This window comes from Kitasatospora sp. NPDC033851, from assembly GCF_055576085.1.
On sequence record NZ_JBVIRL010000020.1, the window covers coordinates 106,778 to 164,448 of the forward strand.

A 57,671-nucleotide genomic window follows, 5' to 3' on the forward strand; every position below is an offset into this window, starting at 1 on the left:
CCTTGGGCAGGGTGTCGGTGTACGGGCGCAGCCGGCGGCCGGCGCCGGCTGCCAGAACGAGGCCGATCATGCGGGGTCTCCTGATCCGTCGTGCTGTGCGCGCGGGCCGTGCCGAGGGGCGGCGGCGCTGCTTCGCCGGACGGGGTGCGACCGGGCCGGGCAGCGGCGCGCCGGTGCCGGCACAGATCCGGGCACCGTGTCGTATGTGATGGTAGGCGACTTGGACGACCGGCCCGAACGCGCCCGGAGACGGGACGGTGACGGAGGGGTGACCAGGCGGTGGCGGCGGCGTTCGTGCGGGCGGTCGTGCGCGGGTGTCCGCGTACGGGTCTCGCGTACGGGTCACGTGCGGGTTTCGCGTACGGGTGGGGCGGGTGTCCGCGCCGGGCCGCTTCCGGAGTCCTCCGGACCGCGCCGGGCCGCGCCGGGCCGCGCCAGGCCGCGCCAGGCCGGTCGAACGACCACCGAACGTGCGTCGAACGATTCTGCGACGATCGTGATTCTTACGAGGGCTTCTCCGACCCCTCTCTGCCCGGATTCCGACTCCTCCGTGTCATGATCCGCCCGGTTGTGCGTGGGACCCCTACCCGGCGCCACCCATACGGCAGACTGGAGCCCGACGCCGGCGCCGGTGCCCCCGCTGTGTCCACCGCGCCACCCGGTGCGCCGGACGCACCCGATGCTCCCGTTGCTCCCGCTCCCGGAAAGAGGCCCCATGCCCCAGAGTCTGCCGACCGACCCGACCCACTTCGCCGCCGACATCGACACCGGTCTCGACGTGGAGACCGACGTGTCGGCCGACCCGCGGACCGCCTCGGCGGCCGGCACCGAGATCCTGCTGGAACTGGTCGACGACGAGGGCGTCACGATCGGCACCGCCGAGAAGCTCTGGGCCCACCAGCAGCCGGGCCGGCTGCACCGCGCCTTCTCGGTGTTCCTCTTCGACCGCCAGGGCCGCCTGCTGCTCCAGCGCCGGGCCCTCGGCAAGTACCACTCCCCCGGCGTCTGGTCGAACACCTGCTGTGGCCACCCCTACCCGGACGAACCGCCCTTCGTCGCCGCCGCCCGGCGCACCGCGGAGGAGCTGGGCGTCGCCCCGGCGCTGCTCTGCGAGGCCGGCACCGTCCGCTACGACCTGCCGGACGAGGCGTCCGGGCTGATCGAGCGGGAGTGGAACCACCTCTTCGTGGGACTGGTCACCGCCGCGGTCGAGCCGAACCCGGACGAGGTCGACGACTTCGCCTTCGTGACCGCGCAGGAGCTGCGGGAGCTGCGGGCCGAGCGGCCGTTCTCGGTCTGGTTCGAGACGGTCTTCGAGGCGGCGCTGCCGGGGATCCGGGAGATCGCCGGGCGGGACTGGTAGGCGGTCGGTCCCGGTGCGGGGCCGGCGGCCGGTCCGGGTGCGTCGCTCGTCTACGGCGGACCGGTCAGCGCTCGGGCTCCGGGGGGACGGGCAGTGAGGCCCAGATGACCTTTCCGCCCTCCCCGGTCCGCTCGACGTCGCACACCCCGCCGGCCTGCAACGTGACGCTCTTCACCAGCAGCAGGCCGCGCCCGCCGGTACGTCCGGTGTCGTTCTCCAGCGCCTTGGGCCGGTACGGGTCGCCGTCCTCGACCGACACCCGCACCCAGCCCCCGCGCACCGACAGCTCGGTGATCACCTCGGGCGAGAGCTCGGCCGCGTGTGTCACCGCGTTGCTCACCAGCTCCGAGACGATCAGCAGCAGGTCGTCCACCAGCTCCTGGTAGCGCACCCCGGCCATGCCCTGGGCCAGCAGGCGGTCGCGCACCGCGTGCCTGGTGAGCGGCACCGAAGCCTCGGCGGCGGGCACCGGGAAGCGCCACAGGCCCTCGGCGGGGCCGTTCCCCGGACTGCCGCGTCTCGGTTCGGCCTCCGCCGTCCCGCTGATCTGCTCCACGTCCAGCCGCCCTTCGTCCGCGACCCGGGAATCAGGCGATCCGCTCATGGCGCCCTCGGTCCACAGAGGCTAGGAGAGCGGTCCCGGCGACTGTGGCACCGTCGACAACTTGCCCGTGTCGGATCGCTTCCGACCGGAACCGATCGCTGGCGCTACCGGAGTCGACCGGTTCCTTCGCGGTCGCCATCGCTTCGGGCGGGGTTCGAGCGTGTTCGCCAGCTGTACCAACCTGTGCGGCGGGCCTCCCGGGGCCTCCGGGCAGGTCTCCGGGCCCCTCGGCGCCCCTCGAGGTCCGGACCCGAGGAAGCGCAGGTGAGAAGCACTCCAGAACCCTGGTAATGTTCTCTCTGTCGCCGAGGGGGCGAGAGAAAAACCTCCGAAGCACACACCCTGTCCGGGTGGCGGAATGGCAGACGCGCTAGCTTGAGGTGCTAGTGCCCTTTATCGGGCGTGGGGGTTCAAGTCCCCCCTCGGACACAGCTGAATTCCCCGTGGGATCCGAAAGGAACCCGCGGGGAATTTTCTTTTTCCCGCCCGAGTTCCCGTCCGACTTTCGGCCGCTCCCCGACCGCAGCCTCCCGTGGCGGTGTGGCGCCGGCCTCTCCGCAGGTGCTCGCCGGTCCGGAAACCGGACACGAGATGGCAACGATCGAACGGTTTGAGCTTCCTCTGAGGTATTCGCCCGTTTTTGGACCATAAGCTGCTGTGCGTTTGTCCGGAATACGGACTCAAAACCGCAAAAACACCGACACCACCCCATGAACCCCGAGCGAAAGGACCGATACGTTGAGTGAGCCCGAATCCTCGACGGCATCACACCAGAACTACCGCCGATCGCTCGGCACCATCAGCCTGACCGCGGTCGGGCTGGGGTCGATCATCGGATCCGGGTGGTTGTTCGGTGCCGAGCGGGCCGCCAGGCTCGCCGGGCCGGCCTCGATCCTCGCCTGGGTGATCGGCGCCGCGGTGGCGCTGACCATCGCCCTCACCTACAGCGAGCTGGGCTCGATGTTCCCCAAGGCCGGCGGCATGGTCCGGTACGGCCAGTACTCGCACGGCTCGCTGGCCGGGTACCTGGCCGCCTGGGCCAACTGGATCGCCATCGTCTCGGTCATCCCGGGCGAGGCCACCGCCTCCGTCCAGTACATGAGCTCCTGGCACTTCGGCTGGGCGAAGGGGCTCTTCGACGGCCAGGAACTGACCCTCAGCGGTGTGGCCCTGGCCAGCGTGCTGCTGGTCGTCTACTTCATCCTGAACTGGTTCGCGATCACGCTGTTCGCCAAGACCAACACGGCGATCACCGTCTTCAAGGTCATCGTGCCGACGCTGACCGCCGGCGCGCTGCTCCTCGCGCACTTCGACACCGCGCACTTCACCGACCACGGCGGCTTCGCGCCGAACGGCTGGAGCGCGGTGTTCACCGCCGTCGCGGTCTCCGGCATCGTCTGGGCCTTCAACGGCTTCCAGTCGCCGCTCAACCTGGCCGGCGAGGCCCGCAACCCCGGCAAGTCGCTGCCGAAGGCCGTCATCGGCTCGATCCTGATCGCCCTGGTGATCTACGTCGCGCTGCAGATCGCCTTCCTCGGCGCCATCCCGAGCGGCGACCTCTCCAAGGGCTGGAGCGGCCTCGGCTACACCTCGCCGCTGGCCGACCTCGCGATCGCCTGGGGCATCAACTGGCTCGCGATCCTGCTCTACGCGGACGCCTTCATCTCGCCGTCCGGTACCGGCATGATCTACGCCGCCACCACCTCGCGCATGATCCACGGTGTGCAGGAGAACGGCCACCTGCCGAAGATCTTCGGCAAGGTCGACGCCAAGACCGGCATCCCGCGCCCGGCGCTGCTGCTCAACCTGGTGGTCGCCTTCCTGTTCCTCGCGGTCTTCCGCGGCTGGGGCTCGCTGGCCGAGATCGTCTCGGTGGCCACCGTGATCTCGTACATCACCGGCCCGGTCGCCGTGATGGCTCTGCGCCGCCTCGCCCCCGACCTGCCGCGCCCCGTCCGGCTGCGCGCCATGCCGGTCATCGCCCCGGTCGCGATGGTCTTCGGCTCGCTGGTGCTGTACTGGGCCCGCTGGCCGCTCACCGGCAAGGTCATCCTGCTGATGGCCGCCGGTCTGCCGATCTGGGCCTGGTACGAGCTGCGCAAGCCGTTCGCCGAGCTGAAGCCGCACCTCGCGGCGGGCGCCTGGATGGTCGCCTACCTGTTCGTGATGGCCGGTGTCTCGTGGGCCGGCAGCAGCGACTTCGGCGGGCACGGCTACCTGCCGGAGGGCTGGGACCTGCTGATCGTGGCCGCGATCGGGCTCGCCTTCTACTACTGGGGCGTCGCCAGCGCCTGGGCCAACCCCTCGCTGGCCGCGGTCCGGCAGGAGATGGCGGAGGCGGAGCTCGCCGAGGACGCTTCGGCTCCCGCCGAGGCGGGCGAGCCTTCGCGGGTCTGAGCCGCTGAGTCTCCGAATCGGGTGACATGTCGAAGGGCCGGTCGGGTACCGGCCCTTCGGCGTTCCCACAGGACTTGCCCGGCTTCAGGGCTTGCCCGCCTTCAGGACTTGCCTGCCTTCAGGCGTGCCGGCGGTCAGGGCTTGCCCGCCGGCACGCAGGAGGCCCGGACGGTCAGGTGGAAGGTGTCCGGGGCGGTGTCGGGCTCGCCGAGCACCACCGAGGCGGTGAACTCGTCGGAGCCCTTGGCGAGGTCGAGCCGCCGGTCGTCACGGTGCCGGACGGCGAACCCGTCCTGCGCGAGCCGCTGCCGTACCGCTTCGAAGACCTCCGGCGCCTTCGAGGCCGACAGCCCGCTCAGGTCGTAGGTCAGGTACGGCAGGTAGGTCGGGGTCGAGCCGACCGGCCCGGGAGCGCACTCGTCCCTGTCTGACTGGGGCGCGGACACCCGTGCCGCGTCCTTCCCGGGGACTGCGGCGAGCGCGGCGGTGGCGTAGGCCCGGACCTTCTCCTCGGCCCGGCCGAGCCGCATCGACGGGGTGTCGCTGCCGCAGGCGGCGAGGGCGAGGAGGGTGGCGGGCAGCAGCAGGCCGAGCGCGGCGGTCCGCCGGGGGTGGGTGGGTCGGATCATGTGACCGGCTGTCCCGCGATGACCTGGCCGAACGCCTTCCAGGACGGCGTGTTCGCGTTCCAGTAGTGGTCGTGGTCGGTGTCCTGGGCCGGCAGGTGCTGGGCGCCGAAGGCCGGGTTCATCGGGTCCCGGCCGAACCGCAGGTGGTAGTCGTCGCTGGTCGGGTCGAGGTTGTCGATGTCGATCGCCGGGGTCCAGTCCGTGATCGAGTCCTTGCCGCCGAGCACGGTGTAGACGTGGCCGGGGTCGATCTTGGTGCCGTTCCCGAGGTCGGTGTTGAGGTCGGCGGCCCGTTCGACGCCGACGCCGGGACTCCCGGCGAAGATCACGGTGTCCACCGGCAGTCCCTTGTCGCGCATGGTGTAGCCGACCACGGTGCTGCCGTAGCTGTGCCCGATGATGGTGTTGTGGGACGGCGTGCCCTGGTGGGTGGCGCGCAGGCCGGACTGGAAGTTGAACAGGTCCTGCTCGGCGTCCTTGGCGTAGCCCTCGTAGGCCGCGTCCGGGACGGGCGCCCCGAGCGTGGGCGAGGCGGTCTGGGGCGCCGCGTAGTTCACGTACGCGATCGTGGAGACCTTGGCGCCCGGACTGGACTGTTCCGCGCTGCGGTACATCTCCTTGGCCTTGTCCATGGTGCCGCCGACGCCGCCGAGCCGGGACTCGGTGCCGGGCACGAAGGTGGCCACGTGGTCGGCGGTGTCCGGGTCGTTCAGGGCCAGGATCGCGCGGCCGCCCACCGCCGCGGCGTCGAGCCGGAGCAGGTACGGCCGCGGGTTGCTGTCGGTCACGGGCTGGGCGAGGCGGTCCTGGAGCGTCTGGAGGCCGTGCAACTCGTCCTCCAGGCCCTTGCGCTGGGCCTCCCAGACCACGTGCTCCGGGTTCTTGGCGGCGCCGCCCGGCGTACCCACCCAGGAGGTCGGCTCGGCCTGGTCGAGGGCGGCGAGCTGGGTGCGGAGGTCCGACTGGGCCCGGGTCAGGTTGGTCCGGTTCGCCTGGTCCCGGGCAGCGGCGGGGATGCCGTCGAGATTGCCGACCTGGTCGGGGTGGTTGAGGATCAGCCGCTGCTGCTGGGCCGACGTCAGACCGTCCCACCAGGTCTTGACGTCCGCGGGCTTGGTGCCGGCCGGCGGGACGTGGTCCGTCGCGTCGTCCGCGGCCCGGTCGGCCGCGACCGCCGCGCCGGTCAGGCCGGTGCCGTCGGCGGCGTGCTGGGCGAAGCGGTTCAGCTGGCCGGTGATCGCCCGGTCCGCCTGGGCTCCCTCGTTGAGGGCCGCGGTGATCCGCGCGCTGATGTCCTCCGCCCGCTTGCGTATGGCGTCGTCGGCCGAGGCCGCCTGGGTGCCCCCGGGCTGACCGGGGGCGGGACCCCAGCTGATCTGACCGTCGGGGGCCACCGTGAGACCGTCCGCCTTGGCGTCGTCGAGGGCGGCCACCAGGTGGGACTGCGCCAGTGCGAAGGCCTCGCCGGCGGCGCTCAACGAGCGGCTGACGAAGACGAGTTCCTCGTGCGCGTTCTGCAGCTTGGTGGTGAAGGCCTGGAGGTCGCCGAAGACCTGGGTGGCGGTCGTGCCCGTCCAGCCCGACAGCCGGTTGACGACGGTGCTCTGCCAGACGTCGATGTGCTCGGCGAACTTGCCGGCCAGGGCTTCGTAGGCGTTCTTGGCGCCGGCCAGGTCGTTGAGGTCGGCGTCGTGGAGCGTCGCGATGTCCACGGTCACCGTCCCTTCGAGGACTGGTCGCCGACGATCACCGTGTTGAACGGGTCCGGTCTGGACGGGCCGGGCGTGGACGGGGAGGTGCTGGCGGCCGTCCGGGCGGCGGTGCCGTCCAGGTCGTCGGCGATGTTGCGGTCGCTCGACCCGTAGGACTGCGCGATCTGCTGCAGCTTGGTCCCGTACCGGCCGAGGTCGCCCGCCAGACTGTTCAGCAGCGTGGCCCAGTTGGCGGTGCAGTTGTGCAGGGCCGTCGCGGTGGTCCAGCCCTTGAGGCCGCCCTCGGCCTTTCCGCTCGCCTCGGTCAGCGCCTGGTCCTCGCCCGGGACGGCCTGCGCCAGTTGCTGGGCACTCTGCCCACTTGCCGTCAGATCGCTTGGCCTGACGACGAGTTCGAGTGCTTTGTCCGGATCCACTGTCGCTGTCCCCCCTGATCGCCCGTCGATGGACGAGGACAAGGACGCCGGGGACCGGAGGGCAGTTCCGTGCGGAACCGGGCTTCGTGTACCTCCGTTCTGCCTGGTCCGGGGCCTCCTGGTCACCTTCTTCGAGGATGGCCTCCGTCTCGGTTCGCGCGCCCGGCGTGGTGGCGGGCGGTCCTCGTCAACGAGGGCCGGGAGCAGCGTTGCGGCACCCGGATCGGCGCGGTGGCGGATGGCAGGCCGGTGCCGTGGCCGTGCGAGGACCCGGAGCGGCTGGACGCGCGGCGAGCCGAGGCGGGCATCGAGCGGTTCGACGAGTGCACCGCACGGTTCTGCCCCGTGGAACCGGCAAGTTGCCGGGCCGGATGGGCTCTTGCGCGCGGCTGCCCGGCCGTTTTGACTGGCCTCCGACCAGCACTGTCAGTCAAGCGGCTGAGCTGATGAGAGGACAACCGGTGCAGCAGTACGCGGAGTACAGCGACCAGTACATCGACGGCGCCTGGCGGCCCTCCGGGGACCCCGGCTCGATCGCCGTCCTGAACCCGGCGACCGAGCAGGTGCTCGCCACGGTGCCGGCCGGCGGGACGACCGACGTCGACGCGGCGGTGGCGGCAGCCCGCCGGGCCGCCCGGAGCTGGGCCGCGACCACCCGCGAGGAGCGGCTGGACCTGCTGACCCGGCTGCGCGACGGGCTCGCCGCCGCACAGAACGAGATCACCGAGACGGTCGTCGCCGAACTGGGCGCCCCGGTCGGCTTCACCGCCGCCGTGCACGCCGGGCTGCCGCTGACCGTGGCGACCTCCTACCTGACCCTGCTCGCCGAGCACCCCTTCGAGGAGCGGATCGGCAACTCGGTGGTACACGCCGAGCCGGCCGGGGTGGTCGCGGCGATCACGCCGTGGAACTACCCGCTGCACCAGATCGTGGCCAAGGTCGTCCCCGCCCTGGCGGCCGGCTGCCCGGTGGTCCTCAAGCCGGCCGAGGACACCCCGCTGGTGGCCCGGCTGTTCGCCCGCCTGGTGCACGAGGCCGGGTTCCCGGCCGGCGTGTTCAACCTCGTCACCGGCACCGGGGAACTGGCGGGCGCGGCGCTCATCGCCCACCCGGGGGTGGACGTGGTCTCGTTCACCGGCTCCACCGCCGTCGGCCGGCAGGTCGCCGAGACGGCCGGCCGGGGCCTCAAGCGGGTCGCCCTGGAGCTCGGCGGCAAGTCGGCCAACGTCGTCCTGCCGGGCGCCAACATCACCCGCGCGGTCAAGACCAACGTCGCTGGCGTCTTCGCCAACTCGGGCCAGACCTGCAGCGCCTGGACCCGCCTGCTGGTGCACGAGGACCAGTACGAGGAGGCGATCACGCGAGCCGCCAAGGCCGCCGCCCCGTACGTGCCCGGCGACCCCACCGACCCGCAGACCCGGATCGGCCCGGTGGTCAACGCCAAGCAGCTGGCCCGGGTGCGCGGCTACATCGACGGCGCGCTGGCCGAGGGCGCCCGGCTGGTCGTCGGCGGCTCGGAGTCCGTCGCCGAACTGCCCACCGGCTTCTACGTCCGCCCGACCGTACTCGCCGACGTGACACCGGAGATGGCGGTGGCCCAGGAGGAGGTCTTCGGCCCGGTCCTGGTGATCCTCGCCTACCGCGACGAGGACCACGCCGTCGAACTCGCCAACGGCACCCCGTACGGCCTGGCCGGCGGCGTCTGGGCCCGCGACACCGACACCGCCGCCGCCTTCGCCCGCCGCCTCGACACCGGCCAGGTCGACCTCAACGGCGGCCGCTTCAACCCCCTCGCGCCCTTCGGCGGCTACAAGGACTCCGGCCTCGGCCGCGAACTGGGCCGCCACGGGCTGGAGGAGTTCCTGCAGTACAAGTCGCTGCAGTACTAGCGGAATCGGGTGTCGCCCGGGGCCGTCGGCGGAGGTGCCGGCGGCCCCGGGCGTTCCCGGCGGCGTGCGGGGGGTGTGGGGGTGTGGGGGCTCCCCGTGTTCCGGGCGGTCGTCAGGCGAGGTCGATGCCCGGGTAGAGGGGGTACGGGGTGAGGAGGTCGGCGGCGCGCTTGGCGGTGGCGTCGCGGAGGGCGGCGTCGAGGGTGTAACCGGCCTTGGACGGGGTGCCGTTGGCGGCGGTGGTGGGGATGGTGGCGCGCAGGACGGTGTCGATCAGTTCGGCGATCTCGTCCATCTCGGCAGCGCCGAGGCCGCGGGTGGTGAGGGCGGGGGTGCCGAGGCGGATGCCGGAGGTGTACCAGGCACCGTTGGGGTCCTGCGGGACGGAGTTGCGATTGGTGACGATGCCCGAGTCGAGCAGTGCCGCCTCGGCCTGCCGGCCGGTCAGGCCGTAGCCGGAGACGTCGGCGAGGACGAGGTGGTTGTCGGTACCGCCGGTGACCAGCTTGGTGCCGCGGCGCAGCAGGCCCTCGGCGAGGGCCTGGGCGTTGGCGACGACGGCGTGGGCGTAGGCCTGGAACTCGGGGCGGCGGGCCTCGGCGAAGGCGACGGCCTTGGCGGCCATGACGTGCGAGAGCGGGCCGCCGAGCACCAGCGGGCAGCCGCGGTCGACGTGTTCGGCCAGCTCGGCGGTGCAGAGCACCATGCCGCCGCGCGGGCCACGCAGGGACTTGTGGGTGGTCGTGGTGACGATGTGGGCGTGCGGGACGGGGTCGTGGTCGCCGGTCAGCACCTTGCCCGCGACCAGGCCGGCGAAGTGCGCCATGTCGACCATGAGGGTGGCGCCGACCTCGTCCGCGATCTCGCGCATCAGACGGAAGTTGACCAGCCGCGGGTAGGCGGAGTAGCCGGCGACGATGATCAGCGGGCGGAACTCGCGGGCGGTCTCCCGCAGCGCGTCGTAGTCGATCAGGCCGGTGGCCGGGTCGGTGCCGTAGCTGCGCTGCTCGAACATCTTGCCCGAGATGTTGGGGCGGAAGCCGTGGGTGAGGTGGCCGCCGGTGTCGAGGGACATGCCGAGCATGCGCTGGTTGCCGAGCTCGTGGCGCAGCTGTGCCCAGTCCTCCTCGGTGAGGTCGTTGACGTTGCGGACCCGGGCCCGCTCGAGAGCCGGGCTCTCGACCCGCTGGGACAGGACGGCCCAGAAGGCGGTGAGGTTGGCGTCGATGCCGGAGTGCGGCTGGACGTAGGCGTGGTCGGCGCCGAACAGCTCGCGGGCGTGCTCGGCGGCGAGGGTCTCGACGGTGTCGACGTTGCGGCAGCCCGCGTAGAAGCGGCGGCCGGCGGTGCCCTCGGCGTACTTGTCGCTGAGCCAGTTGCCCATGGCGAGGAGGACGGCCGGGGAGGCGTAGTTCTCGCTGGCGATCAGCTTCAGCGAGGCGCGCTGGTCGGCGAGTTCCCGGCCGATGGCGGCGGCGATCCGCGGTTCGACGGCGGCGACCACGTCGAGGGCGCTGCGGAAGGCGGTGTCGGCGGCGGGGGTCGCGGCGGTGTGGGGCTGCTGGGCCAAGGCGGTCTCCTGACGGGGATGCGGATGGCCCAGGCGCTCGGCAACTTCACGTGAGGTTTCACGAGGCTGCTTCCCGATGGTTGATTCCATCCCTACGCGCCAGTCGCAGCCCACCGGGATCGTATCAACATCGGACGGACTGTGGCGGAGGTCTCAGAATGCGGAACGCCCGGTCCGATTTGTCATCTTATGTCCGTTTCTTTTGCGACGCCGGTGTTGCGGCGAAATGAAGCCGCCACATTTCCCGAAACAGTGCCGCAGGAATACCAACGAGCGCCCGGAAGGTGATTTGCGGTCCCTCGGACGCATCCGATCAAATGTCGTTCGAACAGCCCACGGGAAACCCCGTAGGCCGTACCGGAAATGCACACCAGCGCACCCTCACCCATGGGCGGCGGAGAATTCGGGGGTTACGCCTCATGGCAGTGGTCGACACAGTCCCCAGTCCCTACGGCCGGGCCCGCGACCGCCGCGGCCCCGAGCCCGCTCCGCCGGATCCTGCGGAACCGGGTCGGTGCCGCCGCCCTGGCCGTCGTGCTGCTGTTCCTGCTGCTCGCCGTCGCGGCCCCGCTGATCGCCGCGCTGTACGGGAAGAACCCGGTCGAGCACTACGGCCAGAACACTCCGGGCCTGCTCAGCGACGGCGGCCTGCCGATGCTGCCGAACGGCGGGATCTCCGGAGATTTCTGGTTCGGCCTGGAGCCCGGCCTCGGCCGGGACGTGTTCACCCAGCTGCTGTACGGCATCCGCACCTCTCTGCTGATCGCCTTCGCCGCCGCCACCGTGACCACCGCACTGGGCGTCCTGGCCGGCGTCGCGGTCGGCTATCTCGGTGGAATCGCGGACCGGCTGTTCGGATTCCTCGCCAATGCGCTGCTGGCCTTTCCGACCCTGCTCCTACTGCTCGCACTCAGCCCGGTCATCCAGTCCCGGCTGGTCGATCCGGGCGCCGCGGAACCGGAGTGGATGCAGTTCCTGGTGCTGATCCTGGTTTTCTCCGTGTTCGGCTGGATTCCGCTCGCACTTTCCCTTCGGGCCACTGTGCGCTCGCTCCGGGAAAGGGATTTCGTGCAGTCCGCCCGGGCCCAGGGCGCGAGCCGGCTCCATGTCGTCGTCCACGAACTGCTGCCGAATGTGCGCTCGCAGCTGCTGGTCCACGCCACCATGGCGGTGCCGGGCTACGTCGCCTCCGAGGCCGCGCTGTCCTTCCTCGGTGTCGGCATCACCGAGCCGGTCCCGGACTGGGGGCGGATGATCTCGCGCGGTTCGGAGGTCTTCCAGGCCGACCCCACCTACCTGGTCTTCCCCGGGACGGCGCTGCTGCTGTTCGCGATCGCCTTCAACCTGCTCGGCGACGCCGTCCGGGACGCGCTGGATCCGCGTGCCGGCGTCCGCTGAGACCTGCTGAACCCTGCTGAATCCGCTCAGCCCTGCTCAATCCGCTGAGTCCCGCTGCGTCCGCTGAGCAACACCCTTCCCATCCGTCAACCCGAACCGTCCCCGGCGCGATCCGCCGGGGCGAGGAGAGATTCGCCATGCGCTGGACCAGACCGTCCCTCGCCGTCACCGCCACCGTCCTGCTGGCGACCTCCTGCTCGGCCGGCGCGGGCAGCACCGGCTCCTCCGGCGCCGGGGCCTCCGCCAAGGAGACCTCCCCGCTGACCGCCGTGCTCGGCACCGAGCAGGACAGCGCCGGGCCGGCCCCCGCCGTCCCGGGCGCCCGCGCGGGCGGCACGCTGAACGTGTACAACAGCGTCGAGTTCCGCCACCTCGACCCGCAGAAGGTCTACGCGGGCGCCACCTACAACGCCTCGCTGCTCTGGGGGCGCCAGCTGACGCAATATCAGATTGTGGACGGCAACGCCAAGTTGGTCGGCGACCTGGCCACCGACACCGGCACCTCCGCCGACGGCGGGCGCACCTGGACGTACCGGCTCAAGCAGGGCGTGGCCTGGGAGGACGGCAAGCCGATCACCGCCCAGGACGTCAAGTACGGCATCGAACGCACCTTCGGCAAGGGCTACGAGGTCGGCCCGCCCTACTGGCCGCAGTGGCTCACCGGCGAGGCGAACTACGAGGCGGCGCGCGCCCAGTACGCGGGCCCGCAGGACGGCGACCTGGCCGCGATCGAGACCCCGGACGAGCGCACCGTCGTCTTCCACTTCCCGCAACCGCAGGCCGACGTCCCGTACATGGCCGCGCAGTCCTCCTCCTCGCCGGTGCGCCGGGACAAGGACACCGGGACGGACTACGACCGCCGGCCGTTCGCCACCGGCCCGTACCGGATCGTCGAGCACGTCCAGAACACCCGGATGGTGCTGGAGCGCAACCCGGCGTGGAAGCCCGAGACCGACCCGATCCGCAACCAGTACCCGGACAAGTTCGTCTTCACGTACGGCAAGGAGGCGCTCAACCTCAACCAGGAGATCCTCTCCGGGCGGGACGGCGGCGCCAACGCCACCACCGCCGCCGACACCCTCTCCCCCGAGCTGTACCAGACGGCCGACACCGACCCGAAGGCCAAGGAACTGGTCGTCTCCGGCCGCCAGGGCGCCTTCGTCACCCAGCTGGTGATCAACAACGAGCGGGTGCCGGACCTCGAGGTCCGCAAGGCCCTGAACCTGGCCTACCCGCGTCAGCAGGCCCGCCAGGTCCAGGGCGGCGCCCGGACCGGCGAACCGGCCACCACGCTCAGCTCGCCCGCGCTGATCGACTGGCAGAAGTACGACCTCTACCCGGCCAAGCCCGAAGGCGACCCGGAGGCCGCCAAGGCCGAACTCGCCAAGGCCAAGCAGGCGCCGGGCAGCCTCACCTACGGGTACAAGAACACGCCGAACGGGCAGCGCGTCGCACAGGTCCTGGTGGACGGCTTCGCCAAGGCGGGGATCACCGTCGTGCCCAAGCCGATCGACCCCAAGGCCTTCCTCGACGAGGTGCACCGCGCCGACTCCCCGTACGACCTGTTCGAGGAGACCTCGTCGGTCGACTGGCCCACCCCGTCCACGCTGATCCCGTTCTCCTTCGACGGCCGCGCCGGCGGCGACATCAACTCCGCGCGCTACCGCAACCCGGAGGTGGAGAAGGAGATCGACCGGATCAACCGGATCGGCGAGCCGCGCGCCAAGGCCAAGGAGCTGTACGCGCTGGAGCAGACAGTGATGAAGGACCTGCCGGTGCTGCCGTTCGCCTACCCGACCGTCAGCCAGCCGCGCGGCAGCAACGTCGGCGGGGCGTTCATCCACCCGATCTACGGGACGGTCTCGCTGGCCTGGCTGTACCTGAAGTCCTGAGCTGTACCTGACGTCCTGAGTGGACGGGGCCCGCTCCCACCCCCTGCCGGTGGGCGGGGCGCGGGCCCCGCTCCCCCGTCGTCTCCTTCCCCCGTCGTCTCCTTCCCCTGCCACGTCGACCCCCGGACCGACCATGCTCTCCTTCGTCCTGCGGCGGACCGTCCAGGCCCTCGCCGTCCTGGTCGCGGTCTCCGCCGCCGCCTTCGCCCTCTTCTACGCCGCACCCGCCGACCCCGCCCGCGCCGCCTGCGGCCCGCGCTGCGACAGCGGACAGGTCGCGGCGGTGCGCCAGAGCATGGGCCTGGACCAGCCGCTCCTCGCCCAGTACACCGACTACCTGGTCGGGGTCGTCGCCGGGCGGGACATCAACGACGTGGACGGCTCGGCCCTCCACTGCGCCGCGCCCTGCCTCGGCTACTCCTACCGACTGCACCAGCCCGTCAGTGAGGCGCTGGCCGACCACCTGCCGGTCACCTTCTCGCTGACCGCCGGGGCGCTGGCCGTCCTGCTGGTGCTCGGCCTCGGCGCCGGCTTCGTCTCCGCGCTGCGACACGGACGGCGGACCGACCGGCTGCTGTCCGGCTTCACCCTGGTCGGCGCCAGCGTGCAGATCTACTTCCTCGGATACCTCGCGCAGTGGCTCCTGGTCTACTCCACCGGCCTTCTGCCGCTGCCCTCGTACACCGCGCCGGCCGAGGACCCGGCGGCCTGGGCGGGCGGGATGCTGCTCCCCTGGCTCGTCCTCGGCTTCGTCAACTCGGCCGTTTTCGCCCGGCTTTCGCGTTCGCAGCTGCTGGAGACGATGAACGAGGAGTACGTCCGCACGGCCCGTGGCAAGGGCCTCGGACAGCTGCGCGCCCACCTCAAGTACACCTCGCGCGGCGCCGCCGGGCCGCTGGTGCAGCTGCTCGGGCTGGAGGCCGGGGCGCTGCTCGGCGGGGCGGTGATCACCGAGACCGTGTTCGGACTGAACGGGGTCGGGCGGTTCGCCGCGCAGGCCGTGGCCGGGCAGGACCTGCCCGCCGTGGTCGGCGCGGTGCTGCTGGCCGCCTGCTTCGTGGTGCTGTTCGTCACGCTGGCCGACCTCGTGGTGGCCTGGCTCGACCCGCGTGTCCGGCTGAGCTGAGGGGAGTCCTGTGATGAAGTCCGATGTTCCGGGTGCCGACGTGAGCGGTGCCGAGCCCGTGCTGAGAGTGCGCGATGCGAGCGGCGCCCAGCCTGTGCTGAGTGTGCGCGACCTGACCGTCACCTTCGCCGATCCGCGCGGTGGTGCGCCCGTGACCGCCGTCCAGGGACTCTCCTTCGACCTCGGCCCGGGTGAAGTCCTGGGCCTGGTCGGAGAGTCGGGCTCCGGCAAGTCGACCGTCGGCCTCGCCGTCCTCGGCCTGCACGACCCGCGCACCACCACCGTCACCGGGTCGATCCGGCTGGGCGGGCAGGAGTTGGTGGGCGCCGGGGAGGACACGCTGCGCGGTGTACGGGGCGGCCGGGCCGCACTGGTCTTCCAGGACGCGCTCACCTCGCTCAGCCCCTTTCACGGCGTCGGCGCCCAACTCGCCGAGATGTACCGACTGCACCACCCCGGGACGGGCCGCGCCGAGGCCCGTCGACGGGCGGCCGAGATGCTCGACCGGGTCGGCATCCCGACGGCCCGGGTGCGCGACTACCCGCACCAGTTCTCGGGCGGGATGCGCCAGCGCGTGATGATCGCGATGGCGCTGATGAACGATCCGCAGCTGCTGATCGCCGACGAGCCGACCACCGCCCTGGACGCCCGCGTCCAGCGGCAAATCCTCGACCTGCTGGGCGAGTTGCAGCGCGAGCACGGCACCGCCGTGCTGCTGGTCAGCCACGACCTGGGCGTCGTCGCCGGGACGACGGACCGCACGCTGGTGCTGCGCGGCGGCGTCCGGATCGAGTCCGCGCCGACCGCCGAACTGCTGACCGTGCCGCGCGAGCCGTACACCCGGGCACTCGTGGGGGCCACGCTCCCACTGGACTCCGTACCGGGCATGTCGCTGCCGACAGTTGATGGTCCGTCACCCTCGCGGGCGTACCGGCCGAGGGTCGTCGAGCGACCCGAGCGATGGCTGGTCGAGGTGGAGGACCTCACCGTGCACTTCCCCGGGCGACGGCGCCTCCCCGGAAGGCGCCGCTTCCCCGGAGGGTGGCGCCTCCCCGACCTGCGGGCCGAGCCGGTCCGGGCGGTCGAGGGCGTCAGCCTGCGGATCGCGCCCGGCGAGACGGTCGGGCTGGTCGGCGAGTCCGGCTCCGGCAAGTCCACCACCTCGCGGGTCCTGGCCGGCCTTCAACGGCCGACCAGCGGAAGGGTGTTGTACGACGGCCTGGACGTCACCCGCCCGGACCGGGAGCTGCGGCACCGGCTCGGCCGCGAGATCCAGTTGGTCTTCCAGGACCCGTACGCCTCGCTCAACCCGCGCCGTACCGTCGCCCAGACCCTCGACACCCCGCTGCGCCTGCACACCCCGCTGACCCCGGCCGAACGGCGGGAGCGGTCCGCCGAGTTGCTGGAGCAGGTCGGACTGAACGCCGTACACCTGGACCGCTACCCGCACGAATTCTCCGGCGGGCAGCGCCAACGGATCGGCATCGCCCGGGCCCTGGCCCCGCAGCCGCGCCTGATCATCGCGGACGAACCGGTCTCGGCACTCGACGTGTCGGTGCAGGCACAGGTGCTCAACCTGCTGATGGAGCTGCGCGAACGCCTCGGCGTGGCCTTCCTGTTCGTCTCGCACGACCTCGCCGTGGTCCGGCACTTCTGCGACCGGGTGGCGGTCATGCACCGGGGCCGGCTGGTGGAGTCCACCGACCGGGACCGGCTGTTCGCCGCGCCGCACACCGAGTACACCCGGGAGCTGCTGGCGGCGGTGCACTGAGGCGGGGTGGGGCGGGCGGTCCGCGCGGGCCGGTTCCTCGCGGGCGGGGTTCCTCGCCGACGGCTCACGCGGGCGGCCCGCCCGGGCGGCTTCGCTCGCGGGGTCAGCGCGGGTCGTCGGGGAGGAGCGCGTAGAGGTACATGTCGCGGCGCTCCCCGCCGATCGTGCGGTGGGAGCGCAACAGGCCCTCGCGGCGGAAGCCGGTCCGCTCGGCGGCGCGCAGCGATCCGGTGTTCCACGGCTCGATGGACAGCTCCAGCCGGGCCAGGCCCAGTTCGTCCAGCGCCCAGTCGGCGACGGCCCGCAGCGCGTGGCCCGCCACGCCCCCGCCGCGCGCCGAGGGAGCCGTCCAGTAGCCGATCGAGGCACGGTCGTCGGGCTGCGGGAACAGGCCGACGAAGCCCACGGCCCGGTCCGGCGCCTCTGCCCCGTCCGCTTCTGCCCCGCCGCCCGCCCCTCCCCCGTCCGCCTGGCAGGCGACCGCGAAGGAGCAGCCGGCGCCGTCGGCGGCCTTCGCCCACTGCCGCTCGACGAAGGCCCGCCCGGCCGCCTCGTCGTACGCGGCCGGAACGGTGGTGACCAGCGGGATGTACGGGTCGGCGGCGGCCTCCCGGATGACCGGCAGGTCGGTGAGGCGCCAGGGGCGCAGGGTGAAGGGGCCGGCGGAAAGGGTTGGCACGATCAGGGGCGGGCGGTTCATGATCGAAGCCTGTCAGGTCCGATCAAAGAGGTGTAGCGAATATGTCCACCAGCAACCAGGCACCCGTGGACACGGAGCTCGTCGAGGCAGCCCAGGAGGTGGCGCGGCGGTACGCGCGGGGCGACAACCACACCGTGGCGGCCGCCGGGCGCAATGCCGACGGGCGGATCGTCACCGCCCTGAACGCCTACCACTTCACCGGCGGGCCCTGCGCGGAGCTGGTGCTCATCGGGGCGGCGGCCGGGCAGGGGGCGTACGAGCTCACCACCGTCGTGGCGGTCGGCGACCGGGAGCGCGGGGTGATCCCGCCGTGCGGGCGCTGCCGCCAGGCGCTGCTGGACTACTTCCCGCAGGTGCGGATCATCGTCGGGCAGGGGTCCGAGCTGCGCACCGTACCGGTGCTGGACCTGCTGCCGGAGACGTACGTCTGGGCCGACCACCAGGAGGACTGACCACCAGGGGGGATGGCCCCAGGAGAACTGACCACCCGGAGGATTGAGGGCACGCTTAGCAGGCCGGCACTCGGGTGCGCGGGGGAATCAGCAGCCGGTCACCCGCATGTGCGAACCGGCGGCGGGCTTTCCGGATACGGCCGACGGCGCTCAGTAACGTGCGGCGGAACGGTCCACGCAGCACGCCCACCGACTTCGCCGCGCCCGGCGACCCCCGCCAGGTCGTCGCCAGCCTTCACCGGTGCCAGATGACCCGCTCCCACCACCCCTGATCCCACCGACCGCGCTCGCGCAGGCATTCGCCCTTCGTTCTGCTGCGCGATTCCGGCTCAAGGCGTTAGCGTGCAGGCGATGTGACATAGCAGACGTAGGAATCGCCAGCCCGAGGGGGCACATTGTCGGACGACCTGCTCAACGCGAAGATTCACCACGGTTTCGATCACCTCGACGCCGACGGCGACGGCCTGCTCACCGAACGGGACCACGTCCTGATGGGCCACTCGGTGGCCCGCTCGCTCGGCCACCAGGAGGGCTCGGAGGCGGAAGCCGTCATCGTCCGCGCCTACCTGACGATCTGGCACGACCTCCACCTCGCGCGACTGCCCGCCGGCACCGAGGCGATCACCCGCGAGCAGTTCACCGCCTCGACCGGCTCGCTCGCCGACGACCCCGAGGCCGCCCGGGACATCCTCGGCGCGCTCGCCGAGGCCTTCCTCGCCGTCGCCGACGCCGACCACAGCGGAACCGTGGACGCGGGCGAGTTCTTCGTCTTCCAGCGCGGCCACTTCGCCGGCCTCGGCCGCGACGACGCCGACGAAGCCTTCCGCCACCTCGACACCGACGGCGACGGCGTGCTGTCCGCGGCCGAGTTCACCAACGCGATCATCGAGTACTGGACCAGCCGCGACCCGGACGCACCCGGCAACTGGTGGACAGGCAAGCCCCCGCACGGCTTCTGAGCCGGACTTACGGACGGGACGGAGCGAAGGATCGTCCCGGTCAGGCGGCCGGGACGATCCGCTCGACGATGGTGTCGACCAGCGCCGCGAGGCCGTCGACGCCCAACACCTCGGGCAGGGTGAGGTGTTCGATGATCAGGCCGGTCATGGCGAGGTAGAGCACGATGACGGCCTCCCGGTCGCCGGGGAGGCCCTCGCCCAGGTGGTAGGCGATGTTGGCCTCCAGGTCGTCCCGGATGGTGCGGGTGAGCTGGGCCCGCAGGTCCGGGCGGCGGGTGGCCTCCAGACGCAGCTCGAGCATCGCGAGGTAGCCGGCCCGGTCGGCGCTGACGCGGCGGATCAGCTCGTGCATCAGGGCCGTGACCAGGGCGCGGTCGCGGGGGGCGCGCATCAGCTCGTCGATGATCGCCGGGTCCGGGATGATCCGGTGGTGGATGTGCCGGGCGGTCTGGTGGAGCAGGTGGTCCCGGCTGGCGAAGTAGTTGGAGGCCGTGCCCTTGGGGACGCCGGCCTGGACGTCGACCGCGCGGAAGGTGAGGCCGCGGGCGCCCTCGTGGGCGAGGACCTCGATGGCGGCGTCGGCGAGGGCGGTGCGGCGGGCGGGGTTCTGGACCATGGGCCGATTCTGCCTCCTGCGGACTTCCGGGACTCGGGGCGGTACCGGATCGGGGCGACATGGGCTCGAGGAGCCGGTTTCAGGAGATTCCTTGTTTCAGGAACCCCTTGATTTCAGGAGACCCCTGGCAACCACTACGACCGGAGTACTATAATTGTCGTGGTTCATGGAGCAGGCCTGGACGGCCCGCGCCGCGTCCCGATCCCGTTCATCGATCCCGAGGACCTGAATGCGCAAGCTCAGCTACTTCGTCGGCACCACCATCGACGGCTTCATCGCAGCCCCGAACGGTGACTTCGACTTCTTCATGCCGCACCTCACCGAGGACTTCGCCCCGACGCTCTTCACCGAGTACCCGGAGACCATCCCCACCCCCGGCCGCACGGCGGTCGGCATCGCGGAGGCACCCAACAAGCGCTTCGACACCGTGCTCCAGGGGCGCGGCAGCTACGACGTCGGGCTGGCCGTCGGCCTCACCAGCCCGTACGCCCACCTGCGGCAGATCGTCTTCTCCCGCACCCTGGAGTCGAGCCCGGACCCCGCGGTGGAGGTCACCGCCGAGGACCCGCTGAGCGTCGTCCGCCGGCTCAAGCAGGAGGACGGGCTCGGCATCTGGCTCTGCGGGGGCGCCGACCTGGCCGGCCGGCTGCTGCCCGAGATCGACGAACTGATCATCAAGCAGTACCCGGTGGTGGCCGGGTCGGGCATCCCGCTGTTCCGCACGGGCTTCGAACCGCGCACCTTCACGCTCACCGACAGCCGGGTCTTCGAGCGTGGGAACGTCATCCTCACCTACGCCCGGACGACACCTTCGACGGACGCGAACGCGCAGGACGCGCAGGACGCCCCGGGCGCGCAGAACGCCGCGGCCGCCGGCTGACGCTCACCACCAGGCAGACGCCCGCGACCACGATCGCCCCGCCCGCCAGGGTGGGGCCGGTCAGCGGCTCGGCCAGGATCAGCCAGCCCAGCAGCACCGCGACCACCGGGTTCACGTACGCGTACGTGCCGACCAGCGTCAGCGGGGCGGAGCGCAGCAGCCAGGCGTACGCGGTGAAGGCGACCAGCGAGCCGAACACCACCAGGTAGGCGAGGGCCAGCCAGGACCGGCCGGAGACGGTCGCCAGGTCCAGCCCGTGCTGCTCACCGCGGACCAGTCCGATCAGCAGATCGCAGAGGCCGCCGGCCAGCATCTGGTACGCGCTCGCGGCGAGCACGTTGCCCGGCAGCGGGATCTTCTTGCTCGCGAAGGAGCCGGCCGACCAGAGCAGCGTGGCGCAGATGATCAGGATCACGCCGAGCGGCTTGATGGACCCACCGATCGCCGGGGCCGACAGCACACCGAGGCCGACCAGCCCGAGCAGCACACCGGCGAGCTCGGCGGGCTTCGGACGCTCACCGCCGAAGGCCGTCAGCACCACCATCCACAGCGGGACGGCCGCCACCAGCAGAGCGGCCAGGCCGGAGGGCACGGAGGTCTCGCCCAGGACCACCAGTCCGTTGCCACCGGTCAGCAGCAGCACGCCGACCAGGGCGGCGGAGGCCAGCTGGCGTCCGCTCACCTTCAGCCCGGCCGGGCCCTGGCGCACCAGCAGGTAGCCGGCCAGCAGGAGGCCCGCGGTGAGGAAACGGGCGGCGGCGGAGAGGAACGAGGGCATCGTCTCCACAGCGATCCGGATCGCCAGGTAGGTCGAGCCCCAGACGACGTAGACGACGGCGAGGGCCAGCCAGACCGCGCCGCCGAGGCGGGCGGCGGGGCGGGCGTCGCCGAGCGGGGACGGGCTGGTGGAGGGGGTGGTGGAGGGTGTTGTGGTGGACAGGCTGGTGGAAGGCGTGGCGGGGGCGGGACCGGGGGCGGTGGCTGGTTGGGATGAAGCGGGCGATGTCATGTGTGTCCCCCTTGGACGGTGCTGGCCGAACATCCGATATGACAGCGCATCGACGACCTGGTGCGCCAGTCGGTATCACGAATCGGACCGGAGGACGTACCGTGGGCGCTCCCCAGCCAGGAGGTCGAACCCGTGTCCGAGTCCGAGGAGGACCTGCCCTTCTTCGTCTACGGCACCCTGCGCAGCGGCGGCCGCAACCACGCTGCGCACCTGGCCGGACGCTGTGCCGACGTCCGCCCGGCGGTACTGGACGGCGCCGCGCTGCACGCGGGCCCCGGCTTCCCGTACGCGGTGCTCGACGCGACGCCCGGACGCCGGATCACGGGTGAGCTGGTCACCGTACGCCCGGGCGCGTACGCCGGAGCACTCGCGGCCCTGGACCTGCTGGAGGAGTGCCGCGCGGACGGGACCGGGCTGTACGTGCGGCGGCGGATGGCGGTGCGGACGGCGGCGGGTGAGCCGCGGGACGCGTGGGTCTACCTTGCCGGGCCGGCCGCCGAGGCGCGACTGCGCGAGCGGCCGGCGCTGATCGAGTCGGGGGACTGGGCGGACAGGTGACGGCTGACGGGGGCGGCTGACGGCTGACGGCTGACGGGGGCGGCTGACGGCTGACGGCTGACGGCTGACGGCTGACGGCTGACGGGGGCGGCGAATAACTGACAGCGGACAGAGTTCAGCGAACAGAGTTTGAAATCTGTCATCTGTCATCTGTCCCCTGTGAGATCCGGCCCGGACCTCCCGGATACCGCCAGGTAGGCTGCCCCGGCCAGCATGATCGCTGGATCCCCAGGATCGAACGGACGAGGAGCCACCGGTGCCCGAGCTGCCACCCCCGATCACCGTCGTCGGGATCGGGGCCGACGGCTGGCCCGGCCTCGCCGCCACCTCCCGGGCCGCCCTGCGGGACGCCGAGGTGGTCGTCGGCGGCCCCCGCCAGCTGGACCTGCTCCCCGACGACGAGGTCACCGCCGAGCGCGTCCCCTGGCCGTCCCCGTTGCGCCCGGCCGTCCCCGGCCTGCTCGCCGCCCACGCCGACCGCCGCGTCGCCGTCCTGGCCAGCGGCGACCCCATGTTCTTCGGCATCGGCCGCACCCTCGCCGAGACCGTCGGCGTCGAGCGGCTGCGCGTCCTGCCGCACCCCTCCGCCGTCTCCTACGCCTGCGCCCGGCTCGGCTGGCCGCTGGAGGCGACCGAGGTGGTCAGTCTGGTCGGCCGCCCACTGGACACCCTCGCGCTCGCCCTTCACCCCGGCCGCCGCCTGCTGGTGCTCAGCGCCGACGCCGCGACCCCGGCCGCCGTCGCCGCGCTGCTCACCGAGCGCGGCTACGGCACCGCCCGGCTTCGTGTCCTCGAGAAGCTCGGCCACCCGCGCGCGCGGCAGCTCGACGGCCCCGCCGACGGCTGGCCGCACCTGCCCGGCGACCCGCTGAACCTGATCGCCGTCGAACTCGGCGACGGCCCCCGCAGCTCCCTCGTCCCCGGGCTGCCCGACGCCGCGTTCGAGAGCGACGGCCAGCTCACCAAGCGCCACGTCCGCGCCGCGACCCTCGCCACGCTCGCCCCCTCCCCCGGCGAGCTGCTCTGGGACGTCGGCGGCGGCTCGGGCTCGATCGCCGTCGAGTGGCTGCGCGCCCACCGCGACTGCCGGGCCGTCAGCGTCGAGCGGGACCCGGTGCGCGCCGAGCGGATCGCCCGCAACGCCGCCGCGCTGGGCGTGCCCCGGCTGCGCGTGGTGACCGGCCCCGCCCCCGCCGCGCTCACCGGACTCCCCACGCCCGACGCCGTGTTCATCGGCGGCGGCCTCACCGTGCCCGGCCTGCTGGACAGTTGCTGGGCCGCACTGCGCCCGGGCGGCCGGCTGGTCGCCAATACCGTGACCCTGGAGTCCGAGGCGCTGCTCACCGAGTGGTACCGACGCCACGGCGGCGAACTCGTCAAGCTGGCCGTCGCCCACGCCGTCCCGGTGGGCGGCTTCACCGGGTGGCGCCAGGCCATGCCGGTCACCCAGTGGTCCGCCGTCAAGACCGACACCCCCCAGGAGGACGCCTCGTGACCGTCTACTTCATCGGAGCCGGCCCGGGTGCCGCCGACCTGATCACCCTGCGCGGCCAGCGCATCCTGGCCCGCACCGAGGTCTGCCTGTTCGCCGGCAGCCTGGTGCCGCGCGAGCTGCTGGACGAGTGCCCGCCCGGCGCCCGGCTCGTCGACACCGCCCACATGACGCTGGACCTGATCATCGACGAGATGTCCCGCGCCCACCGCGAAGGCAAGGACGTGGCCCGGCTGCACTCCGGTGACCCGTCCGTCTTCTCCGCCGTCGCCGAGCAGATGCGCCGCCTGGACGCGGTGGGCATCCCGTACGAGGTGGTCCCCGGCGTGCCCGCGTTCGCCGCCGCCGCGGCCGCGCTGAAGCGGGAGTTGACCGTGCCGACCGTCGGCCAGACCGTCATCCTCACCCGGATCGCCAAGCGCGCCACCCCGATGCCCGAGGGTGAGGACCTCGCCACCCTCGGCCGCAGCGGCGCCCTGCTGGTGCTGCACCTGGCCGCCGGATACGTGGACGACGTGGTCGAGCAACTGCTCCCCCACTACGGCGCCGACTGCCCGGCCGCCGTCGTCGCGATGGCCAGCCGTCCGGACGAGCTGGTGCTGCGCGGCACCGTCGGCGACATCGCCGAGCAGGTCAAGGCGGCGGGCGTGGTCCGCACCGCCGTCATCCTCGTCGGCCGGACGCTGGCCGCCGAGCACTTCCGCGACAGCCACCTCTACTCGGCGGACCGTGAACGCCCGCACGAGCCCTGCGGGTCCTGATGCGCCACCTGCTCATCCTCGGCGGGACGACGGAGGGGCGGACGCTGGCCGCCGCCCTCGACGGCCGCCCGTCCCTGCGGGTCACCAGCTCGCTGGCCGGTCGGGTCGCCCAACCCCGGCTGCCCGCCGGGGAGGTGCGGATCGGCGGCTTCGGCGGCCCGGACGGCCTGGCCGCCTGGCTGCGCGCCGAGCGGGTGGATGCCGTCGTCGACGCCACCCATCCGTTCGCCGCCGGCATCTCGCGGAACGCGGCCCTCGCGGCCTCCGCCACCGGCGTGCCGCTGCTGGTGCTGCGCCGCCCCGGCTTCACCCCCGTCGACGGGGACCGTTGGCTCCCCGTCCCCTCGCTCGACGCGGCGGCCGAACTGCTGCCGCGGCACGGGGAGCGGGTCTTCCTCACCACCGGACGCCAGGGCCTCGCCGCCTTCGCCCACCTCGACGGGGTCCACTTCCTCGCCCGCTCGGTCGACCCGCCCGAGCCACCGCTGCCGCCGTCCTTCGAAGTCCTGCTGGACCGCGGCCCGTTCACGCTCGACGGCGAACGGGCGCTACTGCGCGAGCACCGCATCGACGTCCTGGTCACCAAGGACAGCGGCGGCGCCGCGACCGCCCCCAAGCTGACCGCCGCCCGCGAACTGCGCCTGCCCGTCATCATCGTGGAGCGTCCGCCGGTGCCGGACGGCGTGCCGGTCGTGCCGGACGTCGAGGGCGCGGTGCGCCGGCTGGAACAGCTGGGCCTGGAGCCGCCGGGCTGAGTCCGGTCCGTGAAATTGCCGGGCGGTCCCGCCGACCGCCCCGGCAGGATGGCCTGATGAGCGACGACCAGCGCACCCCGACCCCGCGTACCTCCGACGAACGCACCACCCTGACAGGCTTCCTGGACCACCAGCGCGACACCCTCGCGATGAAGTGCGCGGGCCTGACGACCGAGCAGCTCCGTGCCCGGGTGCTGGAACCCTCCGGGCTCTCGCTGCTCGGCCTGGTCCGGCACCTCGCCGAGGTGGAGCGCAGCTGGTTCCGCAACGTCTTCAACGACGAAGCCAGGCCCGGTTTCTGGAAGAACCCCGACGGCACGTTCGCCGAGTTCGACACCGAAACCGCCGACCCGGACGAGGCCTTCGCGATCTGGCGCCGCGAGTGCGACCACTCCCGGGAACTCGTCGCCGCCGCGGAGTCGTTGGACGTCCTGGGCCGCCACGGCGAGGAAGTCTTCTCGCTGCGCTGGATCCTCACCCACATGATCGAGGAGTACGCCCGCCACAACGGCCACGCCGACCTCCTCCGCGAACACCTCGACGGCACCACCGGCGAGTAGCACCCGCGAGTAGCACCGGCGGCTGGCACCGGAGCCTGGCGGCGCCAGAGGGAGCAGGGATGCGGACCCGCCAGAAGGAACGCGATCCGGCTGGTTCGAGAACGGCGGTCGCCCTGGGCGCCGAACAACCCGGTGTTCGTGGAGTACCTGAACACCGGGTTGGACGTGGCCATCCTGCTGACCGGACTCAACGGGTGGGGCCTGTCAGCAGGATGACGGTCTATCAGATATTTCGAATATCTCAGATGTCGCGGAAGGTCTCGATCTGGGCGCCGATCGAGTTGAGGCGCTCGGCGAGGTCCTCGTAACCGCGGTTGATGACGTAGACGTTGCGCAGGACCGAGGTGCCCTGGGCGGCGAGCATCGCGAGGAGGATGACGACGGCGGGGCGCAGCGCCGGGGGGCACATCATCTCGGCGGCGCGCCAGCGGGTGGGGCCCTGGACCAGCACGCGGTGCGGGTCCAGGAGCTTGACGTCCGCGCCGAGGCGGGTCAGCTCGGTGAGGTAGATCGCGCGGTTGTCGTAGACCCAGTCGTGGATCATCGTGGTGCCGTGGGCGGCCGCGGCGATGGCGGCGAAGAACGGCACGTTGTCGATGTTGATGCCGGGGAACGGCATCGGGTGGATGGTGTCGATCGGGGCGGTCAGCTTGGAGGGGCGCACCGTGAGGTCGACCAGGCGGGTGTGGCCGTTGTGGGCCCGGTACTCCGGGGTGCGGTCGTAGTCGAGGCCCATGCCCTCGAGCACGGCGAGCTCGATCTCCAGGAACTCGATCGGCACCCGGCGGATCGTCAGCTCGGAGGAGGTGACGACGGCGGCGGCGAGCAGGCTCATCGCCTCCACCGGGTCCTCGGCCGGGGTGTAGTCGACGTCGCAGGTGATCTGCGGGACGCCGTGCACGGTGAGGGTGGTGGTGCCGATGCCCTCGATCCTGACGCCCAGCTTCTCGAGGAAGAAGCAGAGGTCCTGGACCATGTAGTTGGGCGAGGCGTTGCGGATGACGCTCACGCCGTCGTGCCGCGCGGCGGCGAGCAGGGCGTTCTCGGTGACGGTGTCCCCGCGCTCGGTCAGGACGATCGGGCGGTCCAGCGGGGCGCCCGGCTCGACCGAGGCGTGGTAGGCGCCGCCGGTGGTGGCGACCTCCAGGCCGAAGCGGCGCAGCGCGGTCAGGTGCGGCTGGACGGTGCGGGTGCCGAGGTCGCAGCCGCCCGCGTACGGGATGGCGAAGTGCTGGGCGCGGTGCATCAGCGGGCCAAGGAACATCAGCACGCTGCGGGTGCGGCGGGCGGCCTCGACGTCCATCGCGGCGAGGTCCAGCTCGGCGGGCGGGGTGAGTTCGAGGTCGCGGCCGTCGTTGATCCAGCGGCTCTTGACGCCGATGCTGGTGAGCACCTCGAGGATGCGGTAGACCTCTTCGATCCGGGCGACGCTGCGGATCGTGGTGCGGCCGGTGGTCAGCAGCGAGGCGCAGAGGATCGCGACGCAGGCGTTCTTGCTGCTGCGGACGTCGATGGCGCCGGAGAGGCGGGTGCCGCCGGCGACCCGCAGGTGCATCGGGCCGGAGTAGCCGAGGGAGACGATCTCGCTGTCGAGGGCTTCGCCGATGCGGGCGATCATCTCAAGGCTGACGTTCTGCTTGCCCTGTTCGATGCGGTTGACCGCGCTCTGGCTGGTACCGAGTGCCTCTCCGAGCTGCGCCTGGGACCAGCCGCGGTGCTGGCGCGCGGTACGGATGAGGGTGCCGATTCGGGTGAGATAGTCGCCTGTCACTCGCCAGACCATATCTCATGGCTGAGATGACGATGGAACCGATGGACGGTGCGGCGCTCCTTTTGTCCGTTTCCCTCCCTGTATGGCCGTCAGATCTTCACATCACCACGTGGTGTCGTCACGCTCCCGTGACAGTCGTGACAATGTCACGGGCCCGGCGGCATCACAGCCCGCGGCATGACGGCCCGGCGGCATCACGGCCCCAGTGGCTCCGCCCGGCCGACGACGGTGCCCGCGCGGTCGATGCAGATGACGTCCACCGCGACCGGCGAGCCCCGCAGCACGCCGAGCGCCGTCGCCCGGGCCGCCTCCGCGACCAGGTCCCCGAGCGGAACCCCGGCCGCGCGGCACAGCTGCACCGCCTCCAGACCCGTGTTGGCCGCCGCCACCGCCTTCGCCAGCGCCTCGTCCGCCCCACCCCGCCGGGCCAGTTCGGCCAGGTACCCCTTGTCCACCTGGGAGCGCGCGGAGTGCAGGTCGAGGTGGCCGGCCGCGAGCTTGGACAGCTTGGCGAAGCCGCCCGCAATGGTCAGCCGGGGCACCGGGTGGCGCTTCAGGTACTTGAGCACGGCGCCGGCGAAGTCGCCCATGTCCAGCAGCGCGTCCTCGGGCAGCCCGTGCACCGCGACCGCGACCTTCTCCGAGGTCGACCCGGTGCAGCCGGCCACGTGCGTGCGCCCCGCCGCCCGGGCCACGTCCACGCCGCGGCGGATGGAGTCGATCCAGGCCGAGCAGGAGTAGGGGACGACGATCCCGGTGGTCCCGAGGATCGACAGGCCGCCGAGGATGCCGAGCCGCGGGTTCCAGGTCGAGCGGGCGATCTCCTCGCCGTGGTCGACGGAGATCTCGACCACCACGTCCCCGCTGCCGCCGTGCTCGGCGGCCACCTCGGCGACGGCGTCCCGGATCATCTGCCGGGGCACCGGGTTGATCGCCGGCTCGCCGACGGGCAGCGGCAGGCCGGCCTTGGTGACCGTCCCCACCCCCGGGCCGGCCCGGAACACCACCCCGGCACCGGGCCGGCCGGCCCGTACGGTCGAACGGATCAGTGCACCGTGGGTGACGTCGGGGTCGTCGCCGGCGTCCTTGACCACTCCGGCCATGGCACTCCCACCCGCGGCGAGCTCCTCGGCGGTCGGCCCCCCGTCCAGTTCCTCGGCGGCGAGGGCGAAGGCGGGCCGCTGGCCCTTGGGCAGGGTGATGACCACGGGGTCGGGGAACTCGCCGGTGAGCAGCGCGGTGTACGCGGCCTTGGTGGCGGCGGTGGCGCAGGCGCCCGTCGTCCAGCCGTGCCGCAGGCCGCTGCTCTTCAGCTGACCTGCCCGGCCTCCCGCCCCGGCTTCCGCCTGGGCTGCGCCTTCGGCTCCCGCTGCGGCCACCTGCGCCTCGCTTCCGACGGCGCCCGCGCCGTCCGTCCTGCTTCCCGGGCGGCCGGTCCGGCCGCCGCCGCCGATTTTCCCCCATTCGCCCGGGCGGGGCCCGACCGGGGTGGCCCGTGGCACCCCGGGGCGGGGGCGCCGGGAAGCCGGTGTGCGAGCTGCGCGGGAGCCGTTGTCCCGCGTTCCCGAAGTGTTCTCCGCACGGGTCTCGCTCCCTGGGCCTACCAGTGAGTAATCTGGCGGTCCGCCAGAAGCGGGGTCATGACACGTGGGTCCGGTGATCGGGTAGTCCGCCCGGCCGGGCCATCAGTATGTGGGGGTTTTTTGTGGCAGGGATGAGTCGGCGTACGTTCCTCACGGGTACGTCGGTGGCCGCCGCGTGGTCCGCCTTGTCGCTGGGCGGCGCACAGTTCGCCTCCGCCGCGACGCGCGACCAGGCGCTGGCGACCACGGCCGCGCGGGCGGTCAAGGTCACCGGGACCACGCTGGAGCAGGTGGCCACGCCGGTCGGCACCGGCGGCTACAAGCGGCTGACGGCCGGGCCGGGCTGGCCGCTGGTGGTCCGCGGCGACCTGGCGGCGGCGGGCACCGGACGGGACGACCGCCGCACCGGGCTGGCCAGCTTCGTCCAGTTCAGCGACCTGCACCTGGTGGACACCGAGTCCCCGGTGCGCTTCGAGTACCTGGCCCGGTACAACGGCAGCGCCTACCGGCCGCAGGAGGCCCTGAACGCCCGCGGCGTCTCGGCCCTCGTCGAGCGGGTCAACTCGCTCGCCACCGGCCCCTACACCGGCATGCCGTTCAGCATGGTGATGGCCACCGGTGACAACACCGACAACCACGAGCTCGCCGAACTCGACTGGTACCTCAAGGTCATGGGCGGTGGCCGACTGGCCCAGAACACCGGTGACCCGAACCGCTACGAGGGCGTCCAGAACTCCGGCAACGCGGCGTACTGGAACCCCGAACTCGCCTACAGCGACGGCTACAAGGCCAAGGGCTTCCCGCTGGTGCCCGGCTTCCTCTCCGCCGCCGGCCGCCCCTTCGACGCGCCCGGCCTGCGTACGCCCTGGTACACGACGGTCGGCAACCACGACGACAGCATCGAGGGCACGCTGCCGGACCTCGGGCTGCTCAACGACCTCTACACCGGCCAGTACAAGCTGGAGGGCTGCGACGACGCGACGGCCGCCCAGCTGACGGACTCGCTGCGCCGCGACCCGGCGGGCGCCGTGCTGCTGCTCGCCAAGCTGATCGCCGACGGCGAGGCGGTGCGCCGGATCACCCCGGACGAGCGCCGCAAGCCGTTCACCCTCAAGGAGTTCGCCAAGGCCCACCTGAACCCGGCGGTCACCGGCGCGGGCCCGTTCGGGCACGGCTTCACCTCGGACATGGTGAGCAGCGGCAAGCTCTACTACACCTTCCGCATCTCGGAGAAGGTGGTCGGCATCAGCCTGGACACCACCAACCAGGCCGGGTTCGCCGACGGTTCGCTGGGCACCGCGCAACTGCGCTGGCTGGAGCAGCAGCTGCAGGCGCACAGCGGGCACTGGTACGACGCCGACGGGCGCCGGGTGACGGGCGGCAGCACGGACGACGTGATCATGCTCTTCAGCCACCACACCAGTACCTCGATGGGCAACCTGCTGCCGGACCCGCGCAACATCTTCGAGCGGCGGCACGACGGCAACGAGCTGGTGACGCTGCTGCAGCGCTACCCGAACGTCGTCGCGTGGGTGAACGGGCACACTCACATGAACAAGATCACGCCGCACGGCCACGCGGTGCCGGAGCGGGCGTTCTGGGAGATCAACACCGCCTCGCACATCGACTACCCGCAGCACGGCCGGATCATCGAGGTCGTGGACAACGGGGACGGCACGCTCTCGCTGTTCACCACGCTGATCGAGTCCTCCGCGCCGTACACGACGGACTTCGGCGGCACCTCGGACGCCAACCTCGCGGCGCTCTACCGCGAGCTGTCGTACAACGACCCGAACGGGCGGCCGACGGCGCTGCTGGGCGCGGGCGAGGACCACAACACGGAGCTGCTGATAGCCAAGCCGACCCGCTGACGGCCGGCAGACAACGGCTGGCGGGCAACGGCTGGCGGGCAACGGCTGGCGGGCAACGGCTGACGGCTGACAGGTAACAGCAAACAGAGGACAGCTGACAGATGATGAAATCTGTCAGCTGTCCTCTGTCATTCGTCCGCCGTCACCCCTCCGGGTATCGCCGGGGCGTCCAGACGACCTCCACGCCGCCGCCCCGCTCGACCGCCTGGGTCTGCGAGGAGCCGATCAGCAGGATCGTCCGCATGTCGACCAGCGCCGGATCCAGCTCGCCGAGCCGGACGATCCGCACCCGCTCGGTCGGCCCGCCGACGTCGCGCGCCATGACCACCGGGGTCTCCGGCGCCCGGTACTCCAGCAGCAGGTCACGGGCGAGGCCGACCTGGGTGGTGCGGGACTGCGAGCCCGGGTTGTACAGCGCGAGCACCAGGTCCGCCTCGGCGGCGGCGCGCAGCCGCTTGGCCACCACGTCCCAGGGCTTGAGCCGGTCCGAGAGCGACACCACCGCGTAGTCGTGCCCGAGCGGGGCACCGGCCCGGGAGGCGGCCGCGTGGGCGGCGGTCATCCCCGGCAGGATCCGCACCGGGACGTCCCGGTAGTCCTCCTCGCAGGCGACCTCCAGCACGGCGGTGGCCATCGCGAACACGCCCGGATCGCCCGAGGAGACCACCGCGACCCGGTGCCCGCGCCGGGCGAGGTCCAGGGCGTACTCGGCGCGCTCCGACTCCACCTTGTTGTCCGAGCCGTGCCGCCGCTGCCCGGGGCGCTCCGGCACCCGGGCCAGGTAGGTGGTGTAGCCGACCAGGTCGGTGGCCTCGGCCAGCGCGCCGCGCGCCTCGGGGGTGAGCCAGAGCGGTCCGGCCGGCCCGGTGCCGACGACGGTCACGCTGCCCACGCCGTCCGACAGCCGGACCTCGGGCTCCAGCGGCGCGACCTTGCTCGGCAGCACCGCGACCGAGAAGTACGGCACCGTCTCGCCGTCGATCTCCGCGAGCGGCGCGATGCGCTCCCCCGCCATGAAGGCCCGCTCGACGTACTGGGCGTCCGCCAGCCTCCCGGCCCGTTCCAGGGCCCGGCGGACGGTCGGGAAGGTGCGCCCCAGCTTCATGATCACGGCGGAGTCGGCCGACGCGATCCGCGCCGTCAGCTCCTCCTCGGGCAGCGTGCCGGGGATGACGGTGAGCGTCTCGTCGGCTTCGGTCAGCGGCCGTCCGAGCCGGGCCGCCGCCGCGCTGACCGAGGTCACGCCGGGCACGACCTCGGTCGGGTAGCGGTGCGCGAGGCGCTTGTGCATGTGCTGGTACGAGCCGTAGAAGAGCGGGTCGCCCTCGGCGAGGACGACGACGTCGCGCCCGGCGTCCAGGTGGGCGGCCAGCCGGGCGGCGGCCTCCTCGTAGAAGTCGTCCAGCGCGCCCCGGTAGCCGCCGGGGTGATCGGTGGTCTCGACGGTGAGCGGGTAGACCAGCTTCTCCTCGATCTGACCGCCCGTCAGGTATCGTTCGGCGATCGAGCGTGCGATGGACCGGCCGTGCCGGGCGCTGTGGTACGCCACCACGTCGGCCTTGCCGATGAGTTCGGCGGCGCGGACGGTCACCAGCGACGGGTCGCCGGGGCCGAGTCCGACGCCGTACAGCCGTCCGGCCGCGGCCTTCTGATGATCCGTCACTCTTCTTCGCTCGCAATCGCGTTGATGGCACCGGCCGCGATCGCGCTGCCGCCGCGCCGGCCACGCACCACCAGGTGCTCCAGGCCGGACGGGTGCTCGGCCAGGGCCTGCTTGGACTCGGCGGCGCCGATGAAGCCGACCGGGACGCCGATCACCGCGGCCGGGCGCGGCGCGCCCGCCTCGATCATCTCCAGCAGCCGGAACAGCGAGGTCGGCGCGTTGCCGACGGCGACCACAGCGCCCTCCATCCGGGGCAGCCACAGCTCCATGGCCGCGGCGCTGCGGGTGTTGCCCATCTTCCGGGCGAGTTCGGGCACCGACGGGTCGGTGAGAGTGCAGATCACCTCGTTGTCGGCGGGCAGCCGCTTGCGGGTCACCCCGCTCGCGACCATGTTGACGTCGCAGAGGATCGGCGCACCAGCGTGCAGCGCGGCGCGCGCGGAGGCGACCACGCCGGGCGAGTACACCAGGTCCTCGACCAGGTCGACCATCCCGCAGGCGTGGATCATCCGCACCGCGACCTGGGAGACGTCCGCCGGGAGGGCGGTCAGATCGGCCTCCGCGCGGATGGTGGCAAAGGACTGGCGGTAGATGGACGCGCCGTCCTTCTCGTACTCGATCACTTCGTGGTCCTCCTGGCCTCGGCGACCGCCTCGGCCATCTCCTCGTTCGACACGTCGTTCGTCAGGTCGTTCGTCACGGCATTCGTCACGCCGTTCGTCACGGCATTCGTCACGGCATTCGTCACGCCGTTCGTCACGGCGTTCGCCACGTCACCGACCGTGGGGCCGACCGTGGGGGCGGCCGCCGGTCCTTTCACCGTCACCCGGTAGCCGTGCCCGGTGGCGAGCACGTCCACCCACCGCCCGGCCGGGTGGCCGCAGCGCCGTTCACAGCCCGACCAGTGCACGGGCAGCGCGCCGGACCCCGCGCCGCCGCCCGCGGGCCAGGGGCCGGCGTCCAGCGCCCGGGCCGCGTCCGAGCGGACGTCGGCGAGCGACTTGGCGCACCCCGGCAGCCCGGTGCAGGCGGTGGCCCGCTCCCAGGGCGAGCCCGGCTCGGTACGGAACCCGGCCTCGGCGAGCGCGGGCAGCAGGTCGGCGGGCGCGCCGGGCAGGACCACGCCACGCCAGGGCGTCAGCCGCAACCCACCGGACGACGCGGACGACGCGGACGACGCGGACACCGAAGCCGACGCGTCCGCCGAAGCCGAGGCAGCCGCGGCCAGCGCCCGCCACTGCGCGGCGCTCGCACGGCCGAAGCGCAGGCCCACCGAGAGCCCGCCGGGGTGCGCGCCGACGGCGGGCGCCGTACCGGCGAAGGCGGGCAGCGGCACCGAGCCGGCCGGCAGCAGGTCGGGCACCTCGCGCAGGTGCCAGGCCTGGCGTCCGCTCGTCCGCAGCGCGTCCAGGAAGGAGCGGGCCGCGTCCAGCACGGCCGTCACCTCCTGTCCGGCCCGGACCGGGTGCCCGTGGCTCGACCGCCCGAGGCGCAGCACGGTGGGCCGCTCCGAAGCGGCGGCCCGCGAGCCTGCGATCAATGTCACATCGGCGTCGAGCGCGGCGACGTCGCCCCGCCCGTCGTCCAGCGCGAACAGGAACTTGCCGGAGAGCCCGGCCGCCCAGTCGCTCGCGCACAGCCGCGCGTCCAGTTCCCGCACCCAGGCCTGGACATCGGCGACATCGGCTACATCGGCAGAAGGTGCAGAAGGTGCGGAAGGTGCGGAACCGGTGGCGTCCAGCCCGGCCAGCGGCGAGGCGACGATGTTGCGGACCCGTTCGTGGGTGTCCGAGGGCAGCAGGCCGACGGCGCGCAGCCGTTCGGCGAGGTCCGCCGCGCACTGCGAAGCCAGGCCGCGCAGTTGGACGTTGCCGCGCGAGGTGGTCTCCAATTCCCCGTCGCCCAGGGCCTCGGCGGCCTCGGCCAGCGCGAGCGCCTGACGGACCGTCAGCAGGCCGCCGGGCAGGCGGATCCGGGCCAGGGCGCCGTCGTCGGCCGGGTGCAGACGCAGCGCCCCGGGGCAGGCGTCCGCGCGCCCCCGGTCGGGCACCTCCCGGTCGGGCACGGCGGCGCCCGGCGCGGTGGCGTCGGGTGTCGGTGGCATGGCGGCGAGCATACAGATGATCCGATCGGTTGCCTCCGTCCGTTGCATCACACTCCGGCGCACCCGACGCGTGCGCCCGGCGGGCGTCCCGGGCAGTGCGAGCCCATGCGCCGGGCGGGCGTCCCGGGCAGTGCGAGCCCATGCGCCGGGCGGGCGTCCCGGGCAGTGCGAGCCCATGCGCCGGTCGGCCCGGAGTGCGCGACCGAAAGCTCACTCTCCCCCAGCTCAGCCGCACCCCGTACGATGCTGGGCGGACGGTCCTGGCGGACCGTCCGCACGCCAGCGACGGCGCAGGGGAGGAAACCGGTGCAAGCCCGGTGCGGTCCCGCCACTGTGACCGCGGTTCACCGGGAAACCGGTCGGCCGCGGGAGCCAGGAACTCCTGCCGTCCTCCACCGGCCCGGGGCGCGGACCCCGAGGAAGGCAGAAATGCACCAGCGCTGTCGCATGCCCGCGCACGCGTCCACGGCCGTCAGCACGGCCGCCCCGGCCGTCACCACGGCCGACCCTGCCGTCAGTACGACGGCTCCGGCCCGCATCCAGGCCGTCCCGGCCGACTTCACGGCCGTCCTGGCCACCCTCGAGGCCGGGAGGGCCTTCTCATGATCCTGCTGCTGTCGACGTCCGACACCGACCTGCTCAGTGCCCGCGCTTCCGAGGGCCCGGTGCGCTACCGGCTCGGCAACCCGGCCCGGCTCACCCCCGAGGACCTGCCCGCGCTGCTGGAGGGCACCGACCTCGTCGTGGTCCGCCTGCTCGGCGGGCGCCGTGCCTGGCAGGAGGGCCTGGACGCGCTGCTGGCCGGCCCCCGCCCGGTGGTGGTGCTGACCGGTGAGCAGGCCCCCGACGCCCAGCTGATGGAGCTGTCCACCGTCCCGGCCGGCATCGCCGCCGAGGCGCACGCCTACCTCGCCCACGGCGGCGCGGCCAACCTGGCCGAGCTGGGCGCCTTCCTCTCCGACACGGTCCTGCTGACCGGCCACGGCTTCGCCCCGCCCGCCTCCGCGCCGGCCTGGGGCCCGCTGGAGCGCGAGGCCCGTACGTCCGAGGGTCCGACGGTCGCGGTGCTCTACTACCGCGCCCACCACATGAGCGGCAACACCGCCTTCGTGGAGACGCTCTGCCGGGCCGTCGAGGACCAGGGCGCCCGGGCCAAGGCCTACTACTGCGCCTCGCTGCGCGGCGCCGAGCCCGAGCTGCTGGCCGCGCTCGGCGAGGCCGACGCGATCGTCACCACCGTGCTCGCCGCCGGCGGCACCCGCCCGGCCGACGCGCAGGCCGGCGGCGACGAGGAGGCCTGGGACGCGGGCGCGCTCGCCGCACTGGACCGCCCGATCCTGCAGGCGCTCTGCCTGACCTGGTCCCGCGCCCAGTGGGAGAGCAGCGACGACGGCCTGTCCCCGCTGGACACCGCCACCCAGATCGCCGTGCCGGAGTTCGACGGCCGCCTGATCACCGTCCCGTTCTCCTTCAAGGAACTGGACGAGGACGGCCTGACCGTCTACGCCGCCGATCCGGAGCGCGCCGCCCGGGTGGCCGGCACCGCCGTCAGCCACGCCCGGCTGCGGTACGTCCCGGCCGCCGAGCGCCGCCTCGCGCTGGTGCTGTCCGCGTACCCGACCAAGCACGCCCGGGTCGGCAACGCCGTCGGCCTGGACACCCCCGCCAGCGCCGTCCGCCTGCTGCACCGGCTGCGCGAGGAGGGCATGGACCTCGGGGACAGCCTGCCCGGCCTGGACGAGGGCACCGAGGAGGGCCACGAGGGCGACGCGATCATCCACGCCCTGATCGCGGCCGGCGGCTACGACCAGGACTGGCTCACCGAGGACCAGCTGGCCCGCAACCCGGTGCGCATCCCCGCCGCCGACTACCGCCGCTGGTACGCCACCCTCCCCCAGGCCCTGCGCGAGCAGGTCGAGGAGCACTGGGGCCCGGCCCCCGGCGAGCTGTACGTCGACCGCTCGCAGAACCCGGACGGCGACATCGTGCTGGCCGCGATCCGCTCCGGGAACCTGCTGGTCCTGATCCAGCCGCCGCGCGGCTTCGGCGAGAACCCGGTCGCGATCTACCACGACCCCGACCTGCCGCCGAGCCACCACTACCTGGCCGCCTACCGCTGGATCGAGGCCGCGCAGGAGGACGGCGGCTTCGGCGCCCACGCCGTCATCCACCTCGGCAAGCACGGCAACCTGGAGTGGCTGCCCGGCAAGACCGCCGCGCTGTCCGCCGAGTGCGGCCCGGACGCCGTCCTCGGCAACCTCCCGCTGGTCTACCCCTTCCTGGTCAACGACCCGGGCGAGGGCACCCAGGCCAAGCGCCGCGCCCACGCCACGCTGGTCGACCACCTCGTCCCGCCGATGGCCCGCGCCGACTCCTACGGCGACATCGCGCGCCTGGAGCAGCTGCTGGACGAGCACTCCAACATCGCCGCGATGGACCCGGCCAAGCTGCCCGCCATCCGCGCCCAGATCTGGACCCTGATCCAGGCGGCCAAGCTCGACCACGACCTCGGCCTGGACGAGCGCCCCGAGGACGACGGCTTCGACGACTTCCTGCTGCACGTCGACGGCTGGCTCTGCGAGGTCAAGGACGCCCAGATCCGCGACGGCCTGCACGTCCTCGGCCAGGCGCCGACCGGGACCGACCGGGTCAACATCGTGCTCGCCATCCTGCGCGCCCGGCAGATCTGGGGCGGCGTCAGCGCACTGCCCGGCCTGCGCGAGGCGCTCGGCCTGGACGAGGCCGCGCTGACGCTCGGCGCCACCGACGCGGCCGAGGCCGAGGCCCGCGCCCTGGTCGAGGCGATGGAGGCGGCGGACTGGGCGCCCGAGGCGGTCGAGAAGGTCACCGCCGACCTGCCGGAGACCGTCCAGGAGGCCGTCCGGGCGGTGCTGGCCTTCGCCGCCGCCCAGGTGGTGCCGCGCCTGGCCGCGACCACCGACGAGCTGGACGCGGTGCTGCACGCGCTGCAGGGCGGCTTCGTCCCGGCCGGCCCGTCCGGATCGCCGCTGCGCGGCCTGGTCAACGTCCTGCCGACCGGCCGCAACTTCTACTCGGTCGACCCGAAGGCCGTCCCCAGCAAGCTCGCCTGGGAGACCGGCCAGGCGCTCGCCGCCTCGCTGATCGAGCGGTACACCGCCGACAACGACGGCGCCTACCCGCCCTCGGTCGGCCTCTCGCTCTGGGGCACCAGCGCGATGCGCACCGCCGGCGACGACATCGCCGAGGCCTTCGCCCTGCTCGGCGTCCGCCCGGTCTGGGACGAGGCCTCCCGCCGGGTCACCGGCCTGGAGCCGATCCCGCTGGAGGAGCTGGGCCGCCCGCGCATCGACGTGACGCTGCGCATCTCCGGCTTCTTCCGCGACGCCTTCCCGCACGTCGTCGCCCTGCTGGACGACGCGGTGCGCCTGGCCGCCGCCCAGGAGGAGGCCGACGAGCAGAACTTCGTCCGGGCCCACGTCCGGGCCGACGTGGCCGTCCACGGCGACGAGCGCAAGGCCACCGTCCGCGTCTTCGGCTCCCGCCCGGGCACGTACGGGGCCGGCCTGCTCCAGCTGATCGACAGCCGGGACTGGCGCACCGACGCCGACCTCGCCGAGGTGTACACCGTCTGGGGCGGCTACGCGTACGGGCGCGGGTTGGACGGGCGGCCGGCCCGCGAGGAGATGGAGACCGCGTACAAGCGGATCACCGTCGCCGCGAAGAACACCGACACCCGCGAGCACGACATCGCCGACTCGGACGACTACTTCCAGTACCACGGCGGCATGGTGGCCACCGTCCGCGCCCTCACCGGCAAGGCGCCGACCGCCTACATCGGCGACTCCACCCGCCCGGAGACGGTCCGCACCCGGACGCTGACCGAGGAGGCCGCCCGCGTCTTCCGTGCCCGCGTGGTCAACCCGCGCTGGATCGAGGCGATGCGCCGGCACGGCTACAAGGGCGCCTTCGAGATGGCCGCGACGGTCGACTACCTGTTCGGCTACGACGCCACCACGGGCGTGGTCGCGGACTGGATGTACGAGAAGCTGACCCAGGAGTACGTGCTCGACCCGGTCAACCGGGAGTTCCTCGCGGGCGCCAACCCGTGGGCGCTGCACGGGATCAGCGAACGCCTGCTGGAGGCGGCGAGCCGCGGGCTGTGGGAGCAGCCGGACCCGGAGCTGATCGCCCAGCTGCAGGCCGCGTTCCTGGAGACCGAGGGGGACCTGGAGGGCGGCGAGGGCGGCGAGGGCTGAGGCCCGCCGTTCCGGCGCCCGTTCGAAAGGTGGGTCGCCACCGCCCTGTTGGTGTTCCCGTCGTCCATTCGGGTGACGGGAACACTGGTGGGCTACGCCGTCCAAGCGGACAATACGGGGCATGTCGCGCCGCATCGGTCCCACCAGCCCAGCCCTGAGCACGACCCCCGCAGCCGAGGCCGGGAAAGCGGAGGACGCGGAGAAAAACGAGGAACGGGAGCAACGGGAGCAGGCTGAGCCGCGCGCGCCGCACCGGTACCGGGCGCGGCTCGGCGCACTGGCGGCCGGGGCCGTGCCGGTGCTCGCGTTCCCGGCGCCCGGGCAGGCCTGGCTCGCCTGGGTCGCCCTCGTCCCGGGGCTGCTGCTCGCGCAGCGGGCGCCGTCGGGGCGGGAGGCCGCGGTGCGCGGGTGGTGGTTCGGGGCGGGGTTCATCCTGACCGCGATGTACTGGCTGGTGCCCTCCGTCGGACCGGCGCTGCCGGTGCTCGCCGTGCTGTTCGGGGCGCTGCAGGCGCCGCTCGGGTACGCGGTGCACCGGCTGCTGCGCCCGCCGCTGACCACCCGTCGGGCGCTGCTCGCGCTGCCGGTCGTCCCCGCGGTGTGGGTGAGCACCGAGTACGCGCGGTCCTGGCACGCGCTCGGCGGGCCGTGGGCGCTGCTCGGCGCCACCCAGTGGCAGCACCCGGCGATCCTCGGACTCGCCTCGGCGGGCGGGATCTGGCTGGTCAGCGCGGCGGTGGCGGCGGTGAACACCGGGGTGCTGATCGTGCTGACCTCGGTGCACTGGCGGCCGCGGGCCGTCGCGGCCTCGGCGGCGGTGCTGGTCCTGGCCTCCGGTCCGCTGCTGTTCGCGCTGCGCGAGGCACCGGCCGGGGCCGGGGCGGTCACGGCGGCGCTGGTCCAGCCCGGCATCGTCGAGGACCCGCAGGCCCGCTTCGACGCGAGCGCCCGGGCCACCGCGGACCTGGTCGGTCAGCCGGTGGACCTGGTGGTGTGGGGCGAGAGCAGCACCACCGCCGACCTCGACCGCGACCCGGCCGCCCTGGACGCCCTGCGCCGGCTCGCCGTCACCACCGGCGCCGAGGTGATGGCCGGGGAGGACGCCCGCAAGGCGGACGGGCGGATCTCCAAGGACGCGGTGCTGGTCTCCCCGGCGGGCGTGGTGGACCGCTACCGAAAGATCCGGCTGGTGCCGTTCGGCGAGTACATCCCGCTGCGACCGGTGCTCGGCTGGATCGCCGGGGTCAGTCGGGCGGCGGGCGAGAACCGCGCGCCCGGCACCGCCTTCCACGTGCTGCCGGCCACCGACCGGACGGGCGCACCGCTGCCGGTCGGAGCGCTGATCTGCTTCGAGTCGGCCTTCCCCGACATGGCCCGCACCGCCGCGCGGGACGGCGCCCGGGTGCTGGTCTACCAGTCCTCGACCTCGACGTTCCAGCACACCTGGGCGCCCGAGCAGCACGTCTCGCTGGCGGCGATCCGCGCCGCCGAGACCGGGCGGCCGGCCGTCCAGGCCTCGCTGACCGGCGTCTCGGCGGCCTTCGACGGCCAGGGCCGGGAGCTCGCCCGGCTCGGCACCGACGGCACCGGCACACTGACCGTCCGGCTGCCGCTCACCGCGCCCGACACGCTGACCTGGTACGACCGCGTCGGCGACGTGGTGCCGGCGGGAGCGCTGCTGATCACGGCGGGGGCCGCGGTGGCGGGACGGCGCCCGCGCGCCGCCCGGCGCCCGGCTCAGCCCTCGGCGGGGGCGCGGTAGATGCCGAAGGCGGCGCCCTGCGGATCGCGCAGCACGGCGATCCGCCGACCGCCCGCCATCGAGAAGGCGGGCATCAGCACGTCCCCGCCCAGGGCCACCGCCCGGCTGACGGTGAGGTCGGCGTCGGCGCACGAGAAGTACGGCAGCCAGTGCGGCGGCACCTCCGGCGGGAAGCCCTCGTCCATCACCAGCATGCCGCCGAAGTCCTGACCGGCCAGGCCCCACTGGGTGTAGTGCTCGGAGGGCGCGACGGACCAGCCGAAGACCGCCGGGTAGAAGGCGGTCGCGCCGGCCGGGTCGCGCGTGAGCAGTTCCACCCAGCCGAGCGAGCCCGGCTCGTTGAACACCCCGGCGCCCTTGAAGGCGCCGGCCTGCCAGAGGACGAACACCGCGTGGGAGCGGTCGGCGGCCACCGCGAACCGGCCGTGGTCGCGCACGTCGGTGGGCTCCTTCAGGAGGGTGCCGCCGGCGTCCACGATCCTCGCCGCGGTGGCGTCGGCGTCGGCGACCGCGAAGCAGACCGTCCAGGCCGTCGGCTGCCCCGGCGCGTAGCGCGGGGTGATCGCGGCGACCGGGGTGTCCTTCAGGAGCATCCGGATGTAGTCGCCGTCCTCGGGGCGCCCGCCGTCGTCCTCCAGCCAGCCGAACAGCTCGCGGTAGAAGGCCCTGGCGGCGGCCGGGTCGGCGGTGCCCAGCTCGACCCAGCAGGGCGCGTCGGTGGTCACGGAGGTCTGCTTCATGGCGTCTGCTCTCCAGCTCGTTCTCGGCCCCCGGCCCTTCCCGCCCAGGATGCGGGGCGGGAAGGGCCGGGGACGGACGCTGGTGGGCCGAACGGGGGCGGGCGGAGGGCTGACGAATGACAGATGACAGATGACAGATGACAGCTGACAGATTTCGAAATCTGTCAGCTGTCATCTATTGAACGTCATCTGTCAGTTGTCAGCTGTCCACCCTCGGGCCGCCGGGAGGGCAGCCCCTCAGACCGCAGGCCGCCCGGCCGCAGCCCGTCAGCTCCGCAGAGCCCGCGACACCGGGATCCAGAGCTCCGCCTCGGCGTCGGCCGCCCCCGGGACGAAGCGGGTCTGCAGGATCTCCGGGCCCGGCCGGGCCTCGTACGGGTTGGACGGGAACCACTGGCCGGCCACGTCCCCCCACATCTCCTGCAGCGCCTGCGGGAACGGCCCGGTGTTGCGGAACACCGCCCAGGTACCGGCCGGCACCTCGAGCACGTCCAGGTCCTCCGGGACGACGACGTCCTCGCGCGCCACCACCGCGTGCCAGTAGGTGAGTTCGGACCCCTCCTCGCGGTTCGGCGAGTAGTCGTCGGTCACCGACACGATGCCGGCCGGGTCCGGCCCGGTGAGGGCCGTGATCCGCTCGACGGCCTCCTGGCCGAGCCCCTTGATGAACTCGGCGATCCCCGGGTTGACCCCCTGGTAGATCAGGGTGACCCGGGCCTTCCTGCCGACGATCCGGAAGTCCGGCTTCTCGACGATTCGGTATTCCATGCTGCTGCTTCCTTCCACGACGAGTCGGAAGGACATCCGGGGCTGGGAGGTGAGCACCGCACCGTCGCGCCGGGCCTCCCCCGGCCCGACCCCGTGCATCGCCCGGAACGCCCGGGCGAAGGCCTCGCCCGAGGTGTACCCGTACCGGACCGCGATGTCGAGCAACGTCCGCTCGCCGTCGAGGACTTCGGCCCCCGCGACGGTCAGCCGCCGACGCCGGACGTACTCCGACAGCGATATCCCGGCGAGCATCGAGAACAGCCGCCGGAAGTGGTACTCCGACGTCATCGCGATCCTCGCCAGCTCGGCCACGTCGACCTCGCCGTCCAGCTGCCGTTCGATGTGCTCCATCGCCCGGTTCAGGTGCTCCAGCATCCCAGCCCCGTCCTTCCTTGCTGATCACCGTAGGAAGGACCCACCCTGCCGTACCCGACAATCGGTGCCCGCTCCGGTCGGGTACCGATTGCCGGGTGCCGATCGCCGGTACCGATCGCCGGATGCCGATCGCCGGGTCAGCGGCGGGAAAGGCTGGTCAGACCAGGCCCTGGGCCAGCATCGCGTCCGCGACCAACTCGAAGCCCGCGATGTTGGCGCCCACCACGTAGTCGCCGGGGTGGGCGTAGCGCTCGGCGGTGGTGAAGCAGGAGTCGTGGATGTGCTTCATGATCCCGGCCAGCCGTTCCTCGGTGTGCTGGAAGGTCCAGGAGTCGCGCGAGGCGTTCTGCTGCATCTCCAGCGCGCTGGTCGCGACGCCGCCCGCGTTCGCCGCCTTGCCCGGGCCGAAGGCCACCCTGGCCTCCTGGAACACCCGCACCGCTTCCGGCGTGGTGGGCATGTTGGCGCCCTCGGCGACCGCGAGCACGCCGCTCCGCACCAGCGCGAGCGCGTCGGCCTCGGTCAGCTCGTTCTGGGTGGCGCAGGGCAGCGCGACCTCGCAGGGCACGCTCCACACACTTGATCCCTCGACGAACCGGACGTGGCTGCCGCGCAGTTCGGCGTACTCGGACACCCGACCGCGCCGGACCTCCTTGACCTCCTTGAGCAGATCGAGGTCGATGCCCTTCTCGTCCACCACGTAGCCGGAGGAGTCGGAGGCGGTCAGCACCGTCGCGCCGAGCTGCTGCGCCTTCTCGATCGCGTAGAGCGCGACGTTGCCGGAGCCGGAGACGACCACCCGGCGTCCGTCCAGGCTCTCGCCGCGGCTGTGCAGCATCTCGGCGGTGAACAGCACGCAGCCGTAGCCGGTGGCCTCGGTCCTGACCTGCGCGCCGCCCCAGCCGAGGCCCTTGCCGGTGAGCACGCCGGACTCGTAGCGGTTGGTGATCCGCTTGTACTGGCCGAAGAGGTAGCCGATCTCGCGGCCGCCGACGCCGATGTCTCCGGCCGGCACGTCGGTGTGCTCACCGAGGTGGCGGTGGAGCTCGGTCATGAAGGACTGACAGAACCTCATGATCTCGGCGTCCGAGCGGCCCTTGGGGTCGAAGTCGGCGCCACCCTTGCCGCCGCCGATCGACAGCCCGGTGAGCGCGTTCTTGAAGATCTGCTCGAAGCCGAGGAACTTGACGATGCCGAGGTTGACCGAGGGGTGGAAGCGCAGCCCGCCCTTGTACGGGCCGAGGGCGCTGCTGAACTCCACCCGGAAGCCGCGGTTGACGTGGATGTCGCCGGAGTCGTCCGTCCACGGCACCCGGAACATCAGCTGCCGCTCGGGCTCGCAGATCCGCTCGATGATCCGGGCGTCGAGGAGTTCGGGCCGGTGGGCGAGCACCGGGGCCAGGGTCTCCAGCACCTCGTGGACGGCCTGGTGGAACTCCGTCTCGCCCTTGTTGCGGCGGACCACGTCCGCGTAAAGGGCCTCGACCGCCCGCTGTTCGGCGTCGAAGCGCGGCCGGATCGCGGTGTCGGGGGTGGAGGCGGGGCGGCTCATGGGCATCTGATCAGGACCTTCCGTCGTTGTCGGTGGTCGTGCGCGGGCGTTCCCGTGCCCAGGAAACGGGGGAAGTCTCGCAGTGTCCACCCCCTCGTCCACGCGCCATCCACATGGTGGAAGCCGGCGGGGAACGGTCGCGGGAACAGACGGGGCGGGGCGGGTGTTCTGCGCCTCGTGATCGCGGCGGGCACCGTCGGCATCCAGTTGTTCAAATTGGAACTACCGAGTACGGTCGACATCCGATCCAGCCCGGTCCACCCCTGATCGACGGAGGCCCGTTCCATGCCGCTGCCCGGCCCCACCACGGTGCGTTCGCGCGTGCGCATCCCGCTGACCTTCCCCGACGGCTACCGCGCCGAGGCGGAGGTCTTCACCTTCCACGGCCTCGCCGACGGCGCCGAGCACCTCACACTCGCCCTCGGCACGGTCCCCGAAGGCGGGACGCCGCTGGTGCGACTGCACTCCGAGTGCCTGACCGGGGACGTCTTCGGCTCGGACCGCTGCGACTGCGGGCCGCAGTTGCGCGAGGCGGTGGAGCGGATCAGCGAGGCCGGCGGGTACCTGCTCTACCTGCGCCAGGAGGGCCGGGGCATCGGGCTCTACAACAAGCTCGACGCGTACGCCCTGCAGGACTCCGGGTTGGACACGTACGACGCCAACACCGCGCTCGGCCTGCCCGAGGACGGCCGGGACTACACCGCCGCCGCCCAGATGCTCACCGCGCTCGGCGTCACGGACGCGACGGGCGCGACGGACGCGACGGGCGCGACGGGCGCGACGGGCGCGACAGATGGGACAGGCGGCATCGACCTGCTGAGCAACAACCCGGACAAGGCGGCGCAGTTGGCCGACCTCGGGATCACCGTGCGGCGCCGGGTGCCGACGGGCGTACACCTGTCGGCGAGCAACGTCCGGTACCTGACGGCGAAGGTGGAGCGGACGGGGCACTCGATCGAGCTCTCCCGACTGGTCGGCTGAACACCCTGCCCGAGAACGGCCGGTCGCCCGAGCATCCCGCCCCAAGGCGAAGCCGGCCGGCAGCGGTTCCGGCCGTCAGGCGTCGCGGAACCCGATGGCCCGTTTCACTACGCCGCGCAGTCGGCGGTCCGCTGCCGTCAGCGGCAGGCGCTCGCGGTAGTAGGCCGGGGAGGACACCGGCCGTGCGCCGAAGCTCTGCTTGAACGCGGCCAGCGAGGAGTCGGGCCGGGCGTCGCCCATGTCGTAGACGAGGCTCCCGGCCGCGCACGCGTCCTCGACGGCGAGCCGGTGCAGGAGGTGGTTGGCGTGGACCGGATGCGCCAGGCGCCGGTCCATCGCCCCACGCCAGTACTTGGTGTGGGTGCCGTGCCGCAGCACCACGATCGCGGCGGCCGGCTCCCCGCCGCAGCTGGCCAGCCAGATCGCGCAGGAGGCGCCGAAGCGCTCCGCGACCGCTTCCAGGAGGCGCGGCGGTTCCTCCCGCCGATGGCGCCAGCGGGCCAGGGCCAGCGGCTCGTGCTGCTGTTCGGCCCAGCGGGCGACCGACTCCTGGTGGAGACGCCGGAACTGCGGCACCAACCGCCCGCCCCGGCCCACCTCGACCTGTACCTCCGCGCGTTCGGCCTGCCGCACGCCGCGGCGCACCTGAGGGCGGAAGCTGTGGGCCCACACCTCCTCGAAGCCGCCCGCCAGGTCGAGGAGGTAGGTGGTGCGGTCGAAGGCCGCGAAGGCGTCCGGGACGGTCGCGTTCCAGACCGCGGCGGACCGGGGGTCGAACCGTACGGCGACCCGCAGTGCGGGGCGGTCCGCGAGATCCTCGAAGACGAGCCGGGCCTCCCGCGGGTCGGGTGGTCCGTCCGGCACGACGGCGCCGCCGACACCCCACCCGGGCCAGGACTCCTCCGCCAGCAGGCGGGTGGCCCAGCCGCGGCGGCGAACCAGCGGGACGAGGACCTGCCGCCCGCCGTCGAACCGGTACAGCCGACTCGCGTCCGCCAACGGCCGGGCGTCGCAGAGGCAGTCGAGCCAGGTCGGTGTCTGCGTCACCAGCGCTCCGTCATCGCGCTCGATCAGTTCCCACCACAGCTCGCGCGGTGCCGGACTGGTCACCTCGACACCGGCGGGAGGCGTCCTGGGCATGGCACGGTCGCTCCTCTCCGGTGAGTCCGCCAGCCCCCGCTTTCCAGGCTAGGTGCGCCCGCGGACCCCCGCCCGACCTCGGCGCGCTCCCCCATCCCGGCGCACTCCCCCGCCGCGGCCGGGCGCCGACCGGGTGGCGGGTCATAAAATGGGCGGGCTGGCCCATACCGGCTCCGGGCCGCGTCCGAGCCCGGGAGGCCGAGGACGGGAGCTGCTGGTGGTGAGCAACGGAGCCCGCGCGTCGGCCGCCGTCGTCCGATCGCTGCGATCGCGGGGCAGGGCGGTCCTCACCTCCGCCGGGCGCTACGACCCGTTACTGCGCAACGCCCATCTGCTCACCCTCAGTTCGCTGTTGACCTCACTCTTCGGCGCCCTGTACTGGGCACTCGGCGCCCACTGGTACAGCCCGGCCACCGTGGGCCGCAACTACGCCGCGGTCTCCGCGATGATGTTCCTCGGCGGGGTGGGGCAGCTGAACCTCGCCAACGCCATGGTCCGTTTCGTGCCCTCCGCCGGGCCGCGCACCGGGCGGCTGGTGGGGCTGGCCTATCTCGCGGCCTCGCTGGTCACCCTGGTCTTCGCCGCCGGGCTGGTGCTGCTGATCCCGGTGCTCTCACCCGGGCTCGGGTTCCTGCGCACCTGGGGGCTGGGCCTCTGCTTCGTCGTGGCGACCGCCGGCTACGCGATCTTCAACCTCCAGGACGGCGTCCTCACCGGCCTTCGGCGAGCGGACTGGGTGGCCCTGGAGAACGGGCTCTTCTCGATCGAGAAGATCGGGCTGCTGGTCGTGTTCGCCGCCGTCGGTGCGCAGAACGGGATCCTCCTCTCCTGGATGGTCGGCATCGCGCTCGCGCTCGTCGTGACGAGCGCCTTCATCTTCGGCCGCGCCCTGCCCCGGCACGAACGGGCCGCGCCCACGGCCGGCGCGGACACCTCGAGGCCGACCTTCGGCTACATCTCCGCGGACTACGTGGGTGCGATGTGCTGGCTGGCGGCGGTCAACCTGCCCCCCGTGATCGTGCTCAACCGCCTCGGCGCCGCCGACAGCGCGTACTTCTCACTGGCCTGGATGGTGCCGTTCGCGCTGTACTGCTTCAGTTCCAACATGGGCTACTCGCTGGTCGTGGAGTCCGCCCGGGACATCACCCGGCTCGACGACTACCGGCGGGTGCTCCGGCACTCCGGCCGGGTGCTCGTGGCGGCGGTCGTGCTGCTGATCGCCGTCTCGCCGTGGGTGCTGCGCCTGTTCGGCGCCGGGTACGCCCGCCACGGCACGGTCGTCCTGTGGCTGCTCGCCCTCTCCGCGCTGCCGAACCTGCTCAACACCACGGTCGTCGCGCTGTCGCGGGCCCGGCGCCGGATGGGCGTCGTGGTCGGCGTGCTCGCCGGGCTCTCGCTCGTGGTGCTGGCGCTGACCGAATTGCTGCTGCCGGTGCTCGGCATCACCGGCGCCGGCGCGGCCTGGCTGATCGGCCAGACCCTCGTGGCGGCCGTACTGCTCTGGCGCCGCTCCTGGTGGCTGCCCGCCCCGCCGCGCGGGCGTCACGACCCGGCCCCCGGAGGGCCCCACCCCGCGGAAAGCCCCGCACCTCAGGACGGCCCCGCACCTCACGAGGGCCCCATGCCCCAGCGACCGGCGCCCCAGCGGCCGGCGCCTCAGCGGCTCCCGCCTCCGCGGCCGGCCCGCAGGACGGTGCGCCGGATGCCGAGGCAGGCGAGCGGCAGGGCGATCAGGAGGGCGGCCCAGAAGGCGCTGTGGCCCCACAGGTCCGCGATGCCGCCGTACAGCGGCTCGGCCATGGGGATGCGCAGCGCCTCCAGCGGGCCGAGCGGCGGGGGCACGGCGCCGAGCAGCAGCGTGCCGAGCAGCCAGAGCGCGAAGAGCCGACGGGCGGCCACGGGCCGGGCCAGCGTGGCGGCGGCCGACAGGGCGGCCAGCAGGACGGTGAACCCGGCCTGGTACGCGGCCCCGACCCGGCCGGTGCCCCAGGACTCCGGCGTGGGGTGGTGCCCGGTGGCGGCCAGTCGCACCTCGACGGTCGCCCAGAGCAGGACGACCAGGACGAAGGTGCTGCCGAGCGCGAACCGGGCGCGTTCGCGGACGCCGGCGCCGGCCGGCCCCCAGTCCCCCTCGGCGGATCCGGGCCCGCCCGTACCGGCCCGGGTGGTTCCGCCGGCGGGCCTGGAGCGGCGGGCGAGGCGCCGCCACTGTTCGGCGGTCCGCTCCCGGGCGGTCCGGGCCGTCCGCATCAGCCGGGCGGCGCGCTCGGCCAGCACCAGGGCCACGACGATGCCGACGGCGGCCACCACCCCGGACCAGCTGCCCATGCCGCCCTCGAACGTGACCACCCGGTCGGCCACGGCCGGCGGCGGTTTGAGCACCGTCATCGGCGGCCCCAGCCGCAGGTAGCCGATCGCCCCTGCCCCGGCCGCGGCCAGCGCCAGCGTCCCCCGGCCGACCCTGGCGGGGAACGCGACCAGGATGACGGCGGCGGCCAGGGCCGCACCCAGCTGCGGGGTCACCCACCGGGCCGCCTGGTCGCCGGCGGTGCGCAGCCGGTCGCCGAGGAGGCCGTTCGGCAGGATCTTCAGCTGGTTCCCGGCATCCACGCTGATCCGCGCGAGCGAGCCGGCCCAGAGCAGCAGCGCGAGGGCGACGAGCAGCAGCAGGGCCGCGGCCGTCTGGCGTGGCAGCGCGGTCCGCGCGTTCGCCCACCAGATGCGGGCCCGGGGTGCCAGCCAGGCCCGGAGCCGCCCGGCCAACGGTGCGGCGCCGCCCGTCTGCCCGGCCGGGCCGCCCTGCCCGGCGGTGGCGCGCCTGGCCCGCAGCGCCTCGGCGGCGACCAGGGTCGCGCAGCCGGCGACCGTCCCGGGGTCGGCGCGCACCGCGCGGCGGCGCAGCGCGGACCAGCGGCGGCGCACCCCGGCCGCCGGCTCCTGGCGTGCGGCGGCGGACACGGCGGCCCAGCCGGCCAGCGTCATGTCTGCCACGACCGCCGCGACCACGGCCATCACGGCCGACACCCGCCAGGACAGCGGCAGCCGGTGCAGCGCCGCGGGCAGCGGGGAGAGCCGGCCCAGCAGCCGCGGGTGCTCCTCGTGCTGGACGGTCAGCCAGACGGCCAGCCGGTACGCCTCGGCCCGCTCGTCGGCGCTCAGCCCGTCCCCGGTGCGGCGGCCGCCGCCGAGTTCCCGGGCGGCCCGGTCCGTCTCGAGCACGACCTCCGGAACGCGGGCGAGCGCGAGCAGCCGCCCGCAGTGCTCGCCCTGACACTCCGGGTGGTCGCAGTCGTAGCGGGCGGCGATGGCCGGCACGGAGGCGGCGAGCAGCTCGTCGACGAAGGCGACGGCGTCCGGCCCGGCGGCGACCCGGGTGAGGCCGGCCGAGTCGATCGGGCGCTCGCGGTAGACCGGGGTGGCGAAGGGCGCGAAGGCGGCGCCGAAGGCGAGGACTGCGAGGGCGGCCGCGCCGGTCCGCCGGGCGCCCCGGGCGCTGTCGACCGCGCGGAGGTAGTGCAGGTCGAAGAGGGTGTCCCGGACCTCGTCGCGCAACCAGACCAGCAGCTGCTGCGCACCGCCGTCGACCAGCCACTCGGCCGCCTCGCCGGAGCGGTTCAGCATGCTCCAGGCCAGCACGGACGGGGCGTGGTACGGGTCGCCGAGGAAGGTGACCGGCCGGTGGACGTAGCCGCCCGCGGCGCCCCCGGCGGGCGCCTGGGGACGCACCACGGCCGGGTTGCCGCCCGCCAGCCAGCCGGTGACCTGCTGGGCCCGCCAGCGGTGAGCGGGGTTCCTGGTCAACAGGCCCTGGAGCAGCAGCAGTCGGCGCGGATCGGCGACGGCGGAGAGGTTGACCCCCTCGCCGAAGACCAGGTCGTACTGCAGCACCTCGTCGCTCACCAGGTAGCCGTCCGCGTCCAGGTAGTGCGGCCGGCCGGTGAACAGCTCGTACAGCACGTTGCCCAGGCCCCACCACGGCCCGGCCGGGTGGTTGGCGCCGGCCAGCTGTTCGGGGGCCATGTAGGCGATGGTCACCTGCATCTCGGACGAGAAGCTGCGGCTGGCGGTGAGCCGGGCGACGCCGCCGAAGTCCGCGATCACGAACTCCCCGGGGCCGGCGCCGGGCCGCACCAGGATGTTGGAGGGCTTGAAGTCCACCGGGTTGCGTTCGATCCGCCGCTGCCAGAAGTCGAGCATGGCGACGAGTTCGCGGACGATGTCCTCGGTTTCGCGCGGGTCGGCGTGCCGGCGCTGCTCGCTCAGGGCGGCGATGCGGTCGGCGAGGGTGACCGGGAGGTACTCCATCGCCACCCAGTCGCAGCCCGTCCCGGCGTGCTCGACCCGGCCGTAGTCGATGATCTGCGGCGCGTGCCGCCGGTAGGCCTCGTCGCGCAGGTGCTCCAGCAGTTCGGTGTCCATGGCCTGGCCGGACCGGGTGACCTTCACCGCGGCGTCCCCGCCGCCGTCCAGCCGCCGGACGTGCCAGACGGTGCCCTCGGAGCCCGAGCCGGCGACCTTGTACGGCTCGTACCGGTCCAACAGGGCCGCGGGGAAGGCACCGCCGAAGTGGCCGCCGCGTGCGGGCGCGGGGCGGCGGGTGACGGTCCCCGGGACGGCGTCGCGCGGCGTCGGGACCGCGGTCGGCGCGTCCGGGCCGGCCCGGAACCGCCTGAGCCGCGAGGGCGGGCCGGGTGTCGGGGCGTCCTCACGGCGGCCCCAGGGCCGCCGGTCCACCCGTGTGCGTGGTCCCGCTTCCGTCGGCGCGCCGTCGGCCATCCTGTCGTTCCCCCTCCAGCCGGCCCAACCTTGACTCGTCATCATGTCGCAGGCGCACGGGGATGGTTGCCGAGTTCGACCGCTTTCGCCCGGCCCCGTGGCCAAGCCGTTATCCGCCCCGCGACCAGATGTCCCCGATCGGCGCGGCGTCCGCGGCGGCGCCGGTGGGCGGCAGGCCGTAGGCGTCCTCCAGGGTGCGCAGCAGCCGGTAGTGGTCGATCCGCTCGTCGTAGCTCCCGGGCCTGACCTGCGCGCCGACGACGACGGTCGGGATCCGGTTGCCCTGGTCGTTGTCGTCCTCGTCCCACGTGACCACCAGCAGGCTGTTGTGGGTGCGGGCCCAGTCGGCGTAGCCGGCCAGGTTGTCCCGCAGCCAGGTGTCGCCCTGCTGGACGGAGCCGTCGTGCATGTCGTGGGTGAGGTCCGGCACGACGAACGACAGGGTGGGCAGCGCGGCGTAGTCGTGCGGGAAGGCGGAGAACGGCAGGTTGACCTCGGACGGCAGGGCGGCGAAGTCCACCCACGGATTGTGCCTGCGGGCGTACCCGCCGCTGTCGCAGCCGGTGTAGCCGGCGCTCGGCAGGCCTTCGGAGTACCCGGCGAAGGTGAGGCCCGCGGTGAGCAGCGCGGAGCCGAGGTTGGCCGCGGAGAAGGTCTTCGGGCAGGAGTCGTCGGTGACGCCCTGCACCGAACCGGAGAAGAGGGCCAGGTAGTTGGGCTGGCTCGGGTGCGTCACGGCGAACGAGCCGGTGAAGCTCGCGCCCTGCCCGGCGAGCTGGTTGATGAACGGCGCCTCGGCCGTCCTTCCGATGACGTCGGAGTACGACCGGTTCTCCTCGACCACCACCACGACGTGGTCGGGGCGCGGCACTGCGGCCGCGCCGGGCACGGACGTCGTGGAGGGCCCGGACGTCGCCGAGGGCACGGACATCGCGGAGGGCGCGGAGCCGGCGGAGCCGCCCGGGGCCGCGCACCCCGTCACCAGCAGGACGAAGACGGCCACCGCCGCTCCGGCCGCCCCGCCCGTACGGCGGCGGCGCCCGGGGCTCCGGCTGCCCACAGTGGTCACACCATCCAGCCTGGCCGCCCGGAGCGGGAGCGGCAACGTCTCCGGATGACCCAGGGGGCAGCCGGGGCGCCGGATGCCTAGAGTGGGAAGGAATAGCGACTGCACGGCCCCGGGGGCGCTGTCTCCTCCCTCGGGAGCTCACGGGAGTCCACGAATGAACGATGCGCAGACCGCGGCGGGCGACGGAGCGCGAGCACCGGTGGACCTGCACCTCACGGTGCCGGAACTGACCGACCGCCTGCTCGGGTGCGCCGCGGATGGACAGTGGCCGGACGCCTTCCTGGTGAGCGCCGGACTGGTCCAAGTGGTCGAGGACGTGCTGGAGGGCACCGCGTGGCGGCCCCGTCGGCTGGTGGAGCACCTGGCGAAGAGCGGCCGGCCCGGCGCGGTCGGGGCGGCCCGGGGCGGGCTGCGGGCGGCGACCGGGCTATGGCTGGCCGCCCCGCCGGCGCGCGGCCTGCGTGCCTGGTGCGACGGAATGGCCGCAGTGCGCGACCGCCTCGCCCTGCGGGCGCTCCACCCGGGCCCGGTGGCTGGGGACCCGCACGCCGAACTGGCCGCCGCGGTGGCCGGGCTGGCCCGGCTGCCCGGGGCTCGCCGGCTGCTCGCCGGGGCGGTGCAGCGCCCGCCCGCCTGCTTCCGCAGCTTCGACCAGCACCCGCAGGACTGCGCCGCACTGGCCCGGCTGGTCACCGCCCGCCACCCGGACCGGAACCGCCCGGTGCTGGTCCTGGGCGTGCGCACCTCGGGCAGCTACCTCGCACCCCTGCTCGCGGCGGAACTGCGACGGCTCGGCCACCGGTCGGTGACGGTCGGCACCACCCGTCCGGGCTCGGCGCTGGTGCCGGGGCGGACGGCGCTGGTGCGCGACCTCCGGCGCAGGGCCGGCCTGGTCCTGCTCGTCGACGACCCGCCGGTGACCGGCGGCTCCCTGGCGGGCCTCGCCGCATCGGCGGTCCGCCGCGGCTTCGAGGCCGCGGCAGCCGTCCCGGTCCTCGCGACCTTCGACGACGCCGGCGAACTGCCTCCGGCCCTGCGCGGTCTGCCGTGCGTGACGCTGCCGGGCCGTGACTGGCACGTCCGGACGCTGCTCGCCCCCGAGGCCCTGGCCCCGCTGCTGGCCCGGCTGCTGCCGCCCGGGCAGCGGCTGCTGGACCTGACGGTCGGCGCCCCGGGGCCCCTCTCCCGCCACGGCCACCTGTCCGTGCCGTGCTCGGCCCGCGTGGCCGAGCCGGACGGCGGCGTCCGGAGCCTGCCGCTGCTCGCCGAGTGGACCGGCGTCGGCTACTTCGGGGCGTACGCGCCGGCGGTGGCCGGGGCGCTCGCCGGGCTGGTCCCGGAACCGCTCGGCTTCGCCGGCGGCGTGCTGGTCCGCCCCCGACCGGAGAACGGACCAGCGGACGGACCAGCGGACAGACCGGCGCGCGAACCGGCGGACGGGCAGAGCGTCCCGTCCGCGGAGGTCGCCCGGTACGTGGCCGCCCGGCAGCGGGTGCTGGCCGTACCCGCCGACCGGAGCCTGTGGCTGGCCGGGCGCGACCCGGTCTGGGAAGCCTCCGCCCGCCAGCTCGCGCCCGTCTTCGGACGGCTGCACACCGTGCTGCGCCCGGTCCTGCTGGACCCGCTGACCCGCACCCTGCTGGCCTCCGGCCGCCCCTGTGTGACCGACGGCCTCACCGCGCGCCATCGCTGGATGCCCGACGGCGCCGGCGGCTGGTGGAAGACCGCCTACGCCGACGGGGCCTTCGGCCACCTCAACCTCGCCAGCTACGACGCCGCCTACGACCTCGCCGCCTGTCACCTCGCCGGCGCAACCGGTCCGGACGACGCGCAGGCCCGGTCGGCGCCGGACGACGACGACACCGAGCTGCTCATCGAGTACCGCCGGCTCACCGGGGAGGAGGTGTCCGCCGCCCGGTGGTGCCTGCTGCGGCTGGTCCAGGCCCGGCACGCCGCCCTCCAGGACGGTCGGCCGCCCTCCGAACGGACCCGGGCCGATGCCCGGCGGGCCCAGGCCCGCGCGGTGCAGCGGTTCCTCGCCGGCCTCTACCTCGCGGATCTGGACGCCGAGCCCCGGGGTCCGTGCTGCGTCCTCGACCTGGACGGTGTCCTGGAGTCCGACGTCCTCGGCTTCCCCGCGTCCGCCCCCGCGGGCATGCTGGCGCTCCGCGCGCTGCGCGCCCACGGCTACCGCACGGTGATCGCCACCGGGCGCTCCGCCCCCGAGGTCGCGGACCGCTGCGCCGCCTACCGGCTGCCCGGCGGGGTCGCCGAGTACGGGGCGGTCCTGGTCGACGCGGTGGCCGGCACCACCGAGGTCCTGCTCGACGACGGGCGCCGCCGGATCGGTGACGGCGGGCTGCGCGGCCGGCTGGGCGCCCTGGACCCGCCCGCCGTCACCGACCCGCTCGCCCGCTGGTGCGTGCGCGCCTCCGTCCGCGCGCCGGAGAACGGCCGACGGCACGCACTGGCTCCGGAGGTCGTCGCCGCCCTCCTCGGCGAGGCGCCGTTCGGCGAGCTCTTCGAAACCGTGCCGGGCCAGGCCCAGACCGACTTCGTCCCGCGCGGCGCCGGGAAGCTGGCCGGAACGCGCGCCCTGCTGGCCCGGCTCGGGGACGGCGGCCCGCCCGCGCTGGCGGTCGGGGACGGCGTCGCCGACGTGGGCCTGCTCGGCTGGGCCCGACGCGGCACCGCTCCGGCCAACGCGGAGCCGGCGGTCCGGGCCTCGGGTGTTCCGGTGGCCCGGCACGCCTACCAGGCCGGGCTCGCCGACGCGGTGGGCGGTCTGCTCGGGCACCGGCCGGGCGCCTGCCGGCTCTGCCGGGCGCCGCGCCCGCCCGCCGACGCCCGCGCACTGCTCGCCCTCCTGGCCGTACCGGAGGCCGGCCGGGCCGGGGCGCCGCTGCGCCTCGCCCGCCTCGCCGTCCGGGCCGCACAAGCCGCCCGCAGCGCACCGGCCGCGCGGGCATCACAGGCCGCACAGACCTCAGAGACCTCAGAGACCTCACCGACCGCCCGTAGCGTCCGCACCGTCCGTGCCGTCCGGGCCGCGCACAGCGCTGCGGCCGCGCCGACTCGCCGGGGCCCGACCAGATGAGCCGCGCGGTGCAGCGGCTGGACCGCGCCCCCGAGCCGCCCAGGTCGCGGGTCCGGTCCCTGCTGGCCGCCGCCCGCCGGTACGACCCGCTGCCGCCCTCCCCCCGGGCCCTGCTGCCGCTGCGCAGCCCCCGGCCGGTATACCGCGTCACCGACGGGTGGAAAGCCCGCCGGATCGCCCGCCGGCTGGGTCTGGACGACGGCTGCACGCTGCGGCCCGGGGCCCCCGGACTGGCCGACGTCCTGGTGCTCTCCCTCGACCCGCCGGGCGACACCACGGGCAACACGCCGGGCGACACCACGGGCAGCATGCCGGGCGGCACCACCCGCGACACCCCCGGCCGGGCCCGGCTGGCGGTCAAGCACGCCCGGAACAGCCACGCGGTCGCCTCGCTCGACCACGAGTGGCGGGTGCTGGAGACGCTGGCCGCCGACGACCGGCTCGGCGCCTGGCGCGCCCTCGTCCCGGTCCCGGTCCGCCGGGAACTGACCGGACCCCTGCCGCTGATCACCGAGAGCTGGCTGCCCGGGACCACCGCCGACCGGCTGCTGCGGGAGGACCCCGGCTTGGACGGCGAGGTCGCCGAGCGCGCGCTCACGGCCATTGCCGGACTGCACCGGGCCACCGGACGAACCGAGACCGCCACCGAGCGGCTGGCGGCCTGGGTGGACGATCCGCTGGACGTGCTCGGCACCGGCATCCCCTGGTGCCGGACCGGAACCGGGACCGCCGGACTGGCCGGCGTCCGCGCCCGGCTGCGTGCCGGCCTGGCCGGCACCGATACCACCGTCGCCTGGACGCACGCCGACTTCCACGCGGGCAACGTCCTGCTCGACGAGCGGGGCGGCCGGGTCACCGGTGTGATCGACTGGGGCGGGGCCCGGCCGGACGGCCCCTGCGCCATCGACGCCTACACCTTCGTGCTCGCGCTGATCTGCCGCCGCGAGGGCCGCCAACTCGGAAGCACCGTCCGCGAGGTGGTGCGCCGCGGGGCGCTGCCCGGCCCGGACCTCGCCCTGATCGCCGGCACCCGCGCCGACCTGGTGGACCTGCGCCGGGGCGGCCCGGCCGGATCGCCGGACGGCGCCGTGCTGCCGCTGCTGACCTGGCTGTGGCACATCGTCTCGAACGTCACCAAGTCCCCCCGCTACGCACGCAGCCATTGGTGGGTGGCCCGCAACGTGACCCCGCTCCTGAAGGAGGCCGCCACATGGCCGGCAACCCGGCCGTGACGCCGCTGTCGGCGCCGAGGCCGCGCCCGCCCACCGGGTCGGCGGGAAGCCGCCCCCGGTGGTACGCCCGCCTGCCCACCCTGGCGCCCCGCGTACTGCTGCCGGTCTCCCTGGTCATCTGGCTGGTGTCGCTGCGCAACGTCGACCTGGCCCGGATGGGCGACCTCGGCCTGCTGCAGGTGCTGCCCGTCCTCTACTGGGTCGCGGCGGGCCTGCTGACCGCGGGCTTCGTGCTCGCCCTGCGGGACCGCAGCCTCGGTTCCTGGTGGCTCGTCTCCTACGTCCTGGGCCTGATCGCGGTCATCCACGCCACGCCCACCCTGCTCTACGCCAACCTGCGGTACCCCTGGGCCTGGAAGCACGTCGCGGTGATCGACGCGATGCTCCGCCACGGCGGCCCCGTCCCGCACGCCGGCCTGCTGGACCCGTACAACCAGTGGCCCGGGTTCTTCATCGTCAACGGCCTGCTGCTGCGGGCCACCGGCCTGCACTCGGCGCTCGGGTACGCGAGCTGGGGCCCACCGCTGTTCAACGCGCTGCTGCTGGCCCCGCTGCTGCTGCTCTACCGGGCGATCAGCTCCGACCGAACGCTGGTCTGGGGGGCGGTCTGGGTCTACTTCTCCTGTTCCTGGGTCGGCCAGGACTACTTCTCCCCGCAGGCGTTCGCGCTGGTGCTGTACCTCGCGGTGATCGCCTCGGTGGTCCACCGGCTGCCCGACCGGCCCGTCCCCCGCACGCCCGGCCCGGGCCCGCCCGGCGGGTCGCACCGGTCCGCGGCGCCCGGGGCGGCGGACCGCGGCGTCCAGGCCGGCGGATGGGGGCCGGTCCGGCTGCCGATGGTCCTGGTGCTGGAGGCCGCGATCATCTGCTCGCACCAGCTCACCCCGCTGATGCTGATCAGCTCGCTGGCCGCGCTGGCGGTGCCGCGCGGCAACCGGCGGGTGGTCCTGCCGCCGCTGCTGGCCGCGGTGGCGATGACGGTGGTGTGGGACGCCACGGTGGCCCGCCCGTACCTGTCGGCCAACCTCGGCCAGTTCGCCCGGGCGCTCACCACCCCGGACTCCAACGTCACCTCCGGGTTCGCCAACCTCGGGGTGGTCTCGCCGGACCAGCTGATGGTCGGCTGGATCGACCGGGGGCTGTCGGCGGCGGTGGTCCTGCTGGCGGTGATCTGCTTCGTCCGCCGCCCCTGGGTCCGGCGTACCCCGCTGCCGTACCTCGCGCTGGCCCCGCTGCCGCTGTTGGCGGCCAACAGCTACGGCGGCGAGATGCTCTTCCGCGCCTACCTGTTCGCGCTGCCCGCCTGCGCGTTCCTGCTCGCCGCGCTCGTCCTGCGGCCCACGCCTCGGCCGCGGCTGCGGTCGGCCTGTTCGCTGGTCCTGTTGCTGGCCCTGCTGGGCGGCCTGTTCTTCGGCTACGACAGCAAGGAGCGGATGAACT

General features: G+C 73.5%; 44 protein-coding genes, 1 tRNA gene and 2 riboswitches (2 of these 47 running past the window's edge). Of the genes, 24 read left to right on the plus strand and 21 right to left on the minus strand.

Translation table 11 applies throughout. The features are described from left to right. On the minus strand, nucleotides 1-70 hold the beginning of the coding sequence (locus tag ACZ51D_RS31495; RefSeq protein ID WP_465619937.1) for a phosphocholine cytidylyltransferase family protein. The gene continues 686 nt to the left of window position 1, outside the view; the window shows 70 of its 756 coding nt (coding positions 1-70); it begins with the start codon at nucleotides 68-70; the stop codon falls past the left edge of the window. A 645-nt stretch (nucleotides 71-715) separates the two neighbouring features. Here ACZ51D_RS31495 and idi point away from each other — a divergent pair. After that, nucleotides 716-1,363, plus strand: a complete 648-nt coding sequence (gene idi, locus ACZ51D_RS31500) for an isopentenyl-diphosphate Delta-isomerase (protein WP_360489778.1) — start codon at nucleotides 716-718, stop codon at nucleotides 1,361-1,363. 64 nt (nucleotides 1,364-1,427) lie between these two features. On the opposite strand, the gene ACZ51D_RS31505 is transcribed toward idi, so the two are convergent. Continuing rightward, nucleotides 1,428-1,967, minus strand: coding sequence for an ATP-binding protein (locus ACZ51D_RS31505; RefSeq protein WP_360489780.1), 540 nt, complete (start codon nucleotides 1,965-1,967; stop codon nucleotides 1,428-1,430). A 344-nt stretch (nucleotides 1,968-2,311) separates the two neighbouring features. Here ACZ51D_RS31505 and ACZ51D_RS31510 point away from each other — a divergent pair. Both ACZ51D_RS31510 and ACZ51D_RS31515 read left to right on the plus strand, forming a co-directional pair. After that, nucleotides 2,312-2,396 (plus strand) — tRNA-Leu (locus tag ACZ51D_RS31510). A gap of 309 nt (nucleotides 2,397-2,705) precedes the next feature. Then, the gene (locus ACZ51D_RS31515; protein ID WP_360489782.1) at nucleotides 2,706-4,364 is read left to right on the plus strand and encodes an APC family permease; all 1,659 of its coding nucleotides are present in this window, start codon (nucleotides 2,706-2,708) and stop codon (nucleotides 4,362-4,364) included. Between the two features lie 134 nt (nucleotides 4,365-4,498). On the opposite strand, the gene ACZ51D_RS31520 is transcribed toward ACZ51D_RS31515, so the two are convergent. The 3 genes from ACZ51D_RS31520 to ACZ51D_RS31530 are packed head-to-tail and all read right to left on the minus strand — an operon-like array spanning nucleotide 4,499 to nucleotide 7,121. Beyond that, the gene (locus ACZ51D_RS31520; RefSeq protein WP_465664191.1) at nucleotides 4,499-4,993 is read right to left on the minus strand and encodes a hypothetical protein; all 495 of its coding nucleotides are present in this window, start codon (nucleotides 4,991-4,993) and stop codon (nucleotides 4,499-4,501) included. Next, nucleotides 4,990-6,705: an alpha/beta hydrolase gene (locus tag ACZ51D_RS31525; RefSeq protein WP_465619932.1), complete on the minus strand. Its 1,716-nt coding sequence runs from the start codon at nucleotides 6,703-6,705 to the stop codon at nucleotides 4,990-4,992. The genes ACZ51D_RS31520 and ACZ51D_RS31525 overlap by 4 nt, the downstream gene beginning before the upstream one ends. A gap of 2 nt (nucleotides 6,706-6,707) precedes the next feature. Next, entirely contained in the window at nucleotides 6,708-7,121 is a 414-nt protein-coding gene (locus tag ACZ51D_RS31530) for a hypothetical protein (RefSeq protein WP_465664192.1), read from the minus strand. A gap of 461 nt (nucleotides 7,122-7,582) precedes the next feature. Between ACZ51D_RS31530 and ACZ51D_RS31535 the strand changes: the two genes are divergently transcribed. Then, nucleotides 7,583-9,010: an aldehyde dehydrogenase family protein gene (locus ACZ51D_RS31535; protein WP_465619928.1), complete on the plus strand. Its 1,428-nt coding sequence runs from the start codon at nucleotides 7,583-7,585 to the stop codon at nucleotides 9,008-9,010. Nucleotides 9,011-9,122: 112 nt separating this feature from the next. Here the strand turns inward: ACZ51D_RS31535 and ACZ51D_RS31540 are convergent, their stop codons facing one another. Further along, nucleotides 9,123-10,580: a glycine hydroxymethyltransferase gene (locus ACZ51D_RS31540; protein WP_465619926.1), complete on the minus strand. Its 1,458-nt coding sequence runs from the start codon at nucleotides 10,578-10,580 to the stop codon at nucleotides 9,123-9,125. Nucleotides 10,581-10,600: 20 nt separating this feature from the next. Beyond that, a riboswitch (ZMP/ZTP riboswitch) is annotated at nucleotides 10,601-10,697 on the minus strand. A 270-nt stretch (nucleotides 10,698-10,967) separates the two neighbouring features. Between ACZ51D_RS31540 and ACZ51D_RS31545 the strand changes: the two genes are divergently transcribed. From ACZ51D_RS31545 to ACZ51D_RS31560, 4 genes are all read left to right on the plus strand, one after another. Continuing rightward, complete coding sequence (locus ACZ51D_RS31545) at nucleotides 10,968-11,978, plus strand: ABC transporter permease (RefSeq protein WP_465664193.1); 1,011 nt, start codon at nucleotides 10,968-10,970, stop codon at nucleotides 11,976-11,978. Nucleotides 11,979-12,115: 137 nt separating this feature from the next. Further along, nucleotides 12,116-13,870: an ABC transporter substrate-binding protein gene (locus ACZ51D_RS31550; RefSeq protein WP_465664194.1), complete on the plus strand. Its 1,755-nt coding sequence runs from the start codon at nucleotides 12,116-12,118 to the stop codon at nucleotides 13,868-13,870. A 133-nt stretch (nucleotides 13,871-14,003) separates the two neighbouring features. Then, a complete protein-coding gene (locus tag ACZ51D_RS31555) occupies nucleotides 14,004-14,996 on the plus strand; it encodes an ABC transporter permease (RefSeq protein WP_465619922.1) in 993 nt (330 codons plus the stop codon). 13 nt (nucleotides 14,997-15,009) lie between these two features. Next, entirely contained in the window at nucleotides 15,010-16,767 is a 1,758-nt protein-coding gene (locus ACZ51D_RS31560; RefSeq protein WP_465619920.1) for a dipeptide ABC transporter ATP-binding protein, read from the plus strand. A gap of 103 nt (nucleotides 16,768-16,870) precedes the next feature. On the opposite strand, the gene ACZ51D_RS31565 is transcribed toward ACZ51D_RS31560, so the two are convergent. Further along, nucleotides 16,871-17,467, minus strand: coding sequence for a GNAT family N-acetyltransferase (locus ACZ51D_RS31565; protein ID WP_465619918.1), 597 nt, complete (start codon nucleotides 17,465-17,467; stop codon nucleotides 16,871-16,873). A gap of 41 nt (nucleotides 17,468-17,508) precedes the next feature. Between ACZ51D_RS31565 and ACZ51D_RS31570 the strand changes: the two genes are divergently transcribed. Together ACZ51D_RS31570 and ACZ51D_RS31575 are read left to right on the plus strand one after the other, a co-directional pair. After that, nucleotides 17,509-17,919 (plus strand): cytidine deaminase family protein, encoded by a 411-nt coding sequence (locus ACZ51D_RS31570; RefSeq protein ID WP_360489797.1) that lies wholly within the window; start codon nucleotides 17,509-17,511, stop codon nucleotides 17,917-17,919. Nucleotides 17,920-18,314: 395 nt separating this feature from the next. After that, complete coding sequence (locus ACZ51D_RS31575; RefSeq protein WP_465619915.1) at nucleotides 18,315-18,878, plus strand: EF-hand domain-containing protein; 564 nt, start codon at nucleotides 18,315-18,317, stop codon at nucleotides 18,876-18,878. A gap of 40 nt (nucleotides 18,879-18,918) precedes the next feature. On the opposite strand, the gene ACZ51D_RS31580 is transcribed toward ACZ51D_RS31575, so the two are convergent. Beyond that, entirely contained in the window at nucleotides 18,919-19,494 is a 576-nt protein-coding gene (locus ACZ51D_RS31580) for a TetR/AcrR family transcriptional regulator (RefSeq protein ID WP_465619913.1), read from the minus strand. Nucleotides 19,495-19,723: 229 nt separating this feature from the next. Between ACZ51D_RS31580 and ACZ51D_RS31585 the strand changes: the two genes are divergently transcribed. After that, nucleotides 19,724-20,374, plus strand: coding sequence for a dihydrofolate reductase family protein (locus ACZ51D_RS31585; protein ID WP_465619911.1), 651 nt, complete (start codon nucleotides 19,724-19,726; stop codon nucleotides 20,372-20,374). Here ACZ51D_RS31585 and ACZ51D_RS31590 read toward each other — a convergent pair. After that, nucleotides 20,283-21,383, minus strand: coding sequence for an EamA family transporter (locus ACZ51D_RS31590; protein ID WP_465664195.1), 1,101 nt, complete (start codon nucleotides 21,381-21,383; stop codon nucleotides 20,283-20,285). The genes ACZ51D_RS31585 and ACZ51D_RS31590 overlap by 92 nt on opposite strands. 132 nt (nucleotides 21,384-21,515) lie before the next feature. Here ACZ51D_RS31590 and ACZ51D_RS31595 point away from each other — a divergent pair, with 132 nt between their 5' ends. The 5 genes from ACZ51D_RS31595 to ACZ51D_RS31615 all read left to right on the plus strand — a co-directional run bounded on the left by ACZ51D_RS31595 (nucleotide 21,516) and on the right by ACZ51D_RS31615 (nucleotide 25,509). Beyond that, the gene (locus ACZ51D_RS31595) at nucleotides 21,516-21,941 is read left to right on the plus strand and encodes a gamma-glutamylcyclotransferase family protein (RefSeq protein ID WP_465664196.1); all 426 of its coding nucleotides are present in this window, start codon (nucleotides 21,516-21,518) and stop codon (nucleotides 21,939-21,941) included. Between the two features lie 256 nt (nucleotides 21,942-22,197). Continuing rightward, a complete protein-coding gene (gene cbiE, locus ACZ51D_RS31600; protein ID WP_465619906.1) occupies nucleotides 22,198-23,436 on the plus strand; it encodes a precorrin-6y C5,15-methyltransferase (decarboxylating) subunit CbiE in 1,239 nt (412 codons plus the stop codon). Continuing rightward, entirely contained in the window at nucleotides 23,433-24,194 is a 762-nt protein-coding gene (gene cobM / locus ACZ51D_RS31605) for a precorrin-4 C(11)-methyltransferase (RefSeq protein ID WP_465619904.1), read from the plus strand. The genes cbiE and cobM overlap by 4 nt, the downstream gene beginning before the upstream one ends. Continuing rightward, nucleotides 24,194-24,949 carry a cobalt-precorrin-6A reductase gene (locus ACZ51D_RS31610; RefSeq protein WP_465619902.1) on the plus strand — a complete coding sequence of 252 codons (756 nt, stop codon included), beginning with the start codon at nucleotides 24,194-24,196 and terminating at the stop codon, nucleotides 24,947-24,949. Before cobM ends, ACZ51D_RS31610 begins: the two co-directional genes overlap by 1 nt. A 56-nt stretch (nucleotides 24,950-25,005) precedes the next feature. Then, entirely contained in the window at nucleotides 25,006-25,509 is a 504-nt protein-coding gene (locus ACZ51D_RS31615) for a DinB family protein (protein ID WP_465619901.1), read from the plus strand. A 241-nt stretch (nucleotides 25,510-25,750) separates the two neighbouring features. Here ACZ51D_RS31615 and ACZ51D_RS31620 read toward each other — a convergent pair whose 3' ends face one another. Together ACZ51D_RS31620 and ACZ51D_RS31625 are read right to left on the minus strand one after the other, a co-directional pair. Further along, a complete protein-coding gene (locus ACZ51D_RS31620) occupies nucleotides 25,751-27,280 on the minus strand; it encodes a UDP-N-acetylglucosamine 1-carboxyvinyltransferase (protein ID WP_360489817.1) in 1,530 nt (509 codons plus the stop codon). 194 nt (nucleotides 27,281-27,474) lie between these two features. Next, nucleotides 27,475-28,659 (minus strand): cobalt-precorrin-5B (C(1))-methyltransferase, encoded by a 1,185-nt coding sequence (locus ACZ51D_RS31625; RefSeq protein ID WP_465619897.1) that lies wholly within the window; start codon nucleotides 28,657-28,659, stop codon nucleotides 27,475-27,477. 335 nt (nucleotides 28,660-28,994) lie between these two features. Here ACZ51D_RS31625 and ACZ51D_RS31630 point away from each other — a divergent pair, with 335 nt between their 5' ends. Next, a complete protein-coding gene (locus ACZ51D_RS31630) occupies nucleotides 28,995-30,734 on the plus strand; it encodes a TIGR03767 family metallophosphoesterase (protein WP_360489821.1) in 1,740 nt (579 codons plus the stop codon). 142 nt (nucleotides 30,735-30,876) lie between these two features. Here the strand turns inward: ACZ51D_RS31630 and ACZ51D_RS31635 are convergent, their stop codons facing one another. From ACZ51D_RS31635 to ACZ51D_RS31645, 3 genes are read right to left on the minus strand one after another with little or no spacing between them, the layout of a single operon-like run. Further along, nucleotides 30,877-32,397, minus strand: a complete 1,521-nt coding sequence (locus ACZ51D_RS31635; RefSeq protein ID WP_465664197.1) for a precorrin-2 C(20)-methyltransferase — start codon at nucleotides 32,395-32,397, stop codon at nucleotides 30,877-30,879. After that, nucleotides 32,394-33,020 (minus strand): precorrin-8X methylmutase, encoded by a 627-nt coding sequence (locus tag ACZ51D_RS31640; protein ID WP_465664198.1) that lies wholly within the window; start codon nucleotides 33,018-33,020, stop codon nucleotides 32,394-32,396. The genes ACZ51D_RS31635 and ACZ51D_RS31640 overlap by 4 nt, the downstream gene beginning before the upstream one ends. Further along, complete coding sequence (locus ACZ51D_RS31645) at nucleotides 33,017-34,501, minus strand: hypothetical protein (protein ID WP_465664199.1); 1,485 nt, start codon at nucleotides 34,499-34,501, stop codon at nucleotides 33,017-33,019. The genes ACZ51D_RS31640 and ACZ51D_RS31645 overlap by 4 nt, the downstream gene beginning before the upstream one ends. 296 nt (nucleotides 34,502-34,797) lie before the next feature. Further along, nucleotides 34,798-34,883, plus strand: a riboswitch (cobalamin riboswitch). Nucleotides 34,884-34,930: 47 nt separating this feature from the next. On the opposite strand from ACZ51D_RS31645, the gene ACZ51D_RS31650 reads away from it, so the two are divergent. The 3 genes from ACZ51D_RS31650 to lnt all read left to right on the plus strand — a co-directional run bounded on the left by ACZ51D_RS31650 (nucleotide 34,931) and on the right by lnt (nucleotide 40,501). After that, nucleotides 34,931-35,107 (plus strand): hypothetical protein, encoded by a 177-nt coding sequence (locus ACZ51D_RS31650; protein WP_465619891.1) that lies wholly within the window; start codon nucleotides 34,931-34,933, stop codon nucleotides 35,105-35,107. After that, complete coding sequence (gene cobN, locus ACZ51D_RS31655; RefSeq protein WP_465619889.1) at nucleotides 35,104-38,739, plus strand: cobaltochelatase subunit CobN; 3,636 nt, start codon at nucleotides 35,104-35,106, stop codon at nucleotides 38,737-38,739. The genes ACZ51D_RS31650 and cobN overlap by 4 nt, the downstream gene beginning before the upstream one ends. Nucleotides 38,740-38,860: 121 nt before the next feature. Continuing rightward, on the plus strand, nucleotides 38,861-40,501 hold the full coding sequence (gene lnt / locus ACZ51D_RS31660; RefSeq protein ID WP_465664200.1) for an apolipoprotein N-acyltransferase: 1,641 nt from the start codon (nucleotides 38,861-38,863) through the stop codon (nucleotides 40,499-40,501). Here the strand turns inward: lnt and ACZ51D_RS31665 are convergent. The 3 genes from ACZ51D_RS31665 to gdhA form a co-directional block, all read right to left on the minus strand. Further along, nucleotides 40,477-41,241, minus strand: a complete 765-nt coding sequence (locus ACZ51D_RS31665; protein ID WP_465619885.1) for a VOC family protein — start codon at nucleotides 41,239-41,241, stop codon at nucleotides 40,477-40,479. The genes lnt and ACZ51D_RS31665 overlap by 25 nt on opposite strands. A 267-nt stretch (nucleotides 41,242-41,508) precedes the next feature. After that, on the minus strand, nucleotides 41,509-42,384 hold the full coding sequence (locus ACZ51D_RS31670) for an AraC family transcriptional regulator (RefSeq protein ID WP_465664201.1): 876 nt from the start codon (nucleotides 42,382-42,384) through the stop codon (nucleotides 41,509-41,511). A 157-nt stretch (nucleotides 42,385-42,541) separates the two neighbouring features. Beyond that, nucleotides 42,542-43,942, minus strand: coding sequence for an NADP-specific glutamate dehydrogenase (gdhA, locus tag ACZ51D_RS31675; RefSeq protein WP_465664202.1), 1,401 nt, complete (start codon nucleotides 43,940-43,942; stop codon nucleotides 42,542-42,544). Between the two features lie 279 nt (nucleotides 43,943-44,221). Between gdhA and ACZ51D_RS31680 the strand changes: the two genes are divergently transcribed. Continuing rightward, complete coding sequence (locus ACZ51D_RS31680) at nucleotides 44,222-44,917, plus strand: GTP cyclohydrolase II (protein WP_465664203.1); 696 nt, start codon at nucleotides 44,222-44,224, stop codon at nucleotides 44,915-44,917. Nucleotides 44,918-44,992: 75 nt separating this feature from the next. Here ACZ51D_RS31680 and ACZ51D_RS31685 read toward each other — a convergent pair whose 3' ends face one another. The 4 genes from ACZ51D_RS31685 to ACZ51D_RS31700 form a co-directional block, all read right to left on the minus strand. After that, nucleotides 44,993-46,057: a GNAT family N-acetyltransferase gene (locus ACZ51D_RS31685; RefSeq protein WP_465664204.1), complete on the minus strand. Its 1,065-nt coding sequence runs from the start codon at nucleotides 46,055-46,057 to the stop codon at nucleotides 44,993-44,995. A gap of 966 nt (nucleotides 46,058-47,023) precedes the next feature. Beyond that, complete coding sequence (locus ACZ51D_RS31690) at nucleotides 47,024-47,164, minus strand: hypothetical protein (protein WP_360489845.1); 141 nt, start codon at nucleotides 47,162-47,164, stop codon at nucleotides 47,024-47,026. A 549-nt stretch (nucleotides 47,165-47,713) separates the two neighbouring features. After that, nucleotides 47,714-50,791: a protein kinase domain-containing protein gene (locus tag ACZ51D_RS31695; protein WP_465664205.1), complete on the minus strand. Its 3,078-nt coding sequence runs from the start codon at nucleotides 50,789-50,791 to the stop codon at nucleotides 47,714-47,716. A gap of 151 nt (nucleotides 50,792-50,942) precedes the next feature. Then, nucleotides 50,943-51,902, minus strand: coding sequence for an alkaline phosphatase family protein (locus ACZ51D_RS31700; RefSeq protein WP_465664206.1), 960 nt, complete (start codon nucleotides 51,900-51,902; stop codon nucleotides 50,943-50,945). Between the two features lie 154 nt (nucleotides 51,903-52,056). On the opposite strand from ACZ51D_RS31700, the gene ACZ51D_RS31705 reads away from it, so the two are divergent. The 3 genes in view from ACZ51D_RS31705 to ACZ51D_RS31715 are tightly spaced (each overlapping or abutting the next) and all read left to right on the plus strand, a layout consistent with a single transcriptional unit that may run on beyond the window. Continuing rightward, nucleotides 52,057-54,999 (plus strand): HAD family hydrolase, encoded by a 2,943-nt coding sequence (locus tag ACZ51D_RS31705; RefSeq protein WP_465664207.1) that lies wholly within the window; start codon nucleotides 52,057-52,059, stop codon nucleotides 54,997-54,999. Further along, nucleotides 54,996-56,231, plus strand: a complete 1,236-nt coding sequence (locus ACZ51D_RS31710) for a phosphotransferase family protein (RefSeq protein WP_465664208.1) — start codon at nucleotides 54,996-54,998, stop codon at nucleotides 56,229-56,231. Before ACZ51D_RS31705 ends, ACZ51D_RS31710 begins: the two co-directional genes overlap by 4 nt. After that, a protein-coding gene (locus ACZ51D_RS31715) for a glycosyltransferase (protein ID WP_465619869.1) crosses the window boundary here: on the plus strand, nucleotides 56,210-57,671 show its 5' portion. It continues 506 nt past the right edge of the window; only the first 1,462 of its 1,968 coding nucleotides appear in the window; the start codon lies at nucleotides 56,210-56,212; its stop codon lies beyond the right edge, outside the window. Before ACZ51D_RS31710 ends, ACZ51D_RS31715 begins: the two co-directional genes overlap by 22 nt.

Coding starts and splice junctions, on each gene's coding strand:
- idi (WP_360489778.1), top strand. CDS start 716: ATGCCCCAGAGTCTGCCGACCGACCCGACCCACTTCGCCGCCGACATC.
- ACZ51D_RS31505 (WP_360489780.1), bottom strand. CDS start 1,967: ATGAGCGGATCGCCTGATTCCCGGGTCGCGGACGAAGGGCGGCTGGAC.
- ACZ51D_RS31520 (WP_465664191.1), bottom strand. CDS start 4,993: ATGATCCGACCCACCCACCCCCGGCGGACCGCCGCGCTCGGCCTGCTG.
- ACZ51D_RS31545 (WP_465664193.1), top strand. CDS start 10,968: ATGGGCGGCGGAGAATTCGGGGGTTACGCCTCATGGCAGTGGTCGACA.
- ACZ51D_RS31550 (WP_465664194.1), top strand. CDS start 12,116: ATGCGCTGGACCAGACCGTCCCTCGCCGTCACCGCCACCGTCCTGCTG.
- ACZ51D_RS31555 (WP_465619922.1), top strand. CDS start 14,004: ATGCTCTCCTTCGTCCTGCGGCGGACCGTCCAGGCCCTCGCCGTCCTG.
- ACZ51D_RS31560 (WP_465619920.1), top strand. CDS start 15,010: ATGAAGTCCGATGTTCCGGGTGCCGACGTGAGCGGTGCCGAGCCCGTG.
- ACZ51D_RS31565 (WP_465619918.1), bottom strand. CDS start 17,467: ATGAACCGCCCGCCCCTGATCGTGCCAACCCTTTCCGCCGGCCCCTTC.
- ACZ51D_RS31570 (WP_360489797.1), top strand. CDS start 17,509: ATGTCCACCAGCAACCAGGCACCCGTGGACACGGAGCTCGTCGAGGCA.
- ACZ51D_RS31580 (WP_465619913.1), bottom strand. CDS start 19,494: ATGGTCCAGAACCCCGCCCGCCGCACCGCCCTCGCCGACGCCGCCATC.
- ACZ51D_RS31585 (WP_465619911.1), top strand. CDS start 19,724: ATGCGCAAGCTCAGCTACTTCGTCGGCACCACCATCGACGGCTTCATC.
- ACZ51D_RS31590 (WP_465664195.1), bottom strand. CDS start 21,383: ATGACATCGCCCGCTTCATCCCAACCAGCCACCGCCCCCGGTCCCGCC.
- ACZ51D_RS31610 (WP_465619902.1), top strand. CDS start 24,194: ATGCGCCACCTGCTCATCCTCGGCGGGACGACGGAGGGGCGGACGCTG.
- ACZ51D_RS31615 (WP_465619901.1), top strand. CDS start 25,006: ATGAGCGACGACCAGCGCACCCCGACCCCGCGTACCTCCGACGAACGC.
- ACZ51D_RS31630 (WP_360489821.1), top strand. CDS start 28,995: ATGAGTCGGCGTACGTTCCTCACGGGTACGTCGGTGGCCGCCGCGTGG.
- ACZ51D_RS31645 (WP_465664199.1), bottom strand. CDS start 34,501: ATGCCACCGACACCCGACGCCACCGCGCCGGGCGCCGCCGTGCCCGAC.
- ACZ51D_RS31650 (WP_465619891.1), top strand. CDS start 34,931: ATGCACCAGCGCTGTCGCATGCCCGCGCACGCGTCCACGGCCGTCAGC.
- cobN (WP_465619889.1), top strand. CDS start 35,104: ATGATCCTGCTGCTGTCGACGTCCGACACCGACCTGCTCAGTGCCCGC.
- lnt (WP_465664200.1), top strand. CDS start 38,861: ATGTCGCGCCGCATCGGTCCCACCAGCCCAGCCCTGAGCACGACCCCC.
- ACZ51D_RS31665 (WP_465619885.1), bottom strand. CDS start 41,241: ATGAAGCAGACCTCCGTGACCACCGACGCGCCCTGCTGGGTCGAGCTG.
- ACZ51D_RS31670 (WP_465664201.1), bottom strand. CDS start 42,384: ATGCTGGAGCACCTGAACCGGGCGATGGAGCACATCGAACGGCAGCTG.
- gdhA (WP_465664202.1), bottom strand. CDS start 43,942: ATGCCCATGAGCCGCCCCGCCTCCACCCCCGACACCGCGATCCGGCCG.
- ACZ51D_RS31680 (WP_465664203.1), top strand. CDS start 44,222: ATGCCGCTGCCCGGCCCCACCACGGTGCGTTCGCGCGTGCGCATCCCG.
- ACZ51D_RS31685 (WP_465664204.1), bottom strand. CDS start 46,057: ATGCCCAGGACGCCTCCCGCCGGTGTCGAGGTGACCAGTCCGGCACCG.
- ACZ51D_RS31690 (WP_360489845.1), bottom strand. CDS start 47,164: ATGTTGGAACTGAAGCAGTACAGCGCGAACGGCACCATCCAGGCCAGT.
- ACZ51D_RS31705 (WP_465664207.1), top strand. CDS start 52,057: ATGAACGATGCGCAGACCGCGGCGGGCGACGGAGCGCGAGCACCGGTG.
- ACZ51D_RS31710 (WP_465664208.1), top strand. CDS start 54,996: ATGAGCCGCGCGGTGCAGCGGCTGGACCGCGCCCCCGAGCCGCCCAGG.